This is a genomic window from Pseudomonas sp. NY15356, assembly GCF_048068175.1.
In the GTDB taxonomy this organism is placed as follows: domain Bacteria; phylum Pseudomonadota; class Gammaproteobacteria; order Pseudomonadales; family Pseudomonadaceae; genus Aquipseudomonas; species Aquipseudomonas putida_K.
In genome coordinates this window covers 1-48735 of record NZ_JBLUPW010000037.1, presented here as the reverse complement: position 1 = coordinate 48735, position 48735 = coordinate 1, and the positions used below count along the sequence as shown (strand labels likewise).

The following is a 48735-nucleotide window of genomic DNA, read 5'->3' as shown; positions in this document are numbered from 1 at the left end:
GTACGACCGATTTGTATGGTGGCGCGCTCTTCAACGCTGAGTTCGGTATAAGACATAGGGGCAGCACCGTACCGGAAAGGTCAGGTGTTGCACTCAGTTTTTGCCGCCGCCGATAATAAATTCGATTTTCTTACTCGGGTTGTTGAACAGGCTAAGTTGGCACAGGAGAAAGCGGCGCCTGGCTCGGACGGTAAGTCTAGCCCTGAGGAGGGTCCGCACGGAGCCAAAGATCCTGCACATTCACCAAGTCCGGCAACAGCAGACCAGGATGCAAAGTCTGCTCAAGAAGAAAAGGCAAAGTTGATAGAGAAGCAACTGCCGAAGAAAACGAGGAAAGACCCTAATCCTGCTAAAAGAGATAAGCTGTTCATCGGCAGTATTACTATTCCTTCCGTTGAGTCGAAATGCAGTCGGCTGTACAACCAAATCGACAGTCTGAAATTAAGTGAGCATGGCCTAGTGGTTGCCTGCGCTGCGCGGGCCTTAGTTGATATCTCCATGCAAATCTATATTGATGAGTTTTCACTGGTTGCTGCCGATAAAAGAAATCGCTTTGGGCAAATTCCACTGCCTGAGATGATTAAAGTTTGTGCTGAACATCTTTTTTCAAATGGTCATATCTCAAAAGACCTGAAAGGCTCAATACTGAGTGGTGAAGTCTCGAATCCAAATAGCTTTGCCAGCCCTCAAGCGTTGCATGCGTTTCTACACGGCAGATATCAAAATTCAATGGAGGGTTTAAAGGCAGCTTGGGAAAGCTGCTATGAAGAACTTCTCCGCAGCGCTTGGCGTGCTGTCAAGGCAAGTAAAGGATAGACATAGTATGGGCGATCGATTTTACACTCCCCTCCGCTACCCTGGAGGGAAGTCCAAACTGTGCGGCTTTATTCGAAACCTGATTCGAGAGAACGATTTTGAGGGTGGGGTATACGTTGAGCCATATGCTGGTGGCGCTGGCGTAGCACTCGAGTTGCTACTGACAGATGTAGTTTCGAAGATACACATTAATGACCTGAATGTAGGTGTCTTCAATTTCTGGTCGAATGTTCTTTTACACACAGAGCGTTTTATTGAAAGGGTGTATTCGTGCGATTTGAATATGGACGAGTGGTACGCTCAGAGAGAGATTTTTAATAGTCCAGATAAATATAGCGGATTTGATGTGGGCTTCGCCTTTTTTTATTTGAACAGAACTAATAGGTCTGGAATTATAAATGGAGGTGTTATTGGTGGCTATAACCAGACTGGGAATTACAAGATTGATGCTCGGTTTAACAAGGATGCTCTTGTTGAGAGAATAATTAGAGTCTCTCGCCGAGCTGATGATATACATCTTTATAATATGGATGCGGAGTTGTTTCTGCAGACTATAGATGCGATGCCTTTGTCTAAAGCGTTGATCTATATTGATCCGCCTTATTATGTTAATGGTAGAAGGCTATATGATAACTTTTACGAGCATGACGATCATGGTCGTATAAGTAAGTTGGTCTCTTCGTTAAGAACCCCTTGGGTTCTCTCTTATGATGATACAGAGCAGATTCGGCGGTTTTACTCGAATAGCCGAGTAGCAGAGATCGACTTGGTTTACAGTGCGCAGCGCAAAATGAAAGGGCAAGAAGTGATCTTTTTCTCTGAAAATCTGATCGTTCCTGCCAACTTACAAGTCGCATAGCTGCAAATGGGGGGCGGCTTTTTCCAAAACCCGCGCGATGCCAGTTTTTTCATATGAGTTTATGCGGTTGGCGATCGAGGCAATGATGGTGCGTACGGGCTCCGGCTGATACAAGAAGGCCCCGCATTGCAGGATCTTCTCAACTGAGGTAGCTGGCGGGTGGGAGATAGAAGGTACCGTCCGCCCGGTAGTGGTCGTACACGTCAACCAACGCTATGTGCTTGCCCCTGTTGGCCCACTGGAAATGTAGCACCACGTCCGAAGTTTTGTATTTACCATGGACCTGCTTGTAGTACGGAATGCCTAGATGGTAGTGCCAGAGGTCGTTTCCGTAGGTGTAGGCGTAGTCAGCGTCGCCAGGGTTAAGGCCTGACCATGATGGAGTGATCTTCCCATCGTACAGCGTGAAATCAGCGAGGCCGTGCTGTTGGAAGGTCTGCGCAAACGTTAGAACTGCGGTCTGCTGCTTGGCTGGGTAGTTGGCGAATTCGATTGCGAACTGAGTCTTGAACGTAACGGAATAGGTCAAGCCGGCATCCTTGCGAAACAGTTAGCTAGCGTTTTGCCTGACTAGCAACGGCAAGAATACGCTCACGCATTTGCTCAATGCTGAGACCGTTCGGGAGTTCGTGATCGCCGGAAGCGAGTGCACGTTGGAGGCGAGCCACGTCAATCTTGGCTCGACTCTGAGAGGCCGGAGTATCTGCGGGGAGAAACTGCAGAACTGCCATGGGATCATCTCCAGTAAGATGGGATGTAGAAATCATGCCCCCATAGTATATGGCCTTACTCATTTTTGATCAAGATTTTGGCCAGTCCTGAGCTTTCCTGCATCCGCTTCTACTCTCGATCGAGGGCGCGCTTGGCGGCTGCCTTGCTCTGGTGGAGGTGTGTCAGGCGCCGCCGTCTGGTCCGGTCTGGTCGCCCTCGGTGAGCTTGTGCTGCTGGCCGGTCTTCTCGTCGCGGTACCAGGTGAGGCCAGCGTAGGTGCCCTCGTCGCCGTCGGGGAGCTGCGATTCCAGCTCCAGGGTGGTGGTCAGGCTTTCGGGCGCGAAACTGTGCCGCAGGTTGCCGCCTAGCCAGATGATGGCGGCGATCTCGGCCTTGATGCCGGTGAGGCTGTATGTCTGGTCCAGGATCAGATCCGGGCGGCCCCTTGCCAGCGTATGGCTGAGCGTGGCGCTGCCGCGCTGCAGGCGGTTTCGTTCTGCGCGGGCCGCTTGCAAGGCGCTGGCCTGGTCGGTGTAGCCGTGACGGTTCTCGCCGCCGCCGGCGATGGCCTCTTTCTTCTCCGCGCTATTGACCTCGTAGTAGTACGCCTTGATGCCGGTGTAGGCATCTCGGTCGGCCTTCACGGTGGCGATGGGGTCATGCTCGCGGCCGAGGCGGCTGAGCAGGTTGGGGCTATGGGAGCAACCTGATTCGAGGGGCTTATCGGGGCCGATTTTGGGAAAGAGTAATTTCAGCAATCTGGTAGTAGACCGGCCATGGAGGCCGTGCCATTCGGGGCTTCTGACATTACACCTTAAGAAAAGTAACCAGATTACCTTTGCCCTTCGCCGGGAAGTCCTTCAGATCAAGGCTTTGCGCCCGTTTCTCGGCCAGGGTTACGGAGATTACTCTTTCTGCGCGCCCCCCCCCACACTACCTGAAAAATTTCCTCACGTGTGGGGCGTGCGCACATGTGCGCGAAGGTTCTGCTTGTTATGCGGCTTGTTACGTCAACCTGCGTTGGCATCAGCCTGAATATGGCTGGAGCCTTGATGTAGAGGCACCAGGAATCGAACAGATGCGTAACCACCTGTATTATTTAGACATTTTCTTTTTGGTTGCTGGGTAGTATCTCTAAATATACCCTTTTTGGTATCAGTCGCTAAAATATTTTTGTGTCCTATGGGTTACACAAAAGATACAGCTCAATCATTTGTGCTCAATTATTATTGCTTTTTATTTAGATTGCAAAATAAGCGATCCAAGCCATATAGCTATGGTCTGGAGCAGGTCTGAAAGCCCCTAGCCAGGGCTTTCAGATGATTTTTCTAGTAGAGAAGAATTTTGATGTGAATGTTCCTGAACTTTTAGCTGCTCAGTGTGATTTAGTTGATGATATCTTTGCCTTTAGCCATCAATAGTAATCCCAGTAGTGATGATGGCTTTTCCTTATGAAGGCCGATGGATTCGTTTAGCAATATAGCCGTATCATCCCGAGTTAGTTTCAGCGTACCTGTTGCCAGCGCTGCCGCGAATTCCAAAGACGCGTCGCCATACTGTTTGTCCCATCGCGAGAATACTTTGAGTAGCATCTCTTTCATTAGTTTGCTTAACTCGGGGCTGGCTGAGTAGTCCAGTTCTGATGGTAGACAGGATCGGAGGAAGCATGCCTGAAGAATATTATCGTTAAATCGCTGAAAGCACTCTGGAGAAAGTACGGCTGATTCATAACCAGTCGGTCTCAACATTAGTCCGTGCTCGTTATGTTCTCGTGCGCATTGCAGGACAGCAGCAATAGTTAAATACACTGTGCTTTGTGAAACTTCAGCATATCTATCTGAGATCTCACTGTCGGCTTCAAAGAAGAGGAAGCCATGAGACAATGATAGGTCCCTACCATCTTTCGTGGGCAAGAGGCTGTGCCTATATTTTTCTATAAGTTCCGCTGCAAGCTCTAGAGCACAGTCACGTACCTCTTGCGATACGTCAGCCTCGAATCCTTCGATGACCATTTCGGCTTTCGTTCCAACATTTGTTAGCCGAGTCCAAGCATTTTCCTTGCTATCACTGCCTATGGGTAGGCACAGCCAGTTAGAAAAACCATAGTCTCTTGGTGAAGGGTTTTTCGTTAAGAAACTTTTAAGTTGCCCCCAAGCTTTGCGGCTTTCAGGAATACCTATCGGAGCTAGGAAACGTCTTGGGGTTTTCGCATCTATATAAGCTCTAAGATCGCGACTAATTTCGCGTAGTATTCCTCCATCCCGAGCGACTACTGTAACAACCAAAACACCGGTGATGCTTTCAAATTTTTGGATGTCTAGCCCTGAGCAGGGTTCAATTCTTATCGGTTTATCCACTAACCGTTTTTGAAGCCTCTCGTGAACCATCTTTGCCAGCTTAACAGAGCCAGGGTCATCAGAGTGTATGATCAGGTTAGTGGCCATTGATACCGACCAATCGATTTCAGCGTCTAGCCAATCGCAGAATTCTTTATCAGCTAGCATTTGCTCGGGGTCTAAAAAAAGCAGCTTATTAGAACCGTTGCCATCATAGAAGCCGAGGATGCGTCCTAGGCCAAAGTGACTATGAATTTGAGACAAGTTTTCTGGGCAGTGTTTCAATGCAATCACAACCGACTTAGGCGGTTTGGATTTTGCGGAGAAATTTTCTCCGATTATTTCGATTAGGGTATTTCCGTCATCTTCCTTTACTTCAATTTTTATTCCTATTTTGTCTAGTGGTAATAAAATGCTGCCGAGGCGGCCTGCCTCAGTTCTGTCAATCAAAGTCGAGATACATTCCTCGCGAAACCTTCGCGTGGTCATTTTTTTTGCCATTCCGCCAGAAGTTGAGGCTGATACTACACAGAAGTAATCCTCCATCGGCGGGTTCATTTTTTCAAGTTGAGCGTAAGAGTGGAAATTAACTATTTCTGCCTTGCTACCTACGCGCATTAGGGCATTTTTTACAAAGGTGTGGATGCCCATAGTGTCGATATAGACTTTTGATGCCTTCTTTAGTTGCTTAGAATACTCTAGGGCAAGTGCATAACCGACTAAGCATAGCTCCGCTTCGTCACTAGCCAATTCGCGTGCTTGGATGAAGATGCTGTTCAAGGTTCCAGATGGGTGCTTGAATGAGTGGCCTGAAGGTGCTGTGCTGATGACGTTATTTTTTAGAACTAATGTTTTTAAGCCATCTCGGAGCAGTTTCTTTGCCGCGAATTTATATTCTAATTTGCCTCCGTCAAGAGTGTGGCTAATAAAGTCATTGTCGCGCCATTCAAGAAATACATACTGTTCTATACGTACACATTCATTTTTTACACCTCTTTTCAGTAAGTCCTGCAATCTATGCTGATGGGGCTCCCAAGCTTCCTTGAATACTGATAGCTGTGAGCTACTCCCAACTATGTACACGCAATCTGGTAGATGTCGCGAGTGCTTTAATGCTTTTTCTATGTCAGAATAAACTTGAGTTGGCGAAAGCTCGCAGTCGTTATAGCAAACGACCAAAGCTTCTTCGCTACCACCGCCAGAGCCGCTGGCTATTGAATTCCATTGAAAATAACGCTCCATTCACACGGCCCTCAGCGGTATTAAAATTGCTACAACAGAACCTACAACTGGAGCGAGCGGTTCGCTGCTCCAATCTTTGAAATCTAATAAATTGCGCGAGATGTCATTCTTTTTGAATTGGTTGTAGATTGACATTCGGCCTGTTCTAATTCTTATTAGGCCTCCAATCTTTTGGAGTTCCCTGAGTACCATTTGAAGTCCTTGGCCGGCGGCGTCTTCAAATTTTGTAGTGGTACGGGCACTCAAACACTGGGTAAGATATTCTCTTTCTTCCTCCAGGCTCATCTGTTTGATACTCTTCCCACTTATTCGAGAAGCAAAGCCCGGCCCAGAATCGAAGAAACTGATCTGAAATGCGCGGAGGCTTGTCTTATTATTTTCCGTGGTAGATAGTTCCCTGTCCCAATATTCTCTTAGCTCTTGGTTTCCTTCAAAGTCAGAAGAAAAAATATCTTCGTCAAGACGGGTCCAACCCAGCATCAAACCCTCTACATGAGCATGATACTTATTTCCTAGATGGTCCGATGTAGCGTGATCCTGAGTGTTTCCCACAAGCTCGCTACAAAATAATCCTAAACTTTCTATTAAGGATTCCGGCATTCCCTGCGAACTCTGCTTGTTTACAAAGTCGATAAGCTCTCTGATTGAACTTGTCATATCAGGCGGAGTTTTTACCACTCCGTCAGCACTGAACAGTGGTCGCAAATATTGAATTTTAGAACCAGCGACGCAAATTAAATCTATAATTCTGCCACGAATGACTTTTTCGTATTCTGCAGCGTCGGCTGCTTGCATCCTCTCAACTGCGGCCTTAAGTACGTCTCTTCTGCTGAAAGTTCTATCGCCAATGCGGATTCCTTTTGAAAGGCGCACGGCGGCTACACCTGGAGAATAATTGGCAATGTTATCTATTAAAGACTCAGGATTAACGCTTTTGCTAAAGTCTAAGAAATCTCCATTTAATTCTTGGCGAGCCAACGTGACTATAAGTTGAAGACGAGAGGCGTCATGCAAAGCGCCACGTCGAGCGCTGAGAAAATCCGCAGGAATGACAAACTTCTCATCTTTGTTCGAAAGAATCTCCCAGTATGCCGCTTCAATGTCTTGAAGTGTCTGGCACTTGTCCATGCTAACAATGCTCAATTAAGGCTCCTTTATGGCCAAGGATCTTAGTCTTCTTTATGTTTCAAAAGAAGGGCTTCAATTTTAGGCTCAGGCTTCCAGTAGTTTGGACCTTTTAAGAATTTGCCGTTTTCATCGTAAATTGGCTTGCCATCGGCGCCTAATTTGCTTTCATTACTATCCATTATGATTTTAAGTACATCTTCAAGTGGTAGTCCATACTTTAAGGCTTCAGATCTGCAGTATACGATTATGTCACCAAGCAGGTCAGCGATAGCGACTTTAGTATCAATATCTGGTTGCCCGTTTTTTATTCCTTCAATGATCTCGTCAATTTCGTTTACCTCGTCAATTAAGGTTGCTTTAAATTTTTTAAGTTTGTCGGCGGGGTCCGGCAGGAGAGTCGGAGTGGTATTGATTGGGAGTTTGTACATCGCATTCATTTCCTGAATGCGCTTATCGAATGGCTTGCTCACAGAGACTCCTTAGTTATGGGGGTGTAATTGACTTTGGTCTGAGTTTAATTGGTGGTTTTCGGGGGGCAGATTTGCCAGTTCCGCTGACAACATGCTTATGGAGTGCGACCAAGATCTTATTGAGAGCTTTCTTCTACTTCCAGTGCTAGACCTGTAGCACTGCATCGAGGATGAGTGCGGCTCAGAGATATTTTCAGTATTGTAGGCGTTAGAACACACTACTTGGTTAAGCGTAGGGGGGGCTGAGTTTAAATTGGTACTTGCGCAAGGCTGAGTGAGGCCATTGGAAGCGCTCAGCATTGGCTTTCCGGGTTGTACACCCTCAGTACACGTGATCAGTAATAGCTTCTCCACGATTAGATCCCTGTATTTAGAGGGGTACACGCTTTCACCAGCATACCTCATGCCACAGTAGAATGTACTCGCTCCTCAGTGAATCACACCTCGTCAGTATGAGAGACGTATCCTCTCGATATCACCCTTTAGCCCTTCCCTCAGTAGTACCTTATGAGTTTCCCCACGTCATCCCGCCAAGAATGTTGAGTGTTATCAGGGATCAAGGCCCCTGCGACCTGTGGGGAATGTCCACTACGCGGGACTGGCGGCTCCTTACGTCCGGGAGCAAGGGCATCTCATGATCTGACCTCCTGAGCACCGTTACCGGTGGGCGGGTGGAGGCTGCACTGGCTGACGAGACAAGTGCCGCGAGATCCTGAGCCGGGTGAACGCAGCAATGCGATGACCGGGGCATGCCTGACTGTCAGTCAGGTGCAGTCCATTCCTTGGTCTGCGGCACCATCATCTACAGCGCTGTTGCTGGTGACATCGGCGTTTGTCACGCCGATTGTCACGAGGGGGAATGCCGCAAAGCCTTGTGCGATCAGGGCTGCAGCAGTGGTAGAAGTGCCCGTCTCTTTCCACAGAAAGAGACGGGCACAGGTTGGCGCAATCTTCGGCCAAGCGGATAGGTTGCTGCAGGGCAGCGAGGTACGGAGTATCTGGCGCACGAGCGCTATGTGTGTAAGAGCATCCATCACATGGGTAGTGACCGGGCGAGCTGCCGGATGCGAATCGCCCTTGGGGAGAACCACCGCCAGAGCGGCGTGACCTTTAAGGTTCGGGTCACCTAGGGTGCTGTCATCGACAGCGCTTGCAACTCCCGGTCTACGCCTGTGGACAATGTTAGTCAAGCAAAGCGATTTCAGGGATTTAGCGCCTGTGGATAAAACTATCCCCCGGTGGACATCTGTGGTTCTCCACAGACGTACGCTGTGCCAGCGGTTTTTTTTCTTAGGTATGGTCCTTTCAAACAGGGCGGCTTTGCAGCCCCGTTTGAAAGGACCCGCGCGGAGGAGCTTCATGCGGTGCTGTGGGTAACTTCACAGCTAGTTGAGGTGGTGGTGCGGCGGGTTACTCGGTCCTCTTGGCACTGCGAAGGCGCGTGACGTTCTCGCCCGTCTGCTTGGCAAACTCATGCGGCGTCACATGGTCCTCGCGGTTCGCGTCCAGAAACCGGCTCCACCAGGTCATGATCATCCGGCGCTCTTCGAGGAACTCGGCCTTGTGGGTATAGGCGGCGCGCACGTTGTTGCGTTCCTTGTGGCTCATCTGGCGTTCGATCGCTATCTCTGACCACAGCCCGGACTCGACCAGTGCACTGCACGCCATGGCTCGGAACCCGTGGCCGCAGATATCCACCTTAGTGTCGTAGCCCATCGTTCTGAGCGCGGCATTCACCGTGTTCTCGGACATCGGTTTCCACGGTTTTGCATCTCCCGCGAACACTAGGTCGAACTTGCCGGTGATCGCGTGGATCTGCTCAAGCAAGCTCACTGCTTGCGGCGATAAGGGTACAACGTGAATGTCTCCGGCCATTTTCGTACCCCTTGTGGAAAACGGTACGCCGTCGAGCGCCGGGCGAGTGTCGGGGATCTCCCAGATGCCGCGATTGAGGTCGAACTCGTTCCAGCGGGCGAAGCGCAGCTCACTGGAGCGTACGAACACGTGCAACGACAGCATCACGGTAAGGCGTGTGAGTGGACGACCTTTGTAGCCGTCGATGCGCGCCTGTAGCTCTGGCAGCCTCGATAAGGGTAGTGCGGGTCGATGTGTAACCCGTGGTGCTCTGATTGAGCCATCGAGGTCGTGGGCTGGATTCGTCGTAATCAGCCGCAGCCGTTTGGCTTCGCGCATGATGCTTTGCAGGTAGTTCTTGATCCTGAGCGCCACGTCGATGGTGCCGCGCTTCGTCACGGCTTCCAGTGGCTGCATGAGGTCATGGGTGTCCAACTCAATGATTGCCCTGGCACCAAGCAAAGGGAATACGTGAGTCTTCAACCGGCTGAGTACAGTCTTGGCGTGGCCCGGCGCCCACTTGGGCACCATCCCGGCATACCAATCGAGCGCAACGCTTTCGAAGGTACGGCCATTGATTACGGCTTGCACCTTGGCCTGCTGCTTGGATTGGATGGGGTCAATGCCGTTGGCGAGCTGCTGTTTGAGCTCGAAGCGCTTGTGGCGAGCGTCAGCCAGCCCGACCACCGGGTAATTGCCGAGTGAGGTCAGGCCCTCGCGACCATCGGGCTTCACGTACCTGAGCCGCCAGCCTTTGCGACCGTTGGGCTTCACGAGCAGGTAAAGACCATCGCCGTCAAAAAGCTTGTACTCACGTTCGCGAGCCTTTGCAGTGCGGCAGGCGTTGTCGGTAAGGGGAGCCGTTGTGCGAGCCATAAGGGTACTTTCCAATGTCGAATTGGTAGGTATCCTTAAAAGTACCCTTATTAGCGCTGGCTACCCTCGGAATCCGACGGAACGCCAAAACGAAAAAACCCGCCAGAAGGCGGGTTTTTCGGGGGTTCCAGAGATTTTGAAAGCTTTCTATGGAACCTTGAATGGTGCCGGCACCAGGAATCGAACCCGGGACCTACTGATTACAAGTCAGTTGCTCTACCAGCTGAGCTATACCGGCAATGGGGCGTCATTATAGCGATCGGTTGGCGGCTGTAAACCTATTCCTTCCAATAGCTTACGTTGTCCCCGGCAAAGGAGAATTTTCCTACCAGCCACGGTGGATGCTGTTGACGCTCGGCTCGGGGGTAGCGGGGTTGAAGAACAGCTTGTCGTTGTCGCAACCGCGCTTGCGGCAGGGGGTGTCGACGCGCAGGGGCAGGCCGCGGTCGCCGCCCAGTTGCATGCCGGGGGTTTCCCAGCCCAGGGATGGGGTGTTGGGCGAGTAGGTGTTGCCGGCGCAGCCGGTCAGGACCAGGGCGAGGGTGAACAGGGCAAGGGGCTTGGCTTGGGTCACGTGGGCAAAGTCCGTAGGTGGGTCAGTCTGTGTTCAATATGCGCTGGATGGTGCCGCCGCAGGCCAGGTAGCAGCTGTCGTAGTCGCGGTCGCAACTGTAGCTTGCGCCGCTCGAGTACGGGTAGCTTGGGTAGTGGCATCTGTGACGGGCGTCCTTCTTGGTCTTGCTGTCCTGGCAATACTGGTAGCTGCGCAACTCGGCCTGGTACAGGGCGCGCTGGCTGTTTTCCTCCAGGCGGGCCATTTGCTTGCAGTGGTTGCGTTCCATCTGGCAGCTGTTGATGCACTGGATGCCATGGGCGCTGGGCGGTGGCGAGTACCTATAGGTATAGGAGGGGCCGCAGCCGCCGAGCAACAGGCCCGCCAGCATCATGGTGGCGAGGCGTTTTTCTGGGGTGTCCACGGGTGTAACGGTCCTTGATCATTCTTCGCTGAACTCCAGCAGGTCGCCGGGTTGGCAGTTCAGCGCGCGGCACAGCTTCTCCAGGGTTTCGATCTTGAAACCCTTGATCTTGCCGTTCTTCAGCAGTGACAGGTTCGCTTCCGTTATGCCGATGATTTCCGCCAGGTCCTTGGAACGGATCTTGTTCCTGGCCATGACGACGTCGAGGCGGATGATTATCGGCATAGAGGGCGGCTAGACATAACAGTTGTGTTCATCGCTGATGATCTTGGCGTCACGCATGACCAGCGAGAAGGCGCACAGCAGGATGCCCTTCATGATCTCGTAGACGGCCTCGGATGATACACCGATAGACACCACGAATGTGCGCTCCCCGGCCGGCAGGTCGATGGCCAGGGCCAGGCCCTGCAAGGTGTCGATCACCGGCCACAGCAGCGGTGTACCGATGCAGATCAGGCCGACCCACCACAGCATCTTGATGTTTTCCGGGCTCCAGGTGTGGCCCTTGGATAGACGCATGAAGAACAGCCCGGTCAGGAGCAGGGCGAATGCCGACAGCGCGGCGGGAATCATTGCCAGGGCCAGCACCAGGCCCATGGCCAGTTGCGAGGGCTGGTAGCCGTCTTCCAGCAGCAGGGGCATGTTGATGCCGTGGGTTTGCAGGTAGGCGGTGACGGTATCAGGGTAGTCGAATACCCAGAGCAGCGGCGTGCCGAAGAATTCCACCGCGGCGGTGGCCCAGGCCAGGAAAGCGGCGAACGCGCCGATGGTGCGCAAGCGTGAGCGGGCATAGGCCACGGATCTGCTGTTGTTCATGGGATGCCTCCGTACAGGTGATGAACGGGACGGATTATTCGCGAAAAATTATCGCAGCACAATAATTTGTTGCTGTTAATTTGATGTCGCGGCGTTTTGCCGCAACAGGTTGGCTGTGATTGAAAGGGTCCGTTCAGATAGGCCGGAAACACTCGGTTCACACAGATGCTGGAACCTTTATGCACAAGCGCAATGCCACGGACGAGCGAAAGGCATGCCACCGGTGCGGACCGTTGGTCTTTGCGCAAAGGCCTGTTTTTACTGGTTTTGGTTCATCTGGCGAAATAAGCAGATAACCTGAAATAGCCATTGGATCCAAGATTTAGTGATCTTCATCACAAGCTTGTTCACAGAGTTATCCACAGGTTTCAGGCGGGCTGCGGAGGCTCGTCGCGTTCGGCCAGCAGCAACAGGTTGCGGGGCGTCAGGGGGTAGTCGCAGAAGGTGCCGAGGCGCACGGAATACCCATGGTCCTGGAGCAGCAGGGCGCGGTCGAGCACCAGCCACAGTTCCAGCGGTCGGCGGAATAGGTTGCGCACCAGTTCCAGGTTGCGCACCTCGGCCAGGCGTTGCCAGCCGGCAGCCTCCAGCGCCCCCCAGTTCGGCTCGCCATCGATGTGCACGCCCCTGAGTTCGGCCAGGTCACGGCAGTAGCCTGCGAATGGCTTTTCCAGCCACGCGGTTGGAAGCGATGGTGTGGACAAGTATTCATCGCGCTGGCGCTGCTCGCGTTGCAGCAGGTCGAAGCCCAGGCGCCGGGCCATGGACATGTCCCGTTGGCGCCGTACGCGCAGGCTCGAGGTGACGGCTTCGTTCAAGGGCAGGCCGAGGTCGGCCACATCCAGTCGCAGTTTCGAGGCCTGGGCGGCTGTGGATAACGGCTGGTAATGCTCGCCGTGGATGCGGTTGTAGCAGCAGGGCGCTATGGCCAATTGGCGGCAGCCTTTCTGGCTGGCGAGCTGCAGGAGGCGCACATGCAGCTCGCCGCAGGCATGCAGGGCGATCACGCTCTGGTGTGCTTGCAGCTGGTCGGCACTGCTATCGGCCAGTACGTCCTGTTGCACATGGGTGGCCGGCAGCTGGTGATGGTCGCTCAGCGCCTGGCCGGCGGCGACCAGCGTGGCGTCGTATTCCAGGCAGGTCAGGTGTTGCCCTGGCTGAAGCAGGCGACGGCCCAGGTGGCCTTTGCCGGAGCACCAGTCCAGCCATTGGTGGGTGCGCTCGCGGAACGTCAATCGGCGGCTGAAGGCTTCGATCTGCTGCCATTTGCGGCCAGGCACATGCACTTCCAGGCGATGCCCGGCCGCAGGCAGGCCGGCATCGGGCAGCTCGCCGATGGCGGCCAGGCGCCTGGCTTGCTCGGCGAGCTGGGGAAACGGGGCGGGCGCCGGGAGCTGTTCGGGGTGGTGCTGGAAGGCCTCGGCGTCTTCCAGGGAGCGCTGGCGAAGCCAGGTGGAGAGTTCGGGGTGCTCGACCTCCCAGGCCAGGCGAAGCTGGGTGAAGGGACGTGGGTGCCAGAGGTGCTGGTGCTCGACCAGGAAGCGGTCCAGGGCGTGAAAGCGTTCGAGGAGTTGGTCGGCTTGCAGGAAGGGAGGTGTGTTCATGGGAGCACCGGAGCGCAAATCGAAAAAGGGCCGCTGTGCGGCCCTTCGTCATGGATGTGGGATCGTTCTCATCGCCCTTGGCAGGCGTCCACGCGCAACCAGCGCTCCAACACCTTGAAGCCTTGGACCAGCACGAAGGAAATGACCAGGTAGAACACCCCGGCGGCGAAGAAGATCTCCACCGGCAGGTAGGTACGGGCAATGATGGTCCGCGCCATGCCGGTCAGTTCCAGCAAGGTGACGGTACTGGCCAGGGCACTGGCCTTGAGCATCAGGATCACCTCGTTGCTGTAGGCCGGCAGGCCGATGCGTGCGGCACGCGGCAGCATGATGTAGAACAGCGTCTTGCCCCGCGACATCCCCAGCGCTCGGGCGGCCTCAATCTCGCCTTTCGGGATGGCCTGCAGTGCGCCACGCAGGATCTCGGCGATGTAGGCGGCCGTGTGCAGGGTCATGGTCAGCACGGTGCACCAGAACGGATCGCGCAGGTACGGCCACAGCGAACTGGTACGTACCAGGTCGAATTGCGCCAGGCCGTAGTACACCAGGAACAGCTGCACCAGCAGCGGGGTGCCGCGGAAGAAGAAGATGTAGCCGAAGGGCAGGGCGCGTACGTACCAGTGCCGCGAGGAGCGGGCGATACCCAGCGGGATGGCCAGGATCAGGCCGGCGATCACGGCGATGGCTACCAGCTCCAGCGTGAGCGTGGCGCCTTGGGCCAGGCGTGGCAGCCACTTGATGATGACTTCCCAGTTCATTGTTCGGCCCTCACGAAGCCGCGAGCGGCGCGTTTTTCCAGGAAGTGCATGCCGGTCATGGCCACGATGGTCAGGCACAGGTAGATGCAGGCAGCGACCATGTAGAAGGTGAACGGCTCCTTGGTCACGGTCACGCCGATCTGCGCGTGGCGCATGATCTCTTCCAGGCCGATCACCGACACCAGCGCGGTGTCCTTCATCAGGATCATGAACAGGTTGCCCAGGCCAGGCAGGGCGACACGCCACATCTGCGGCAGGATGATCCGCGACAGGATGCGGCCCTTGGACAGGCCCAGGGCCAGGCCGGCTTCACGGTGCCCCTTGGGGATGGCCAGGATGGCGCCGCGGAATACTTCCGTGGCGTAGGCGCCGAAGCACAGCCCGAGGGCGATCACGCCCGCGGCAAAGGCGCTGAGCTCCAGGCCAGGCATGTTCAGGGCTTCGCCGAGGCTGTTCATCAGCCCGACGGTGCCGAAATAGATGAGCAGGACCCAGAGCAGCTCGGGTACGCCGCGAACCAGGGTCGAGTAGGTGCTGCCAAGCCATTGCAGCGGCTTGACCGGGGACGTCTTGGCCAGGGCGCCGAGCAGGCCCAGGACCAGCCCCAGCAGCAGGGCGCAAAGCGCCAGTTTTACGGTCATCAGGGTGCCAGCCGCCAGGGCCGGACCGAATCCGTGCAGGTCGATATTCATGGGTAGCTGCGTTCAAGGGACCGGCACCGCGCAGGGCGGCACCGGTCGGGGCGTATCATTCGATGCTGAACGGGAAGTACTTGTCGTTGATCTTCTTGTACGTGCCGTCGGCTTTGATTTCTTTCAGGGCGGTGTTCAGCTTCTCGCGCAGCGGGTCACCCTTGCGCACGGCGATGCCGATCTTGTCGCTGTCGACCACAGGCTCGCCCTTGAACTCGAAGTTCTGGCCGTCCTTGCTCTTGAGCCACTCGTACTGCACGTACTTGTCGGCCAGGATGCCATCGATGCGGCCGGAGACCAGGTCGAGGTAGGCGTTTTCCTGGGTGTCGTACAGCTTGATCTCGACGTCGTCGCCGTAGTTGTCTTCAAGCCAGGTGCCGGCCAGGGTGGCGCGCTGGGTGCCGATCACCTTGCCCTTGAGCGAGGCCTTGTCGGTCTTGAAGTCGACGTTCTTCGGCGCGATGAACTGCAGCTTGTTGGAGTAGTAGGGGTCGGTGAAGTCCACGGCCTGCTTGCGCTCGTCGGTGATCGACAGCGAGGACACCAGGAAGTCGAACTTCTTGGCGTTCAGGGCCGGGATGATGCCGTCCCAGTCGGAGGTCACGACCGAGCACTCGACCTTCATCTTGGCGCACAGGGCGTCGCCGATGTCCTTGTCGAAGCCGACCACGTTACCGCTGGCGTCCTTGTTGTTGAACGGCGGGTAGGCCGCTTCGATACCCATGCGCAGTTTTTCCGCGGCCATGGCGTTGGCCGAGACGACCAGCGTGGCGGCAGCGGCCAGGAGGAATTTCTTGTAGGTCTGCATGTGTTGCTCCGTTAGCGGTGGCTGGACATGAATTGCTTGCAACGCGCCGAGGTCGGGTTCTCGAACACCTGCTGCGGCGATCCCTGCTCTTCGACCAGGCCCTGGTGCAGGAACACGACTTCACTGGACACCTGGCGGGCAAAGTTCATCTCGTGCGTCACCAGCAGCATGGTACGGCCTTCTTCGGCCAAAGCGCGGATGACGTTAAGCACTTCCTGGACCATTTCCGGATCGAGCGCCGAGGTCGGCTCGTCGAACAGGATGACCTTGGGCTTCATGGCCAGGGTCCGGGCGATGGCCGCGCGTTGTTGCTGGCCACCGGAAAGCTGGGCGGGGTAGCTGTGGCGTTTGTCGTGGATGCCGACCTTGGCCAGCAGCGCCTCGGCCGCCTCGATGGCCTCGGCCTTGCTCTGGCCAAGCACACGGCGTGGAGCCTCGATGATGTTGTCGAGGATCGTCATGTGCGGCCACAGGTTGAAATTCTGGAAGACGAAGCCGATCTCGCTGCGCAGGCGGTTGATCTGGCGGTTGTCGGCGGCGATCAGGTCGCCGTTCTTGGTCGACTTGAGCTTGAGCTCCTCGCCGGCGACGAGGATCTGGCCCTGGTGCGGGTTCTCCAGCAGGTTGATGCAGCGCAACAGGGTGGACTTGCCGGAACCGGACGACCCCAGGATGGAAATCACGTCGCCGTCGCGAGCGGTCAGAGAAATGCCCTTGAGAATCTCCTGCTCGCCGTAGCGTTTATGCAGGTTGCGGATTTCCAGCGCGGGCGTGGCCTGGGCCATGTGCGGTCCTCATATGTTCGGGTGCGTTCCCAGCTGTTGGCGGCCTTCCTGGCGAGCGCCAAGCTAGCATAGCGGCGCAACGGCGGCCAACCAGGTCGCAGGCGGCTCGGGTCGCTGGCGGGACACTTTGTCGCATTGGCGCAGTGGACTGTCGCGAGGATGTCCGCAACGCGCTCGCCCAACACCGGAGCCTTGATGAAAAAAGGCGCGATGGTGCCAGCTTTGGACGTGCCTGGGAAGCCGTTTTTGGCCGGGTGGCACTTCCTGGGCCGTTATGCGTGGCACAGGTTGCGCCGTCGGGTTGCGCTTTGCTTGCTGCTTTTTTGTGCGCAGGTGTTACCAAGGCGCACCTTTGGTGCGTTTGTAAGTGGGTATTTCAGTAATCTGTGGCTGGCAGGGCAATTTGATGCTCTTTCGGTCAAGCCGTGGCCGAAAGGCCTGCTGGGACTTGTTTTTCGGGGGCGCCAGGGCATTCGGACGAACGTGATCGCCGAGTGGCGCGGTTATTGCCATTGGGAAAGGGCCGACTGCAGCGACGCCTAAACCAACCCCAGGCGCGCTTCGTTCATGCAGGTCGGGTGGTCCACTCCTTACAAAGGTAGTTTTATGAGCGGTAAGCACAATTCCAATGACCTCGCTCAGGGGCTCAAGCAACGGCATGTCACCATGCTGTCCATCGCTGGCGTGATCGGCGCCGGCCTGTTCGTCGGCTCCGGCCATGCGATCGCCGCAGCCGGCCCGGCCGTGCTGCTGGCCTATGCGGCTGCCGGTACCCTGGTGGTGCTGGTGATGCGTATGCTCGGCGAGATGGCCATCGCCTCGCCGGACACCGGTTCCTTCTCTACCTACGCCGACCGCTCCATCGGTCGCTGGGCGGGCTTTACCATTGGCTGGCTGTACTGGTGGTTCTGGGTGCTGGTGATCCCGCTGGAGGCCAACGCCGCCGCAGCCATCCTGCATGCCTGGTTCCCCGCCGTGGACCTCTGGGCCTTCTCGCTCATCATTACCTTGGCGCTGACCCTGACCAACCTGTGCAGCGTGAAGAACTACGGTGAATTCGAATTCTGGTTCGCCCTGCTCAAGGTGCTGGCGATCATCGGCTTCATCGTGGTCGGCTGCGTGGCCATGCTCGGCCTGGTGCCGGGCAGCCAGGTCAGCGGTGCCAGCCACCTGTTCGACACCCAGGGCTTCATGCCCAACGGCCTGGGCGCGGTGCTGGCAGCCATGCTGACCACCATGTTCTCGTTCATGGGTACCGAAATCGTCACCATCGCCGCCGCCGAGTCGAAGGACCCGGGCAAGCAGATCAGCCGCGCCACCAACTCGGTGATCTGGCGTATCTGCCTGTTCTACCTGGTGTCGATCTTCCTGGTGGTGGCCCTGGTGCCGTGGAACGACCCGGCCCTGGCCGAAACCGGTTCCTACCAGACCGTGCTGAGCCGCATCGGCGTGCCAAACGCCAAGCTGATCGTCGACATCGTGGTGCTGATCGCCGTGACCAGCTGCCTGAACTCGGCGCTGTACACCTCCTCGCGCATGCTGTTCTCCCTGAGCAAGCGTGGCGATGCCCCCGCCGTGGCCCAGCGCACCACCCAGGCGGGTACTCCGCATTGGGCGGTATTGCTGTCCACTGCGGCGGCGTTCCTCTGTGTGTTCGCCAACTACGTGGCGCCGGCGGCGGTGTTCGAGTTCCTGCTGGCGAGCTCCGGCGCCATCGCCTTGCTGGTGTACCTGGTGATCGCTGTGTCGCAGCTGCGCATGCGCAGCCAGCGCGAGGCCCGTGGCGAGAAGATCGCCTTCAAGATGTGGCTGTTCCCAGGGCTGACCTGGACGACCATCGCCTTCATCGTCGCCGTGCTGGCGGTGATGGCGTTGCGGGAAGACCACCGTGCCGAGATCATCGCCACTGCGCTGTTGAGTATTGGTGTGGTTGCCGCCGGCCTGTTGGTGCAGCGCAAGCGCAAGGCCCTGGGCCAGGCTGAAGGGCGGACTGTGCTGGATAACTGATCCGGCTGGCTGAAATGAAGAGGCCGCGCCCGGTGAAGGGCGCGGCCTTTTTTTTGCTCGTGTATCGGCGGGCCCAATCGCCGGCAAGCCGGCTCCCACTGGGATGGTGCATGCAGAGCCTGTAGGAAGCCTCAGCCGAACTGCTTCTGCTGTTGCTGCTGCTTGGCCACCACTTCCGAAGCCGCCACATAGGCCTCCTGGAACTCATCGCTCTCCAGCCAGGCCATGGTGGCATCCTCGTCGGCGCCATCGAGCCACTTACGGTAGGCGGTGAACACCATGACGATGTAGTCGGTAGCGTGTTCTTCCTTGTGCCCCTTGAGCACCAGGGCCAGCAGCGGGTCGACCAGGAACACCGATATCATCGGCACCAGGCCGTTTTCCTGGGCTTCCTTCATCTTCTCGAACAGGCTGCCGTAGCTGCCCGAGTCCATGGCTTTCTTGAACACCTGCTCGACACTGGCACTGTCGCCGGCACTGGCCTTGACCGCCTGGCCGCTGCGCACCATGCGGTTCTGCTTGGCCTTGGTGGCGGCGCGCTTGGCGCGTTTCTGTTGCTTGGTATTGGAGGCCATGGGCGAATCCTTGGGTGTCTGGAAAATGCGCGTATTGAAGCGCAGATGCCGGAGAAACCCAAGCGTTGCAGGTCGGGGCCGCTGTGCGGCCCATCGCGGGACGGCGCTCAAATGAGTTGGGGGAAATCCAAGACAACAAAAAACCCGCACTAGGCGGGTTTCTTGTTGTCGCTTCGGGTAACTTTTCAACCACCAGAAGCTGAAGGTGGTGCCCAGAGACGGAGTCGAACCGCCGACACGAGGATTTTCAATCCTCTGCTCTACCGACTGAGCTATCTGGGCGACGGGGCGAATTAAAAAGGTTTTCAGACCGTCCGTCAACGACTTTTTGAAAATTTTTTAAATTAATTCCGTCGCTTACGTTTTCCGGGGTCATTCGCTGGGTGGAACGTAGCCTTCGGCCTGGGCGTAGTCTTCGCCGGCGAAGAACTTGTCCATCTCCGTCTGGAGGAATTTGCGGTCCTCGGCGTTCATCATGTTCAGGCGCTTCTCGTTGATCAGCATGGTCTGGTGCTTCTGCCACTCGTCCCAGGCCTTCTGCGAGATATTGTCGAAGATGTCCTGGCCCTTGGCGCCCGGGTAGGGTGGGCGGGGCAGGCCGGGGAGTTCTTCGTTGTACTTGCGGCACTTCACGGTGCGGGTCATCGGGCGTCTCCTGCAATCAATTCGTCGGCCGCGCGTTTGAGCAGCTTCTTGACCGGGGCGGCGAGGCCCAGGCGCGGCGGGGTGGCCAGGTTATACCAGAGCCAGTCGGGCTCGGCCACGGGCGGGCCGAGCGGGTCGACGCGCACCAGCCACGGCTCGATGGCCAGCTGGAAATGGCTGAAGGTATGGGTCAGCCCGTCCAGGGCCTGGCTGGCGGTGGTGCGCAGACCATGCTGGTAGGCCAGGTCGTCGACCTGCTCGAAGGTGTCCAGCTCCGGCAGGCTCCACAAGCCGCCCCAAAGGCCGCTGGAAGGTCGGCGGTAGAGCAGGATGGCGCCGTCCTGGTTGGCCAGCAGGGGCATCAGTGTGCGGCGCTGGGGCAGCGTCTTGCGCGGCTTGGGTTCGGGGTAGTGGGTTTCCTGGCCGAGCAGGTGGGCTTGGCAGCCGCGCTGCAGTGGGCAGATCAGGCAACTGGGCTTGCTGCGGGTACAGAGCGTCGCGCCCAGGTCCATCATCGCCTGGGTATAGTGGTTGGCCCTGTGTTGCGGCGTGAAGCGCTCCGCGGTAGCCCACAGCATGTTGGCCACCTTGGGCTCGCCGGGGTAGCCGGCCTGGGCGGTGTAGCGGGCCAGCACGCGCTTGACGTTGCCGTCCAGAATCGGTGCGCGGATGCCCATGCTGATGCTGGCGATGGCCCCGGCGGTTGAGCGGCCGATGCCGGGCAGCTCGGTGAGCTGCTCGACGTTGCGCGGGAACTCACCCCCATGGCGCTCGACCACGATCCTGGCGGCCTTCTGCAGGTTGCGCGCCCGGGTGTAGTAGCCCAGGCCCGTCCACAGGTGCAGCACCTCGTCTTCCGGCGCCTCGGCCAGGGCCTGCACGGTGGGCAGGGCCTGCATGAAGCGGTCGAAGTAGTTGAGCACGGTGCTCACCTGGGTTTGCTGCAGCATGATTTCCGACACCCACACCCGGTAGGGGGTGATGCCCTGTTGCCAAGGCAGGTCGTGGCGGCCGTGCTGGTCGTACCACTGCAGTACGGCACTGGAGAACTGCTCGGGGCTCATCGCTTGAACAGCCCCTTGAGCACGTCCTTCACTTCTGGGCTCACCTTGTCACCGAGTTTTTCGTCGAGCTTTTCCTGCAGGCGGTTGCCGGCCAGCTTGGCCGCCACCTTGCCCAGGCCGTCCTGGTCCAGGCGGCAGGCCTTGGCGCCGAGCTCCAGCGGGCCGCGGCAGCGCAGCGGGATCTCGACGCCGACATAGCGCTCGTTGACCTGGCAGGCCGGGTCCGGCATGGCGCGCTGGTCACCTTCGACGATCACGCCGACGTTGTAGTCCATGCCCAGCACGCGCAGGTCCACGTCACCGTGGCCATTGACGGTCAGGCCTGGGATGCGTGCCTTGAGGTCAGGGTTGCTGGCAACGCCGTTGCGCACCACCAGGCTGCCGCGCAGTTCCTGGAAGGGTGTGTCCTTGCCGCGAGGTTCGCCGCTCAGGGTCTTTCGGTTGAGCGTCGCGATGGCGTGGCACAGCTGCTGCTCGAGGTTGGCATTGACCAGCACGCCATCGGTGATGGTGAAGTTGGCGTTGCCGTTGAGGGTGTCGACCAGCGCCTTCTGGCTGTTGCCGGTGGCGGTCAGGTCGCTGGCCAGGGTCAGCAGGCCCTTGAGCGGCGGTGCCTGGTCAGGGTGTTCGCTTTTGATGAAGTGTTCCACCGGCACGCGATTGACCTTGGTGGTTATACCGACCTGTGGCACGGCTGGGCGCACGTCGACCGTGCCCTTGGCCTCGAAGGTGCCGTCGTACAGGCCGCCGCGCAGGGTTTCGAGCGTCAGCAGGCCGCCCTGGCCGTTGGCCCTGAGCTGGGCGTCGGTGATCGGCAGCTTGTCCAGGGTCAGGGCACCGAACGACAGGTCGGCCTGCAGGTCGACCTGGCGCAGGCGGTCCACCGGCAGCAGCTTGTCGTTGCTCCAGGCCACCTGGGTCGGGGCCTTGGGCAGCGGCGTGGTGCTCGGGCCGGCCACGGCCGTGGCTTCCTGCTGCTTGACCTCGGCCTGGCGTGCGGCAGTGGCGCCTTTGGCCTGCTCGCTCTTGGCCAGCAGGTAGCGGTCGGCGTCGAACTTGTCGCCTTTCAGGCGTACACGCAGAGCTTGTTTGGCGAAGTCTTCGATGGCCACGCGGCCGCTGAAGGTGCTGTCGTCCAGCTTCACCGCCAGGTCTTCCAGGGCCAGGCTGGTGGGGTTGGCCTGCAGGCGAGTGACCAGCTCGAGCTTGGCGAACGCGGCCGGGTCGGCGGTGGCCGGCAGCGGGTGGCCGATGCTGTCGAGGAAGGTGCGCAGGTCGAACTGGGCGATGGACAGGCCACCGCTCAACTGCGGAGTCTTGTCCAGGTCGCGCAGGTTCAGCTCGCCCAGGGCGCGCAGCTGGTTGGCGGACAGCTTCAGGCCGTTCCACGACGCTACGTTGGCCGCCAGGTCGACCAGCAGCTGGCCTTGAGCGGCGAAGGTCATGGTTTTGCCGGCCAGCGGCTCGCCGGAAGTCTCGCCGGTCAGGCGCAGGTCTTCGAAGTTGTAGCGCTTGAGCTTGCGATCGAAGCGCAGTTCGCCGGCCAGCTCCGTGCGTGCCTTGAGGCTCGGCTGGCCGACGCTGAGGAAGGCACTGGCCTTGAGTGGAATGTTCGAGCCTTCGTGGACCGCGCCAGTGCTCAGCTGGATGCTATCGGCGCTGAAGGTCTGGCCGGTCTTGGCATCGGTGTACTGCACCCGGGCGTTGTTGACGGTCAGGCTGTCGATGTCCAGCTTGACCATGCGCTCGCGGGTATCCTGCTTGTTCGCCGTCGCGTCGGCATCAGCGGTAGCGGGTGCCGGGGCCGTGTCGCCCGGCGTGACGCTGGCGCCTGGCGTGGGCAGCGGTTTGCCGATGTCCTCCCAGTTGCCGTGGCCGTGCTCGTCACGAGCCAGGGTCAGGTTCAGGCCTTCGACGCGTACATCGCTCATCTGCACTTCACGGCGCAGCAGCGGCAGCACGCGGACCGACAGGCCGAGCATCTGCAGGTCGGCGAAGGGTTCCTTGGGCTTGGTCAGGGTGGCGATGCTGGCTTCGTGCAACTCCAGGCCCAGCCAGGGGAACAGGCTCCAGCCAATATCGCCATTCAAGGTCAGCTCGACGTGGGCCTTGTCGCGGGCCAGCTGGCGAATCTCGTCTTTATAGTCGTTGGGATCGAAGAGGTGGGTCAGGGCGAAGCCCAGCGCCACGATGATCAGCAGCAACCCGAGAAGCCCCAGCCCCAGGATTTTGCCGAACGCTTTCATGGGCGAGTCCTTGTAGTCCGTTTTTGAAATTCAAGCGGGAGAGTATAGCGCTGTGGGTATGACGTCTGCGTAGTTTGTGGCCTCGGCGATGGCAGGGTCGGCCCAATCGCGGGACGAGCCCGCTCCCACAGGATCAACACTGGCTTGCTGTTCTCCGCACCGTGCCGCATGCGAAACAGGGAAATTACAGATATGCGACATTGCCATATGTCATCCGCGTTCCAAGCGAGCGCGTTCTAGGCCTATAATGGCAGCCTTTTCGCCCAATGATTTTGCGGAGCTGGTGATGGTCGAACGTAAGGCTTCCGTCGAGCGCAATACCCTGGAAACCCAGGTAAAAGCCTCGATCAACCTCGATGGCAGTGGCAAGGCCCGATTCGATATCGGTGTGCCTTTCCTTGAGCACATGCTCGACCAGATCGCCCGGCATGGGCTGATCGATCTGGATATCGAGTGCAAGGGCGACCTGCACATCGACGACCACCATACCGTCGAGGACGTCGGCATCACCCTGGGCCAGGCGTTCGCCCAGGCCATCGGTGACAAGAAGGGTATCCGCCGCTACGGCCATTCCTACGTGCCGCTGGACGAAGCCCTGTCGCGCGTGGTCATCGACTTCTCCGGCCGCCCGGGCCTGCAGATGCACGTGCCCTACACCCGTGCCAGCGTGGGTGGCTTCGATGTCGACCTGTTCCAGGAGTTCTTCCAGGGCTTCGTCAACCACGCCCTGGTGACCCTGCACATCGACAACCTGCGTGGCCACAACACCCACCACCAGATCGAAACCGTCTTCAAGGCCTTCGGCCGCGCCCTGCGCATGGCTGTCGAGCTGGACGAGCGTATGGCCGGGCAGATGCCTTCCACCAAGGGATGCCTGTAATGCAGACGGTTGCGGTAATCGACTATGGCATGGGCAACCTGCACTCGGTGGCCAAGGCCCTCGAGCACGTAGGGGCAGGTAAGGTGCTGGTCACCAGCGACGCCGCTGTGATTCGTGAGGCCGACCGCGTGGTGTTCCCGGGTGTTGGCGCGATTCGCGATTGCATGGCCGAAATCCGCCGCCTGGGCTTCGACAGCCTGGTGCGCGAGGTCAGCCAGGACCGCCCGTTCCTCGGTATCTGCGTGGGTATGCAGGCGCTGCTCGACCGCAGCGAGGAAAACGACGGCGTCGATTGCATTGGCCTGTTCCCTGGCCAGGTGCGTTTCTTCGGCAAGGGCCTGCAGGAGGATGGCGAGCACCTGAAGGTGCCGCACATGGGCTGGAATGAAGTCAGCCAGGTCAATGACCACCCCCTGTGGCATGACATCCCGGACCGCGCGCGCTTCTATTTCGTGCACAGCTACTTCATCGAGGCCGGCAAGGCGAGCCAGGTGGTCGGTCGCGGCCACTATGGCGTCGATTTCGCCGCCGCGCTGGCCGACGGCTCGCGCTTTGCCGTGCAGTTCCACCCGGAGAAGAGCCATACCCATGGCCTGCAGCTGCTGCAGAACTTCGTCGCCTGGGACGGGCGCTGGTAGATGAGCAGATCGCGGACCAAAGCTCCGGTCATCACTCTGGCCCCGGAACAGGAGCGCGAGGCACTCGACACGCTCAAGCGCTTCCTCGAAGACCGCTTCGAGCTGGAGCTTGGGTCGTTCGAGGTAGCCGAGGTCCTCGAGCTGTTCAGCAAGGAAATTGCACCTCATTACTACAACAGGGCGATTGCCGATGTTCAGCTGCACCTCAAGGAGCGGTTTGAGAGCATCGAGAGCGACCTGTGGGCATTCGAGAAGCCCTGAATTCCACTGATTAGACAGGTTCCCAAGATGCTGATTATCCCCGCTATCGATCTCAAGGACGGTGCCTGCGTACGCCTGCGCCAAGGCCGCATGGACGACTCCACGGTATTTTCCGACGACCCGGTGAGCATGGCCGCCAAGTGGGTCGAGGGTGGCTGCCGTCGCCTGCACCTGGTGGACCTGAACGGCGCCTTCGAAGGCCAGCCGGTCAACGGCGAGGTGGTCACCGCCATCGCCAAGCGCTACCCGAACCTACCGATCCAGATCGGCGGCGGCATCCGCTCTCTGGAGACCATCGAGCACTACGTCAAGGCTGGCGTGAGCTACGTGATCATCGGCACCAAGGCGGTCAAGCAGCCTGAATTCGTCGCCGAGGCGTGCAAAGCCTTCCCCGGCAAGGTCATCGTCGGCTTGGATGCCAAGGACGGCTTCGTCGCCACCGACGGCTGGGCCGAGGTCAGCTCGGTGCAGGTCATCGACCTGGCCAAGCGCTTCGAGGCCGATGGCGTCTCGGCGATCGTCTACACCGACATCGCCAAGGACGGCATGATGCAGGGCTGCAACGTGCCCTTCACCAAGGCCCTGGCCGAAGCCACCTCGATCCCGGTGATCGCCTCGGGCGGCATTCACAACCTGGGCGATATCAAGGCCCTGCTGGACGCCAAGGCCCCCGGCATCATCGGCGCCATCACCGGCCGTGCCATCTACGAAGGCACCCTCGATGTCGCCGAGGCCCAGGCCTTCTGCGACAACTATCAAGGCTGAGGACTCGATATGGCACTGGCCAAGCGCATCATCCCTTGCCTGGACGTGGACAACGGCCGGGTGGTCAAGGGCGTCAAGTTCGAGAACATCCGCGACGCCGGCGACCCGGTGGAGATCGCCCGCCGCTATGACGAGCAGGGCGCCGACGAGATCACCTTCCTCGACATCACCGCCAGCGTCGATGGCCGCGACACCACCCTGCATACCGTCGAGCGCATGGCCAGCCAGGTATTCATCCCGCTGACCGTCGGCGGCGGCGTGCGTACCGTGCAGGACATCCGCAACCTGCTCAACGCCGGTGCCGACAAGGTGTCGATCAACACCGCCGCGGTGTTCAACCCGGAGTTCGTGGGCGAGGCCGCCGACCGTTTCGGTTCGCAGTGCATCGTCGTCGCCATCGATGCCAAGAAGGTTTCCGGCCCTGGCGAAACACCGCGCTGGGAGATCTTCACCCATGGCGGGCGCAAGCCGACCGGGCTGGACGCGGTGGAGTGGGCGAAGAAGATGGAAGGTCTGGGTGCCGGTGAGATCCTGCTGACCAGCATGGATCAGGACGGTATGAAGAGCGGTTTCGACCTGGGCGTCACCCGGGCCATCAGCGATGCGCTGGGGATTCCGGTGATCGCTTCCGGTGGGGTGGGCAACCTGCAGCACCTGGCCGACGGGATCCTGGAAGGGCATGCCAGTGCCGTGCTGGCGGCCAGTATCTTCCACTTCGGTGAGTACACGGTGCCGGAGGCCAAGGCCTACATGGCTTCGCGCGGGATCGTCGTTCGCTGAGTCAATGACTGGGGCCGCCTTGCGGCCCAATCGCGGGGCAAGCCCGCTCCCACAGGGATTACGCATCCGGTAGGAGCGGCCTTGTGCTGCGAAAGGGCCGCAAAGCGGCCCCGATAGCGCAATCACCCGTGGCTCTTGCCCAGCAGCGCGTGATACAGCTCGCTGTCGCCGAGAATCCCCACCACCTTGTCGTTCTCCTGCAGCACCAGCTTGTTGCCGGTGTGGTAGCGGATCTGCAAGGCATCGCGCATGCCGATGTTGGCACTGACCAGAGTCGGCTTGCGGCCCAAGGTCTCCACATCCTGCCCCGGCGCCCAATTCTGCAGGTCCAGACCATTCTGGCCCTGGCGGGCGCGCTTGATCGAGCCGCCTTCGCCCAGGTCCAGCCAGGAGTCGCCGCTTGGGTCCAGGCATACCGAGCCGTTGACCCGCTTGCAGTTGTCCAGGCTGCGCATCAGGCTGCGGCCGCACAGGACGTTGAGCGGGTTGGTGTGGGCCACGAAGGTCCGCACGTAGTCGTCAGCCGGGTTGAGGACAATCTCCTCGGGCTTGCTGTACTGGATGATCCGGCCATCTTTCATGATGGCGATGCGGCTGCCCAGCTTCAGGGCTTCATCCAGGTCGTGGCTCACGAACACGATGGTCTTGCTCAGCTTGCTCTGCAGGGCCAGCAGTTCGTCCTGCAGGCCCTGGCGGATCAGCGGGTCGAGGGCCGAGAAGGGTTCGTCCATCAGCAGGATGTCGGCATCCATGGCCAACGCACGGGCCAGGCCCACACGCTGCTGCATGCCGCCAGACAGCTCGTCGGGTTTCTTGTTGCGCCACTGGGTCAGGCCCACCAGCTCGAGCTTCTCGTCCACCAGCTTGCGCCGCTCCTTCTCGGGGCGGCCCTGCATCTCCAGGCCGAAGCTGATGTTCTCGCGCACCGTCAGCCAAGGCATCAGGGCGAACTTCTGGAACACCATGGCGATGCGCTTGGTGCGCATCATTTTCAGCTCTGCCGGGGTGCAATGGGCGATGTCGATGTGCTTGCCTTCATGCTCGACGAACAGCTTGCCACGGCTGACGGTGTTCAGGCCGTTGATGCAGCGCAGCAGGCTGGACTTGCCCGAGCCGGACAGGCCCATGAGCACGCAGATCTCGCCTTTCTTGATATCCAGGTTGGCTTTTTCGACGCCCACCACCAGGCCGGTCTTCTTGAGGATCTGCTCGCGGGTCTGGCCCTGGTCGAGCAGCGACAGCGCTTCGCGTGGCTTGTTGGAGAAGATGACGTCGACGTCTTCGAAACGAATGATGCTCATGACTCACCTCGCGCCGGCAGCTCAGGTTGCTTGCAGATACGGTCCAGCATGATCGCCAGCAGCACGATCGCCAGGCCGGCCTCGAAGCCGAGGGCGATATCGGCGGTGTTCAGTGCGTTGACCACGGGCTTGCCCAGGCCGTCGGCGCCCACCAGGGCGGCGATCACGACCATCGACAGCGACAGCATGATGCATTGGGTGACGCCTGCGGCGATGCTCGGCATCGCGTGGGGCAGTTCGATGCGGGTCAGCAGCTGGCGGCGCGAGCAGCCGAAGGCCTTGCCGGCATCGAGCAGCTCTTGCGGCACATCGCAGATGCCCAGGTAGGTGAGGCGGATGGGCGCGGCAATGGCGAACACCACCGTGGAGATCAGCCCCGGAACCACGCCCAGGCCGAACAGGGTCAGGGTCGGGATCAGGTAGACGAAGGTCGGGACCGTCTGCATCAGGTCCAGGACCGGGCGCATGGCGGTGTAGAACATTGGCTTGTGCGCAGCGACGATACCCAGCGGCACGCCGATGGCCACGCAGACCACCGTGGCGAAGGTTACCTGCGCCAGGGTTTCCATGGTTTCCTGCCAGTAGCCCAGGTTGAAGATGAGCAGGAAGGACAGGGCGACGAAAGCGGTCAGCGCCCATTTGCGCTGGATGAAGTGCGCCAGGGCGGCGAACAGGGCGATGAGGACGTAGGGGTTGAACCAGGTCAGGGAGCTGGTAACTCCGCTGATCATGAACTCGAGGCCCTGGGCGATGGCATCGAAATAGCTGGCGCCGTTCTGGGTCAGCCATTCGACGAAGGAGGCGATGTACTGCCCCAGCGGTATTTTCTGATCGATAAGCATGATAGCGAGCTTCCACCTGCAAAGATTGAAATCAGTCCGGGGCAGGCGAGCCCACCCCGAGGTAGTGCCAATTGCTACTGCATCCTTGTTGTTATTGCGTCAGTTTGGCCTTGGCCGCCTCCAGCCCCGGTTTGCCGTCCACGGTCGTCACCCCGGCCAGCCAGGTGTCGAGCACTTGCGGGTTGTTCTTCAGCCACGCCTTGGCGGCAGCCTCGGGCTTCATCTTGTCGTCCAGGACGTTACCCATCAGGGTGCTTTCCATGTCGAGGGTGAACGACAGGTTCTTCAGCAACTGGCCAACGTTGCTGCACTCCTGCGTGTAGCCCTTGCGGGTATTGGTCAGCACGGTCGCCTTGCCGAATTCGGGGCCGAAGAAATCATCCCCGCCGGACAGGTACTGCATCTTGAAGCGCTTGTTCATCGGGTGCGGTTCCCAACCCAGGAACACCACCGCCTCGCCGCGCTTCTGCGAACGGTCCACCTGCGACAGCATGCCCGCCTCGCTGGACTGGACCAGCTTGAAGCCAGCGTCCTTCAGGCCGAAGGCGTTCTTGTCGATCATGCTCTGGATGGTGCGGTTGCCATCGTTGCCAGGCTCGATGCCGTAGATCTTGCTGCCCAGTTCCTTCTTGAATTTGGGGATGTCGGCGAAATCCTTCAGGCCTTTGTCGTACAGCGCCTGGGGCACCGCCAGGGTGTACTTGGCGTTCTCCAGGTTGGCGCGCACCGTCTCGACCGTCCCGGCGTCGCGGTACTGCTTGATGTCGTTCTCCATGGTCGGCATCCAGTTGCCGAGGAACACGTCCAGGTCCTTGCCGGCGGCCAGCGACTTGTAGGTCACCGGTACCGAGATCATGTTGGTGTGGGTCTTGTAGCCCAGGGCTTCGAGGACAACGCTGGTGACGGCGGTGGTCACGGTGATGTCGGTCCAGCCGACATCCGAGAACCGTACCGTCTGGCACTGCTCGGGCTCTACGGCCTGAGCCAGCAGAGGTGTAGCGAGCATCGCGGCCAGCAAGAGCGAGGGTGAACCTTTCATGGTGGACTCCTGTGATTTTTTCTTCGGGTTTCTCGCGGGCCGCCGGGCTTTCTCTAGGCTCCGGTCGACCAGGCCTGCAGAGGGCAGGTTGCGAGGCCGTGTATTACGAGTCGCTTTCGATAATCCCCCAGCGTTCGGCAATCGCCTACTGGTGGGGTCGTAACCAGTACAGGACGGGTCGCATCCAGTAAGGGCAATGTCGCATATGGATTTTTCCACCCTCCGCCGGGTGTTTTTGCGTCGCCAAGCCCCCTGAAAACGGCGGTCATGTGACCCGGACAGGGCGGCGTTGGTGGACAAAAGTACGTCGGTTGCAGACGGCGGGTGGTGGGTCAAAAGCCTGATGATGCGTGCATTCGCGGCAACCCGCGTCATTAGCCTAGCAGTTGCTCATCCCGCCATATGCCGCGGGCAGACAAGCCCATCAAGAGGTGATTCGACAATGGCCATCAGCGTGTTCGACCTGTTCAAGATCGGTGTCGGGCCTTCCAGCTCCCACACCGTTGGCCCCATGCGTGCTGGCGCCCTGTTCGTCCAGGGCCTGCGTGAACGAGGCGAGCTGGAGCAGGTGCGGCGAGTGGAAGTGCGGCTGTACGGTTCGCTGTCGGCCACCGGTGTCGGCCACGGTACCGACAACGCCACGGTCATGGGCCTGATGGGCGAATGGCCTGACGCCATTGACCCCACGGTGATCGCCCCACGCATTGCCGAGCTGCGCGAAACCAATACCTTGCAGCTCGATGGCCGCCTGCCGGTCGAGTTCGTCTGGGCGCGCGACATGCTGCTGCTGGACGAGAACCTGCCCTACCACCCGAACGCCATGACCCTGATCGCCGAAGGCGCGCAGGGCGAATTGCACCGCGACACCTACTACTCGGTCGGTGGTGGCTTCGTCGTCGATGCCGCCCAGGCCGCCAGCGGTGTGCTGGACGCCGACCAGACCGTGCTGCCGTACGATTTCAACAGCGCGGCCGAGCTGCTGCAGCTGTGCAAGCAAAACGACCTCCGTGTGTCGCAATTGATGATGGAGAACGAGAAAGCCTGGCGCAGCGAGGAAGAAATCCGCGCTGGTCTGCTCAAGCTCTGGGACGCCATGCAGGAATGCGTGAACAATGGGCTCAAGTACGAGGGCACGCTGCCTGGCGGGCTGAATGTTCGCCGCCGCGCTGCCAAGCTGCATCGCAGCCTGCAGGAACTGGGCAAGCCCAACGTGATCGGTTCGACCATGAGTGCCATGGAATGGGTGAACCTGTTCGCCCTGGCGGTCAACGAAGAGAACGCCGCTGGCGGGCGTATGGTCACCGCGCCCACCAACGGCGCGGCCGGTATCATCCCGGCGGTGTTGCACTACTACATGCGTTTCTCCGACGTGGTGGACGAATCCAACGTCGTGGACTTCTTCCTCAGTGCGGCTGCGGTCGGCATCCTGTGCAAGAAGAACGCTTCCATTTCCGGTGCCGAGGTCGGCTGCCAGGGTGAGGTCGGTTCGGCCTGCGCCATGGCTGCCGCAGGCCTTGCCGAAGTGTTGGGCGCTACTCCGCCGCAGGTGGAAAACGCCGCCGAGATCGCTCTTGAGCACAACCTGGGCCTGACCTGCGACCCGGTCGGTGGCCTGGTCCAGGTGCCGTGCATCGAGCGCAACGCCATTGCCGCTGTGAAAGCGATCAACGCCGTACAAATGGCCCTGCGTGGCGATGGCGAACACTTCATCTCCCTGGATCAGGTGATCCGCACCATGCGTGACACCGGCGCCGACATGCACGACAAGTACAAGGAAACGTCCCGTGGCGGCCTTGCGGTCAGTGCCATCGAGTGCTGATGCGCCATTCTGGTCCAAATCTGACCGGTGTGCCGCCTGCTGGCGCACCGGCAGCCTACCGATCGTCGCGTGTCGCTACGCGAAAGGGCTTTGTCGGTGACACTTAAGTCTGTCGCTTCTGGGCAACCTTCCCACAAGTGCTACCGAATTGCTCAAACGTTACAGGTGAAGGCGCTGGCTTGCCTGTTTGCGCTTATTTATCCGACCCGAGAAAAGGCCCGAAAACCGCGCAGCGCGACGTCGTTTTTGGGTTTTTTTGAATAGCCGTTCAATTTAGGCACGGCGTTTGCGTTGAAGTTGGCAAAGCCCCTGCATACGAACTGGGGCCATGACAAGAAACAGTGCCCGCCTGAGGCACGCCCTGCATTGTGCGAGGAGAAATCCGCGATGACGACCTACACCTCCGGGAATCCGACCCAGAACCGCACCGCTCCCCAGTCCATCGGGTTTCTCCTGTTGGACAACTTCACCCTCATTTCCCTCGCTTCCGCCGTCGAGCCGCTGCGCATGGCGAACCAGCTGTCCGGCCGCGAGCTGTACCGCTGGCATACCCTGACCGTCGATGGCGGCCAGGTCTGGGCCAGCGACGGCCTGCAGATCACCCCGGATGCGGCGATGCACAGTGCACCACCGATGGACACGGTGATCGTCTGCGGCGGCGTGGGCATCCAGCGCACCGTCACCCGTGAGCACGTCACCTGGCTGCAAGCCCAGGCCCGGCAATCGCGCCGCTTGGGTGCGGTGTGCACCGGCAGCTGGGCGTTGGCCTGTGCCGGCCTGCTCGATGGCTTCGATTGCAGTGTGCACTGGGAGTGTCTGGCGGCCATGCAGGAGGCCTTCCCGCGGGTCAACATGAGCACGCGCCTGTTCACCCTCGACCGCAACCGCTTCACCAGCTCCGGCGGCACCGCACCGCTGGACATGATGCTGCACCTGATCAGCCGCGACCATGGCCGCGAGCTGTCGGCTGCGATCTCCGAGATGTTCGTCTACGAGCGCATCCGCAACGAGCAGGACCACCAGCGCGTGCCGCTCAAGCACATGCTCGGCACCAACCAGCCGAAGCTGCAGGAAATCGTGGCATTGATGGAGGCCAACCTGGAGGAGCCGATCGACCTGGACGAACTGGCCGTGTACGTGTCGGTGTCGCGTCGTCAGCTCGAGCGGTTGTTCCAGAAGTACCTGCACTGCTCACCGTCGCGCTATTACCTGAAGCTGCGCCTGATCCGTGCGCGCCAGCTGCTCAAGCAGACGCCCATGTCGATCATCGAGGTGGCCTCGGTATGCGGCTTCGTTTCAACGCCGCACTTCTCCAAGTGCTACCGCGAATACTTCGGCATTCCGCCGCGTGACGAGCGTGTGGGCTCCAACACTGCCCAGCAGGTAGCAATGATGCCGATCCCGCAGGCCATGGCCCTGACCCCGCACGCCGGCCCGATGGCTTCGCTGAGCCAGGCGCGCAACGAGTCGACGTTCGCCAGCGTAAGGCTCTGAAGCAAACGCATAAACCCTGTGGGGGCGGGCTTGTCCCGCGATTGCGTCGGCAGGAACAACACTATTGTTGCTACTGACGCAATCGCGGGACAAGCCCGCTCCCACAGGGGTTTTTGTACGTTGGAAAAAGGTGGATCAGGGGCGGTTGTTGAATTGGGCCAATGCCGGCAGCAACTGCTTTTCGATGGCCTGGCGCACCGCCGGCAGGATGGTGGCGCTGCTGGTGTACATCTGCTCGACCATCCCTTTGAGGGCCCGTGCGTTGGGCTCGGTCAAGCCGCGTACCACCGCTTCGCAAGCCTGCTCGGCCGTGGCGCCTGCCGGCATCTCGAAGCCCAGGGCGCGCAGGTGGCCCAGCAGGTCGTCCTGGTCAATCAAATCCGCATGCATCATGGTTTCTTGTCCTTGTTTGCCGCTGTGATTTACGACCGATTCTGTGTTCATGGCGACACACCCGCAAGGGCAGAATATCGCAATGGCCGCTTTGGCTAAGAACAGGTCGTTCCCGGCTAAATCCACTGTCGGGGAAGCCAGCAAACTGGCCTCATTCACGGTACGGAGGGCTTGGTCACCCTCACTCGTTAAAGTGGATGTTTGCTCGCTCTTGGCCCCGGATGCTCACGGCTTTCCGGGGTTATTTTTTTCGCGGCACCTGGGAATTCTGATAGTAGGCGGGCGTCGCGCAAAAGGACTCCAATTACAGTCTTTGTCATTGGAGGCTGTGAAATGAAGCACGAAAAATGGAAGCTCGCGCTGCTGGTCCAGATGTTTGCAATGCTGTCAGCTTGCTCCACCGGGAGTAATGATGTCGCTGTCGAGACGGCTGATGCGGGGGTACTGTTCGAACGGTTTGAGGCTGATCGCCAAACCCTGCAAGAACTGACGTCACGGCCAGAGACCTATCCTTCACTGTCGGCACTGTTGGCCGCACCCTCTTCGCAAGATGCCTGGTTGGTAGGTATCAAACCAGCGCTTGTCGAGGCTGATAATTCCGAACTGGCGGTGAGGTTGCCAGAGGAAGGCGTCGTTCGATTCAAGCTCCGGCGGTCAAGCGACGTAGCGGGAATGTCCGGGTGGGTCGGGGATGTGGCGTCTGACCGAAAGCAACGCTATGCATCCCCTGACGAAGTGGACTTCGATCCCTTCAACTGGATTTCCCTGGTTCGTGACGGTGATCAGGTAGTAGGCGATATCCATGTGAAAGGACAGCTCTTTCGGTTGGAGCCGATAGGCGCAGGTCAGCATGTACTGATCAAGGTCGATGAGTCCAGAATGCCTCCCGCGGGCGATACCATTTTACCGTCGGGTCCAAAGCCGGTTGCAGGGGGTGACAAGTTTGCCCGGTCCGTTCACAGCACGATCAGGGTGATGTTTGTGACGACCAATGAGCGTCGGGCGCGTTCACCGCAATATCGTGCAGAACTGGTCCAAGCCTTGCAGAATGCCAACCAGTATCTGATCAATAGTCGCGTGCCGATAACATATGAGTTGGCGTTATTTTTCGATCCAGACTACAGCCAAGATGCAAAAAGTCAGTGGACAATGCTTAAGGAAATGGCAAACACCAATAGTGCGCTAGGTTCCCAGGTTCATGCTAGACGTGAAGGAGCAGGTGCGGATTTGGTTTCGTTGTATAACACTGAGTCTTCTATCTGCGGAAATGCTTATGGTTGGTCGAAGAAGGAGACAGGGTTCAATACTATCAGTTGCACCGTCGCGCTCGCACATGAACTGGGACACAATCTCGGTGGAGGGCACGGGCTGGAAGGCACCGACCCCACCAAGGGTTATAACCATGGTTACCGGCATTACTCGCCCAATTTCCATACCATTCAGGTAACCTCCCATGGTGCCGTTCCTTATTTTTCAAATCCGCGTTTGTATTATCAGGGCGTTGCGATGGGGACGGTACAAAATCATGATGTGGCGCGTCAGTTTGATGAGTACAGGGGAACTGTCGAGAATTTTTACCCCCCTGTGCATCGCCCAATACGCATATGGCTTGAGGGCGGACAAAGCGGTGCCGGTTGTTACTTTGAGATGAAGCCAGATAGTTATGTCCAGCTGTCGTGGCACAAATGCAATGGGCCAACGCGTGCTACGGTCGAAGATTTCCCAGGAGACACACGGAAGTTATGCTTCACCAATTTGTTAGGTGGAGTGAATTACTGTTATTCCGGGCGTTATCAAGGCAAGTTTTCTGTTGATATAAAAACTGGTGCCGGTCGTCCTGATGGTTTGAATTTTACCAAGACCAAAGACGGCGATGTAACGAAAGTCACCTATCAGTAGGGTGGGCGGGCAGTGCTTAATTGGCTATTTGCGAACAGCCAATTAAGCGCACCACCTTTCAATGATAGAGACTTATCGAGCGCCCTACGTATGTTGATGGATCAATATCACTGCCTTGTTCCAGAAGTTCTTGCAAAAGCTGTTTGCTGAGTTCTTTGAACGGTGCCGACTTCGGCCCCGCCAGGTCCACATGCAGCAGCATCTGTTCGCTGGCCGCCAGGGCCTCGTCGAAGCCTGCCCGGTGCAGGCTGTGGTACAGGTGCAGGCGCTTCTTGTCGAAACCGATGATCTGCGTCTGCACCCACACCTCGGTGCCGAGCTTCACTTCGTGCAGGTAGTTGATGTGCGCCTCCAGGGTGAACAGCGAATTGCCGCTCTGCCCACGGCTGTCGGCATCCAGGCCGATGCGCTCCATCAGCGCATCGGTGGCGAAGCTGAAGATCAGCAGGTAATAGGCATCGCGCAGGTGCCCGTTGTAGTCGACCCAGTCCTCCTGGACTGGGGTGCGATAGGTGATCAGTGCGGGCATGGCCGTCTCCTCAGTCGCCGAAGGCCATGCCGTGGCTTGCCTTGCTGTTCTTCACGGCGTCCAGCACCGCCAGCAGGGTGTCGTCGCGGTAGCGCTCAAGGGCCGCGATGCTGCGCTCGCCCAGTTGCTCGGCGGTGCCCTCGACCACATCGTCGATCAGCTTGTCGGTGAGCTCCGGTGCCGGCAGGTAGGTCCAGGGCAGCTTCAGCGCCGGGCCGAACTGGGCCATGAAGTGGCGCATGCCAGCATCGCCACCCGCCAGGGTGTAGGTCAGGAAGGTTCCCATGAACGACCAGCGCAGGCCGGCGCCGAAGCGGATCGCGTCGTCGATTTCCCCGGTGCTGGCCACGCCATCGTTGACCAGGTGCAGGGCTTCGCGCCACAGGGCTTCGAGCAGACGATCGGCGATGAAGCCCGGGACTTCCTTGCGCACGTGCAGCGGGCGCATGCCCAGGGCGGTGTAGATGGTCTTGGCGGCTTCGATGGCCTCGGGTGCGGTGTTCTGGCCGCCGACGATCTCCACCAGTGGCAGCAGGTACACTGGGTTGAACGGGTGGCCCACCACGCAGCGCTCGGGGTGGGTGGCCGACTCGTAGAATTCGCTGGGCAGCAGGCCCGAGGTGCTGGAGCCGATGATCGCGTTCGGCTTGGCCGCGGCGCTGATCTTGGCGTGCAGGTCGAGCTTCAGGTCCAGGCGCTCCGGGGCGCTTTCCTGGATGAAATCGGCGTCACGTACGCATTCCTCGATGGTGGCCACGAACCGCAGGCGATCTTGTGAGGCACCTGGCGCCAGGCCTTGTTTTTCCAACGCTGGCCAGGCATTGGCGATACGTTTGCGCAAGGCCTGTTCGGCGCCTGGAGCCGGGTCCCAGGCGATCACGTCCAGGCCGTGGGCCAGGGCGCGGGCGACCCAGCCGCTGCCGATGACGCCGCTGCCCAGGGCGGCGAAGGTCTTGATCTCGGTAATGAAAGACATGGCGATTCTCCAAATGGCTTCAGCGGCGCTTGAGGTTCATTTTTTCGCGGCCTTCGGCCGGGGTCAGTACGCGAGCGCCAAGGCGGGTGATGATTTCCACCGCACGCTCGACCAGTTGGCCGTTGCTGGCCAGCACGCCACGGTCCAGGTACAGGTTGTCTTCCAGGCCGACGCGCACGTTGCCGCCCAGCAGCACGGCTTGCGCCGCCATGGGCATCTGCATGCGACCGATACCGAAACCGGCCCAGGTGACGCCGGCCGGCAGGTTGTCGACCATCGCCTTCATGGTGGTGGTGTCGGCCGGCGCGCCCCACGGGATGCCCAGGCACAGCTGGAACAGCGGATCGTCCAGCAGGCCTTCTTTCATCATCTGCTTGGCGAACCACAGGTGGCCGGTGTCGAAGATTTCGAGCTCGGCCTTCACGCCCAGCTCAGTGATGCGCTTGGCGCCGGCGCGCAGTTGGCTGGGGGTGGAGACGTAGATGGCATTGCCGTCGCCGAAATTGAGCGTGCCGCAGTCCAGGGTGCAGATTTCCGGCAGCAGCGCCTCGACGTGGGCCAGACGCTCCAGCGGGCCGATCAGGTCGGTGCCTGGGCCGAACTCCATGGGCGTTTCGCCAGGGCCGATCTCGAGGTCGCCGCCCATGCCGGCGGTAAGGTTGACGATCACGTCCACATCGGCCTCGCGGATGCGCTCCATGACTTCGCGGTACAGCGCTACGTCACGACTGAAACGGCCGGTCTGTGGGTCGCGAACATGGCAGTGGACCACGGTGGCGCCGGCCTTGGCGGCTTCGATGGCGGACTCGGCGATCTGCTTGGGGGTGACCGGGACCAGGTGGCTCTTGGCAACGGTGTCGCCGGCCCCGGTCAGGGCGCAGGTGATGATGACGTCATGGTTCATGATGGTTCCTCGTGATGTTGGCAGCGGCCTGAGCGCCGTAGGAGCGGCCTTGTGCCGCGAAAGAGCTGCGAAGCGGCCCCCTGTTTTCCGTGGGGTGCACGCATCCCTGGGGCTGCTTCGCAGCCCTTTCGCGGCACAAGGCCGCTCCTACAGACGATGTGGCCGTGAAAATTGGTGTCAGTTGGCGGTGAGCTTGAGGTTCTCGGCGGCGGGTTTTCCGTCGAAGGTGGTCACCCCTTCGAGCCAGCGGGCCTTGTCCTCGGGGTGGTCCTTGAGCCACTGGCGGGCGGAATCCAGCGGGTCCTTGTGATCGAGCAGCGGCTGCATCATGCGGCTCTCGTCCTCGGCGCTGAAGGTCAGGTTGGCCAGCAGCCGGTGGGCGTTGGGGCAGCGCTCGGCGTAGTCCGGCGCGGTGACGGTCCATACCGTGGCGCGGCCTTCGTCAGGCCCCAGGGCATCCTGGCTGTCGCCCAGGTAGACCATGTCGAGGTTGACGTTCATCGGGTGCGGCGCCCAGCCGAAGAACACCACGGCCTGCTTGCGCCGCACGGCGCGGTCGACAGCGGCGAGCATGCCCGCCTCGCTGGACTCGACCAGCTGGAACTTGCCCAGGCCGAACTGGTTCTTGGCGATCATCGCCTTGATCTGAGTGTTGGCGCCGGAGCCTGGCTCGATGCCGTAGATCTTGCCGCCCAGCTCCTTCTCGAACTTGTGGATGTCGGCGAAATTCTTCAGGCCCTTGTCAGCCAGGTATTTCGGCACCGCCAGGGTGGCCCGAGCGTCTTCCAGGCTGGGTTTGTCCAGGACCTTGACCTGCCCCGCCTGGACGAACGGCGTGATGGTCTGGGTCATGATCGGGTTCCAGTAGCCCAGGAACATGTCCAGGCGCTTGTCGCGGATACCGGCAAAGATGATCTGCTGCGAGGCGCTGGTCTGCTTGGTCTGGTAGCCCAGCCCGTCGAGCAGCACCTGGGCCATGGCGCTGGTGGCGATGACGTCGGTCCAGTTGACCACGCCCAGGCGCACGTCTTTGCACACGGCGGGTTCGGCGGCAAGGAGAGGCGTTGCGAGGGTGGTGCTCAGGACAACGGAAAACAGGCTGCGGCGGATGAAGCTGTGCATGGTGGCTCTCCAACGGCAGTGCATATTGTTATTGGGGCCGGCCTCTACGGGCCGTGAGAACACGCTACGCTGGTGGCGGGGTGGAAATTCGCACCCTGGCGACCAACAATTGCACGGAGGCGACCACTTTTGCCGTGGAGCATGCGATGCCGGAAACCATTCATTTCCTCCTGTTGCCGGGCTTCTCGGCCATGGGCTTCATCAGCGCCCTGGAGCCCCTGCGCGTGGCCAACCGGTTCCGCGGGCCGCTGTACCGCTGGCGTGTGCTGAGCCTGGACGGCGGCGCGGTGGAGGCCAGCAATGGCATGTCGGTGAACGCCGATGGGGTGCTGGGGGAGGGGGAATCTGCGCGCATGCTGTTGATCGTTGCAGGCTTCGACCCCTTGGCCTGTTATGGCGCGGCGTTGCATCAGGCGCTGCGGCGTCTGGACCATGAAGGTGTGTTGCTGGGCGGCATCGACACCGGTGCGATGGTGTTGGCCGAGGCCGGGCTGCTCGACGGCCATCGGGCGACCGTGCATTGGGAGGCCCTGGAGGCGTTCAAGGAGCGCTACCCAAGACTGCAGGCGACCCAGGAGCTGTTCGAGATCGATCGCCGGCGCATCACCTGTGCCGGCGGGACCGCGTCCATCGACCTGATGCTCGACCTCATTGGCCAGGGCCATGGCAGCGAGCTGGCGGTGCAGGTGTCGGAGCAGTTCGTGCTTGGACGTATCCGTCCGCGACAAGACCACCAGCGTATGGAGATTGCCAACCGCTATGGTCTTCGCAATAAGAAGCTGGTGCGGGTGATCGGCGAGATGGAGCGCAACACCGAGCAGCCGCTCAACACCGAGGTGCTGGCCGACGGTGTGCAGATCACCCGGCGCCAGTTGGAGCGGTTGTTCCGCCTGCACCTGGACGACACGCCCAGTGGTTTCTATCTGCGACTGCGCCTGGACAAGGCGCGGCAACTGTTACGCCAGACCGACATGAGCGTGCTGGAGGTGAGCATCGCCTGTGGCTTCGAGTCGGCGTCGTATTTCACCCGTTGCTATCGGGCGCGGTTCGAGCGGTGCCCGCGGGAGGATCGACGCACGGCGGTGGTGCACTGAACTGTAGGAGCGGCCTTGTGCCGCGAAAGGGCCGCAATGCGGCCCCAGATCCAATATACCAGGGCCGCTTTGCGGCCCTTTCGCGGCACAAGGCCGCTCCTACAAGGGGGGCGTGGCTGGTTATTGTTGGCCAATGGACTGCAAATACTCCGACCGTTCATCGCTACGCTGCGCCAGGCAGGTGTTCCATGCCGCTTCGAACGCCTTGCCGCCCGGTTTCTCGGCAAAGGTCTCGACCTTGCAGTCGGCGTCGCGCAATTGTGTCCACAGGGCCTGGGCAGCCTGCAGGCGGCTGGTCAGTTGCTGCACCTTGTCGTTTTCGTCCGGGTACTGGTCGGTAATGCGCTGGATGAGATCGTCGAACGCCGCCGCGAGCTCCCGTTCGGCGGTCTGCTTGTTGTAGGCCGCACAGGCATAGCTTTGCGTGTCGTTTTCGACAGTGTCGCAAGGCGTGCTTTCGTCCTCGTTGGCCTGGGCGCCCAGGGCCACGGCCACCAGGGCCAGCCATGCCATTGATTTCATCCGTTTTCTCCTCAACAGGCTGACGAATCGCCGGGATTCTCGCTCACTCCGGGGGCGCTTGGTAGCTCCCTGAAGAAAAGTTCATAAAGCCTGAAAATGCCGTTGTCGAGACCGCCTCTCATCGCCGTATGGCGCACCAGAGGGCGCCTTGTCGGCCTTTGACGCTTTCGGCAAACCCCCTGTCGTTTTTGCACCGGGGCGCCTCGGGCCGCAGGCATATGCTGGCCCCAAAGCGCCGGCACAAGGTTTGGCGCGAGCAAACTCAATAAAAGGGGACAGCCTGATGAGCCCAGCCGAATTGCACGCCGACAGCATCGTCATCGACGGTCTGATCATCGCCAAGTGGAACCGCGAACTGTTCGAGGACATGCGCAAAGGTGGCCTCACTGCGGCCAACTGCACGGTGTCGGTCTGGGAAGGCTTCAAGGCGACCGTCGACAACATCGCTTCCAGCCAGAAACTGATCCGCGAGAACAGCGACCTGGTCATGCCGGTGCGTACCACCGCCGACATCCGCAAGGCCAAGGAGCTGGGCAAGACCGGCATCCTCTTCGGCTTCCAGAACGCCCATGCCTTCGAGGACCAGATCGGCTACGTCGAAGTGTTCAAGCAACTGGGCGTGGGCATCGTGCAGATGTGCTACAACACCCAGAACCTGGTGGGCACCGGCTGCTACGAGCGCGATGGCGGCTTGTCGGGCTTCGGTCGCGAGATCGTCGCCGAGATGAACCGCGTCGGTATCATGTGCGACCTGTCCCACGTCGGCTCCAAGACCAGCGAGGAAGTCATCCTCGAGTCGAAGAAGCCGGTCTGCTACTCCCACTGCCTGCCTTCGGGCCTGAAGGAACACCCACGCAACAAGTCGGACGAAGAGCTGAAGTTCATCGCCGACCACGGCGGCTTCGTCGGCGTGACCATGTTCGCACCGTTCCTGGCCAAGGGCATCGACTCGACCATCGACGACTACGCCGAGGCTATCGAGTACACCATGAACATCGTCGGTGAAGACGCGATCGGTATCGGTACCGACTTCACCCAGGGCCACGGCCAGGACTTCTTCGAGTACCTGACCCACGACAAGGGCTACGCCCGTCGCCTGACCAATTTCGGCAAGATCATCAACCCGCTGGGGATCCGCACTGTCGGCGAATTCCCGAACCTCACCGAGACCTTGCTCAAGCGCGGCCACTCCGAGCGTGTGGTGCGCAAGATCATGGGCGAGAACTGGGTAAACGTCCTCAAGGATGTGTGGGGCGAATAAGCCGCACTCCGAGCCTGAAGGCCCCGGCCAGCACCGTCGGGGCAACCAATAAAAATTTTTCTGGAGTTGAGTTTCCATGGCCAAGATCGCCCCGCAATTGCCAATCGAAGTCGATACCGAGACCGGTGTATGGACCACAGACGCCCTGCCGATGCTGTATGTGCCGCGTCACTTCTTCGTCAACAACCACATCGGTATCGAAGAAGTACTGGGCGCTGACGCCTACGCCGAGATCCTCTACAAGGCCGGCTACAAGTCCGCCTGGCACTGGTGCGAGAAAGAAGCCGAATGCCATGGCCTGGAAGGCGTCGCGGTGTTCGAGCACTACATGAAGCGCCTGTCGCAGCGCGGCTGGGGCCTGTTCGAGATCCAGGACATCGACCTGGACAAGGGCACCTGCAGCGTCAAGCTCAAGCACTCTGCATTCGTCTACGTCTATGGCAAGTGCGGCCGCAAGGTCGACTACATGTTCACCGGCTGGTTCGCCGGCGCCATGGACCAGATCCTCGCCGCCCGTGGCAGCTCCATCCGTACCGTGGCCGAGCAGGTCTACGGTGGTTCGGAAGAAGGCCACGACGACGGCCTGTTCATCGTCAAGCCGTTGTAAGTCGGAGTAAGCGACATGGCATTCGAAGCAATGTTCCAGCCGATCCAGATCGGCAAACTGACCATCCGCAACCGCGTGCTCAGCACCGCGCACGCCGAGGTCTACGCCACCGACGGCGGCATGACCACCGAGCGTTACGTCAAGTACTACGAGGAGAAGGCCAAGGGCGGCATCGGCCTGGCCATCTGCGGTGGTTCGTCCGTGGTCGCCATCGACAGCCCGCAGGAGTGGTGGTCGTCGGTGAACCTGTCGACCGACCGGATCATCCCGCACTTCCAGAACCTCGCCGACGCCATGCACAAGCATGGCGCCAAGATCATGATCCAGATTACCCACATGGGCCGTCGCTCGCGTTGGGACGGTTTCAACTGGCCGACCCTGATGTCGCCGTCCGGTATCCGTGAACCCGTTCACCGCGCTACCTGCAAGACCATCGAGGTCGAAGAGATCTGGCGTGTGATCGGCAACTACGCCCAGGCCGCACGCCGGGCGAAGGAAGGCGGCCTGGACGGCGTCGAGCTGTCGGCCGTGCACCAGCACATGATCGACCAGTTCTGGAGCCCGCGCGTCAACAAGCGTACCGACGAATGGGGCGGTACCTTCGAAGGCCGTATGAAGTTCGGCCTTGAAGTGCTCAAGGCCGTGCGCGCCGAGGTCGGTGACGACTTCTGCGTAGGCATGCGTATCTGTGGCGACGAATTCCACCCCGATGGCCTGAGCCACGAGGACATGAAACAGATCGCCGCATACTACGATGCCACCGGCATGCTCGACTTCATCGGTGTGGTCGGTTCGGGTTGCGACACCCACAACACCCTGGCCAACGTCATCCCGAACATGAGCTATCCGCCGGAGCCGTTCCTGCACCTGGCGGCCGGCATCAAGGAAGTGGTCAAGGTCCCGGTGCTGCACGCGCAGAACATCAAGGACCCGAACCAGGCTACCCGTATCCTGGAGGGCGGTTACGTCGACATGGTCGGCATGACCCGTGCACACATGGCCGACCCGCACCTGATCGCCAAGATCAAGATGGGCCAGGTCGACCAGATCAAGCAGTGCGTCGGCGCCAACTACTGCATCGACCGCCAGTATCAGGGCCTGGATGTACTGTGCATCCAGAACGCCGCGACCTCCCGTGAATACATGGGCGTGCCGCACATCATCGAGAAGACCACCGGGCCCAAGCGCAAGGTGGTGGTGGTCGGTGCCGGCCCTGCCGGTATGGAAGCTGCCCGCGTCGCCGCCGAGCGTGGCCACGACGTGACCCTGTTCGAGAAGAAGGACCAGATCGGTGGCCAGATCACCATCGCGTCCAAGGCACCGCAGCGTGACCAGATCGCCGGTATCACCCGGTGGTACCAGCTGGAGCTGGCCCGTCTGAAGGTGGACCTGCGCCTGGGTACAGCGGCCGACGCCGAGACCATCATGGACCTGCGTCCGGATGTCGTGGTGCTGGCAGTGGGCGGCCATCCGTTCGTCGAGCAGAACGAGCACTGGGGCGCTGCCGAAGGCCTGGTGGTCAGCAGCTGGGACGTGCTGGACGGCAAGGTCGCACCGGGCAAGAACGTGCTGGTATACGACACCATCTGCGAATTCACCGGCATGTCGACCGCGGACTTCCTGGCCGACAAGGGCGCCCAGGTAGAGATCGTCACCGATGACATCAAGCCGGGCGTAGCGATGGGCGGTACCACCTTCCCGACCTACTACCGCAGCCTGTACCCCAAGGAAGTGATCATGACCGGCGACATGATGCTGGAAAAGGTCTACCGCGAGGGCGACAAGCTGGTGGCAGTGCTCGAGAACGAGTACACCGGCGGCAAGGAAGAGCGCGTGGTCGACCAGGTCGTGATCGAGAACGGCGTGCGTCCTGACGAAGCGCTGTACTACGCACTGAAGGATGGTTCGCGCAACAAGGGCCAGATAGACGTCGAGGCGCTGTTCGCCATCAAGCCGCAACCGATCCTCAGCCAGCCGGGCGAAGGCTACCTGCTGTATCGCATCGGCGACTGCGTGGCCCAGCGCAACGTCCACGCGGCGATCTATGACGCCTTGCGCCTGTGCAAGGACTTCTGATCGCACCGCCTCGCTAGAGGCGGGATTGGCTCCCCTGTAGGAGCGGCCTTGTGCCGCGAAAGGGCTGCACTGCAGCCCCAGCAAGTTCGCAGCACTGCTGGAATGCTGGGGTCGCTCCGCGACCCTTTCGCGGCACAAGGCCGCTCCTACAGGGGTCCGCGCCACCCTCGAGGGCGGCGCAAGAATCTAGCTGTTGTGGGAGCCTCCCATGTTGAACACCCTTCTACCCATCCTGCTGTTCGCTGCCCTTGGCCTGGCGGTGCTCGGCGCCCTGCGCCGGGTGCGCATGTGGCGGCGCGGCCGACCGTCCAAGGTCAACCTGATCGGCGGCCTGCTGGCCATGCCGCGTCGCTACCTGGTGGACTTGCACCATGTGGTCGAGCGCGACAAGTACATGTCCAAGACCCACGTGGCTACCGCCGGTGGCTTCGTACTGTCAGCCGTCCTGGCGATCCTGGTGCATGGCTTCGGCCTGCAGAGCAAGATCCTTGGCTACGCCCTGCTGGTCGCCACGGTGATCATGTTCAGTGGCGCCATCTTCGTCTTCAAGCGTCGCCTGAACCCGCCCGCGCGCCTGTCCAAGGGCCCGTGGATGCGCCTGCCCAAGAGCTTGCTGGTGTTCGCCGCGAGCTTCTTCATCGCGACCCTGCCGGTCGCCGGCATCTTGCCTGAAGGTACCGGTGGCTGGCTGCTGGTGGCCGTGCTGGGCGTCGGTGTGCTGTGGGGCGTGTCGGAGCTGTTCTTCGGCATGACCTGGGGCGGTCCGATGAAGCACGCCTTCGCCGGTGCCCTGCACCTGGCTTGGCACCGCCGTGCCGAACGTTTCGGTGGTGGCCGCTCCACTGGCCTCAAGCCGCTGGACCTGGAAGACCCGAACGCGCCCCTGGGCGTGGAAAAGCCGGTGGACTTCACCTGGAACCAGCTGCTGGGCTTCGATGCCTGCGTACAGTGCGGTAAGTGCGAAGCCATGTGCCCGGCCTTCGCCGCTGGCCAGCCGCTGAACCCGAAGAAGCTCATCCAGGACATGGTCATTGGCCTGGCTGGCGGCACCGACGCCAAATTCGCCGGCAGCCCCTACCCGGGCAAGCCGATCGGCGAACACGGCGGCCACCCGCACCAGCCGATCGTCAACGGCCTGGTCGATGCCGAGACCCTGTGGTCGTGCACCACCTGCCGCGCGTGCGTGGAAGAGTGCCCGATGATGATCGAGCACGTCGACGCCATCGTCGACATGCGCCGCCACCTCACCTTGGAAAAGGGCGCGACCCCGAACAAGGGCGCCGAGGTGCTGGACAACCTGATCGCCACCGACAACCCCGGCGGTTTCAACCCCGGTGGCCGGATGAACTGGGCGGCCGACCTCAACCTCAAGCTGTTGTCCGACGTGAAGAGCACCGAGGTGCTGTTCTGGGTGGGTGATGGCGCCTTCGACATGCGCAACCAGCGTACCCTGCGTTCGTTCGTCAAAGTGCTCAAGGCCTCGGGCGTCGACTTCGCCGTGCTCGGCCTGGAAGAGCGCGACAGCGGCGACGTGGCGCGCCGCCTGGGCGACGAAGCGACCTTCCAGCAGCTGGCCAAGCGCAACATCCAGACGCTGAACAAGTACCGCTTCCAGCGCATCGTTACCTGCGACCCGCACAGCTTCCATGTGCTGAAGAACGAATACGGCGCCCTGGGCGGCGAGTACCAGGTGCAGCACCACAGCACCTACATCGCCGAACTGATCGCGGCCAACAAGCTCAACCTGGGCCAGCACAAAGGTGGCAGCGTCACCTACCACGACCCGTGCTACCTGGGCCGCTACAACGGCGAATACGAAGCACCGCGCGACGTGCTCAAGGCATTGGGTATCGAAGTGCGCGAGATGGAGCGTTCGGGCTTCCGTTCCCGCTGCTGCGGCGGTGGAGGCGGTGCGCCGATCACCGATATCCCGGGCAAGCAGCGTATTCCGGACATGCGCATGGACGATATCCGCCAGACCGAAGCCGAGGTGGTGGCCGTGGGTTGCCCACAGTGCACCGCGATGCTCGAAGGTGTGGTCGAGCCACGTCCGCTGATCAAGGATATCGCCGAGCTCGTGGCGGACGTGCTGATCGAAGACGAAGCGCCTGCGGCGGGAAAGTCGCAAGCGGCCAAACGTGAAACTGCGGAGGTGCACTGATGAGCGACATCATCCGCCGCGACCCACGCGCCGAGTGGATCGCCCGTAACCGTCTGCATCCGCTGCACGCAGCGATGCAGACGCAGCAGACCAGCTGGATGGGCCCCAACGGCATCATCCGCAAGAACCCCCATGCGATCGCCGCGGGCTTCATTGGCCCCAATGGCCTCAAGCGCATCGACCGCAGTGGTGCCCAGCAAGGCACCACAGGTGGCGCACGGCGCACCGCTGCGGCCGAAGTGCAGTTGCCGCTGCACCAGGTCGCGGACCCGGCGTTCTACATCGCCGTGGTCCCGGACATGGTCGGTGGCCGCCTCGGCAGCCACGACCGCGACCTGCTGGGCCTGGCCCACAGCCTGGCCGGCACGGACGGTGCTGTATTGGCGATCGTGTTCGGCGAACACAAGGAAAGCAATTTCGCCACCGCCGGTGTCGACCGCCTGTTGGTGATCGAAGGCGAGGCATACGAAGGTTATGCACCGGAGCAGTTGGTGCAGGGCCTGCGTGCTGTGGATAACCAGTTCGCACCGCGCCATTGGCTGCTGCCCGACAGCCGCACCGGTGGCGGCGAACTGGGCCGTCGCCTGGGCGCCGCACTGGGCGAACGCCCGGCGACGCGTGTCTGGCAGGTCAAGGACGGTCAGTGCATCGGTCGTGCCGGTGCCGGCCAACAGGACCTGCAGCGTACCCTGCCGCGCCTGATCCTGGCCGCGGCCGAGTGCTCGGACCCGGTCAGCGAAACCCGTCACGAAGCATTGCCGGTGGAGTTGTCCACAAGCGTGGCACGCAGCCTGTCGCGTATCGAAGACCTTGGCTCGGTGGCCGTGGACCCGGCCGCCATCGCCATGGCAGAGTCGGAGTTCATCGTTTCCGGCGGCAACGGCGTCAAGGACTGGGACCTATTCCACAAGGCGGCCGCCGCCCTCGGTGCGACCGAAGGCGCCTCGCGGGTGGCAGTGGACGATGGCTTCATGCCGCGTAACCGTCAGGTCGGTGCTACTGGTACCTGGGTCACGGCACGCGTCTACGTGGCCGTGGGCATCTCCGGAGCGATCCAGCACCTGCAGGGCATCGGCGCCTGCGACAAGGTGGTGGCGGTGAACATGGACCCAGGCTGCGACATGATCAAGCGGGCCGACCTGTCGGTGATTGGCGACAGTTCGGCAATTCTCCAGGCGTTGATCGAGGCTGTGGACAACTACCGCAGCGCCGGTCAGCGCGACGCGGCATAAGGGCACGAGCATGAGTACGAAAGTCATCAGCCTGGTCTCCATCGGCGCCCACCCAAGCTCTGGCCGCGCCCGTCGTGCCGAGCAGGACGCCCGCGCCGTGGAGCTGGGTTTGCAGCTGGCTGGGGATAACTTGCAGGTCGTGCATGCGGGCGACCCGCGTGAAGAGGCCCTGCGTGCCTACCTGGGTATGGGGCTGGACCATCTCGATGTGCTGGAGCAGCCTGCCGGCGCCGATGTCCTGGGCGTGCTGGGCGACTACCTGCGCGATGCCGGTGCACAATTGGTGTTGACCGGCAGCCAGGCGGAAACCGGCGAAGGCTCGGGCATGCTGCCGTTCCTGCTGGCCGAGCGCCTGGGTTGGCCGCTGGTGGTCGGGTTGGCGGAGGTGGAGTCCATCGACAATGGCACCGCGCAGGTCCTGCAGGCATTGCCTCGGGGCCAGCGTCGCCGGTTGAAGGTGCGCCTGCCACTGCTGGCCACTGTGGATAACGCTGCACCCAAGCCGCGCCAGAGTGCGTTCGGCCCGGCGCGCCGGGGTGTGCTGGCGGCGCGCAACGTGGCGATCGTCGAGGATGAACTGCTGGCCGAGTCCGAGCTGCAACCGGCCCGCCCGCGGCCCAAGCGGTTGAAGGTGATCAAGGCCAAGAGCGGTGCCGACCGCATGAAAGCCGCCACAGCCAAGGCCAGCGGCGGGGGCGGCAAGGTGCTCAAGGACGTTTCGCCGCAAGAGGGCGCCGAGGCGATCCTCAAGCTGTTGGTGGAGGAAGGGGTGCTGCGCTAGGCATTCCTACGCCAGGGCCGCTGCGCGCCCCTTCGCGGCACAAGGCCGCTCCTACAGAGGTTATGCGATCCCTGTAGGAGCGGCCTTGTG

Annotated in this window: 46 protein-coding genes, 2 tRNA genes and 1 pseudogene; 19 read left to right on the top strand and 30 right to left on the bottom strand. The window is 60.4% G+C overall.

Translation table 11 applies throughout. The annotated features are described in order from the left end of the window. Positions 1–84 precede the first annotated feature (84 nt). Together ACNFCI_RS21855 and ACNFCI_RS21850 are read left to right on the top strand one after the other, a co-directional pair. A complete protein-coding gene (locus ACNFCI_RS21855) occupies positions 85–816 on the top strand; it encodes a hypothetical protein (RefSeq protein WP_416768212.1) in 732 nt (243 codons plus the stop codon). Beyond that, entirely contained in the window at positions 764–1675 is a 912-nt protein-coding gene (locus tag ACNFCI_RS21850; RefSeq protein WP_368829050.1) for a DNA adenine methylase, read from the top strand. Before ACNFCI_RS21855 ends, ACNFCI_RS21850 begins: the two co-directional genes overlap by 53 nt. A 139-nt stretch (positions 1676–1814) precedes the next feature. Here ACNFCI_RS21850 and ACNFCI_RS21845 read toward each other — a convergent pair whose 3' ends face one another. The 16 genes and pseudogenes from ACNFCI_RS21845 to ACNFCI_RS21770 all read right to left on the bottom strand — a co-directional run bounded on the left by ACNFCI_RS21845 (position 1815) and on the right by ACNFCI_RS21770 (position 16732). After that, positions 1815–2204, bottom strand: coding sequence for a hypothetical protein (locus ACNFCI_RS21845; RefSeq protein ID WP_368829049.1), 390 nt, complete (start codon positions 2202–2204; stop codon positions 1815–1817). 311 nt (positions 2205–2515) lie between these two features. Next, positions 2516–3102: pseudogene (locus tag ACNFCI_RS21840) on the bottom strand (phage late control D family protein); the annotation flags it as partial. 669 nt (positions 3103–3771) lie between these two features. Then, positions 3772–5964 (bottom strand): hypothetical protein, encoded by a 2193-nt coding sequence (locus ACNFCI_RS21835; RefSeq protein WP_368829048.1) that lies wholly within the window; start codon positions 5962–5964, stop codon positions 3772–3774. Then, positions 5965–7107 carry a hypothetical protein gene (locus ACNFCI_RS21830; protein WP_368829047.1) on the bottom strand — a complete coding sequence of 381 codons (1143 nt, stop codon included), beginning with the start codon at positions 7105–7107 and terminating at the stop codon, positions 5965–5967. Between the two features lie 26 nt (positions 7108–7133). Continuing rightward, on the bottom strand, positions 7134–7562 hold the full coding sequence (locus ACNFCI_RS21825; protein ID WP_368829046.1) for a pyrophosphatase: 429 nt from the start codon (positions 7560–7562) through the stop codon (positions 7134–7136). Between the two features lie 1410 nt (positions 7563–8972). Then, entirely contained in the window at positions 8973–10292 is a 1320-nt protein-coding gene (locus ACNFCI_RS21820) for a tyrosine-type recombinase/integrase (RefSeq protein WP_368829045.1), read from the bottom strand. Between the two features lie 162 nt (positions 10293–10454). Beyond that, positions 10455–10530 (bottom strand) — tRNA-Thr (locus ACNFCI_RS21815). A gap of 87 nt (positions 10531–10617) precedes the next feature. After that, on the bottom strand, positions 10618–10866 hold the full coding sequence (locus ACNFCI_RS21810; protein WP_084856427.1) for a hypothetical protein: 249 nt from the start codon (positions 10864–10866) through the stop codon (positions 10618–10620). A gap of 22 nt (positions 10867–10888) precedes the next feature. Further along, entirely contained in the window at positions 10889–11269 is a 381-nt protein-coding gene (locus ACNFCI_RS21805; protein ID WP_253249328.1) for a hypothetical protein, read from the bottom strand. Between the two features lie 18 nt (positions 11270–11287). Continuing rightward, positions 11288–11494 carry a helix-turn-helix domain-containing protein gene (locus tag ACNFCI_RS21800; protein ID WP_043211003.1) on the bottom strand — a complete coding sequence of 69 codons (207 nt, stop codon included), beginning with the start codon at positions 11492–11494 and terminating at the stop codon, positions 11288–11290. Between the two features lie 9 nt (positions 11495–11503). Beyond that, complete coding sequence (locus ACNFCI_RS21795; RefSeq protein ID WP_324816064.1) at positions 11504–12085, bottom strand: hypothetical protein; 582 nt, start codon at positions 12083–12085, stop codon at positions 11504–11506. A 368-nt stretch (positions 12086–12453) separates the two neighbouring features. Further along, on the bottom strand, positions 12454–13689 hold the full coding sequence (locus ACNFCI_RS21790; RefSeq protein WP_368829044.1) for a methyltransferase: 1236 nt from the start codon (positions 13687–13689) through the stop codon (positions 12454–12456). 68 nt (positions 13690–13757) lie between these two features. Further along, entirely contained in the window at positions 13758–14447 is a 690-nt protein-coding gene (locus ACNFCI_RS21785) for an ABC transporter permease (RefSeq protein WP_084856422.1), read from the bottom strand. Then, entirely contained in the window at positions 14444–15139 is a 696-nt protein-coding gene (locus ACNFCI_RS21780; RefSeq protein ID WP_084856420.1) for an ABC transporter permease, read from the bottom strand. The genes ACNFCI_RS21785 and ACNFCI_RS21780 overlap by 4 nt, the downstream gene beginning before the upstream one ends. A 55-nt stretch (positions 15140–15194) precedes the next feature. Then, on the bottom strand, positions 15195–15947 hold the full coding sequence (locus tag ACNFCI_RS21775; RefSeq protein ID WP_084856418.1) for an ABC transporter substrate-binding protein: 753 nt from the start codon (positions 15945–15947) through the stop codon (positions 15195–15197). A gap of 11 nt (positions 15948–15958) precedes the next feature. Beyond that, on the bottom strand, positions 15959–16732 hold the full coding sequence (locus tag ACNFCI_RS21770; RefSeq protein WP_084856414.1) for an ABC transporter ATP-binding protein: 774 nt from the start codon (positions 16730–16732) through the stop codon (positions 15959–15961). 195 nt (positions 16733–16927) lie between these two features. On the opposite strand from ACNFCI_RS21770, the gene ACNFCI_RS21765 reads away from it, so the two are divergent. Both ACNFCI_RS21765 and gabP read left to right on the top strand, forming a co-directional pair. Then, entirely contained in the window at positions 16928–17275 is a 348-nt protein-coding gene (locus tag ACNFCI_RS21765) for a hypothetical protein (RefSeq protein WP_084856412.1), read from the top strand. Between the two features lie 63 nt (positions 17276–17338). Then, on the top strand, positions 17339–18739 hold the full coding sequence (gene gabP, locus ACNFCI_RS21760) for a GABA permease (RefSeq protein ID WP_368829043.1): 1401 nt from the start codon (positions 17339–17341) through the stop codon (positions 18737–18739). 131 nt (positions 18740–18870) lie between these two features. Here the strand turns inward: gabP and ACNFCI_RS21755 are convergent, their stop codons facing one another. The 5 genes from ACNFCI_RS21755 to ACNFCI_RS21735 form a co-directional block, all read right to left on the bottom strand. Beyond that, a complete protein-coding gene (locus ACNFCI_RS21755; protein ID WP_084856409.1) occupies positions 18871–19314 on the bottom strand; it encodes a hypothetical protein in 444 nt (147 codons plus the stop codon). Between the two features lie 206 nt (positions 19315–19520). Beyond that, positions 19521–19596: transfer RNA gene (locus tag ACNFCI_RS21750), tRNA-Phe, on the bottom strand. Positions 19597–19686: 90 nt separating this feature from the next. Then, positions 19687–19959, bottom strand: a complete 273-nt coding sequence (locus ACNFCI_RS21745) for an oxidative damage protection protein (protein WP_084856406.1) — start codon at positions 19957–19959, stop codon at positions 19687–19689. Beyond that, positions 19956–21023: an A/G-specific adenine glycosylase gene (gene mutY, locus ACNFCI_RS21740; RefSeq protein WP_368829042.1), complete on the bottom strand. Its 1068-nt coding sequence runs from the start codon at positions 21021–21023 to the stop codon at positions 19956–19958. Before mutY ends, ACNFCI_RS21745 begins: the two co-directional genes overlap by 4 nt. Further along, on the bottom strand, positions 21020–23269 hold the full coding sequence (locus ACNFCI_RS21735) for an AsmA family protein (RefSeq protein WP_368829041.1): 2250 nt from the start codon (positions 23267–23269) through the stop codon (positions 21020–21022). The genes mutY and ACNFCI_RS21735 overlap by 4 nt, the downstream gene beginning before the upstream one ends. A 286-nt stretch (positions 23270–23555) precedes the next feature. On the opposite strand from ACNFCI_RS21735, the gene hisB reads away from it, so the two are divergent. From hisB to hisF, 5 genes are read left to right on the top strand one after another with little or no spacing between them, the layout of a single operon-like run. Then, complete coding sequence (gene hisB, locus ACNFCI_RS21730; protein WP_084856616.1) at positions 23556–24149, top strand: imidazoleglycerol-phosphate dehydratase HisB; 594 nt, start codon at positions 23556–23558, stop codon at positions 24147–24149. After that, a complete protein-coding gene (gene hisH / locus ACNFCI_RS21725; protein ID WP_084856400.1) occupies positions 24149–24787 on the top strand; it encodes an imidazole glycerol phosphate synthase subunit HisH in 639 nt (212 codons plus the stop codon). Before hisB ends, hisH begins: the two co-directional genes overlap by 1 nt. After that, the gene (locus tag ACNFCI_RS21720) at positions 24788–25048 is read left to right on the top strand and encodes a DUF2164 domain-containing protein (protein WP_084856398.1); all 261 of its coding nucleotides are present in this window, start codon (positions 24788–24790) and stop codon (positions 25046–25048) included. 27 nt (positions 25049–25075) lie between these two features. Next, a complete protein-coding gene (gene hisA / locus ACNFCI_RS21715; protein WP_084856396.1) occupies positions 25076–25813 on the top strand; it encodes a 1-(5-phosphoribosyl)-5-[(5-phosphoribosylamino)methylideneamino]imidazole-4-carboxamide isomerase in 738 nt (245 codons plus the stop codon). 9 nt (positions 25814–25822) lie between these two features. Continuing rightward, positions 25823–26593 (top strand): imidazole glycerol phosphate synthase subunit HisF, encoded by a 771-nt coding sequence (gene hisF, locus ACNFCI_RS21710; RefSeq protein WP_084856393.1) that lies wholly within the window; start codon positions 25823–25825, stop codon positions 26591–26593. Positions 26594–26715: 122 nt separating this feature from the next. Here hisF and choV read toward each other — a convergent pair whose 3' ends face one another. From choV to ACNFCI_RS21695, 3 genes are all read right to left on the bottom strand, one after another. Next, positions 26716–27894: a choline ABC transporter ATP-binding protein gene (gene choV, locus ACNFCI_RS21705; RefSeq protein ID WP_224457644.1), complete on the bottom strand. Its 1179-nt coding sequence runs from the start codon at positions 27892–27894 to the stop codon at positions 26716–26718. Next, complete coding sequence (choW, locus tag ACNFCI_RS21700) at positions 27891–28739, bottom strand: choline ABC transporter permease subunit (RefSeq protein WP_172403014.1); 849 nt, start codon at positions 28737–28739, stop codon at positions 27891–27893. Before choW ends, choV begins: the two co-directional genes overlap by 4 nt. Before the next feature lie 88 nt (positions 28740–28827). Continuing rightward, positions 28828–29775: a choline ABC transporter substrate-binding protein gene (locus tag ACNFCI_RS21695; RefSeq protein WP_084856387.1), complete on the bottom strand. Its 948-nt coding sequence runs from the start codon at positions 29773–29775 to the stop codon at positions 28828–28830. A gap of 442 nt (positions 29776–30217) precedes the next feature. Between ACNFCI_RS21695 and ACNFCI_RS21690 the strand changes: the two genes are divergently transcribed. Together ACNFCI_RS21690 and ACNFCI_RS21685 are read left to right on the top strand one after the other, a co-directional pair. Further along, positions 30218–31594 carry an L-serine ammonia-lyase gene (locus tag ACNFCI_RS21690; RefSeq protein ID WP_084856384.1) on the top strand — a complete coding sequence of 459 codons (1377 nt, stop codon included), beginning with the start codon at positions 30218–30220 and terminating at the stop codon, positions 31592–31594. Positions 31595–31981: 387 nt separating this feature from the next. Further along, positions 31982–33088, top strand: coding sequence for a GlxA family transcriptional regulator (locus ACNFCI_RS21685; RefSeq protein ID WP_084856383.1), 1107 nt, complete (start codon positions 31982–31984; stop codon positions 33086–33088). 135 nt (positions 33089–33223) lie between these two features. On the opposite strand, the gene ACNFCI_RS21680 is transcribed toward ACNFCI_RS21685, so the two are convergent. Then, the gene (locus tag ACNFCI_RS21680) at positions 33224–33481 is read right to left on the bottom strand and encodes a hypothetical protein (RefSeq protein WP_084856381.1); all 258 of its coding nucleotides are present in this window, start codon (positions 33479–33481) and stop codon (positions 33224–33226) included. Positions 33482–33814: 333 nt separating this feature from the next. On the opposite strand from ACNFCI_RS21680, the gene ACNFCI_RS21675 reads away from it, so the two are divergent. Further along, positions 33815–35380, top strand: coding sequence for a zinc-dependent metalloprotease family protein (locus ACNFCI_RS21675; RefSeq protein ID WP_416768209.1), 1566 nt, complete (start codon positions 33815–33817; stop codon positions 35378–35380). 58 nt (positions 35381–35438) lie between these two features. Here the strand turns inward: ACNFCI_RS21675 and ACNFCI_RS21670 are convergent, their stop codons facing one another. The 4 genes from ACNFCI_RS21670 to choX form a co-directional block, all read right to left on the bottom strand. Further along, the gene (locus ACNFCI_RS21670) at positions 35439–35909 is read right to left on the bottom strand and encodes a thioesterase family protein (RefSeq protein WP_368829038.1); all 471 of its coding nucleotides are present in this window, start codon (positions 35907–35909) and stop codon (positions 35439–35441) included. Between the two features lie 10 nt (positions 35910–35919). Continuing rightward, the gene (locus ACNFCI_RS21665; protein WP_084856375.1) at positions 35920–36885 is read right to left on the bottom strand and encodes an L-carnitine dehydrogenase; all 966 of its coding nucleotides are present in this window, start codon (positions 36883–36885) and stop codon (positions 35920–35922) included. Positions 36886–36904: 19 nt separating this feature from the next. Then, positions 36905–37789 carry a 3-keto-5-aminohexanoate cleavage protein gene (locus ACNFCI_RS21660; protein WP_084856373.1) on the bottom strand — a complete coding sequence of 295 codons (885 nt, stop codon included), beginning with the start codon at positions 37787–37789 and terminating at the stop codon, positions 36905–36907. A 177-nt stretch (positions 37790–37966) separates the two neighbouring features. Then, on the bottom strand, positions 37967–38911 hold the full coding sequence (gene choX / locus ACNFCI_RS21655) for a choline ABC transporter substrate-binding protein (RefSeq protein WP_084856371.1): 945 nt from the start codon (positions 38909–38911) through the stop codon (positions 37967–37969). A gap of 146 nt (positions 38912–39057) precedes the next feature. Between choX and ACNFCI_RS21650 the strand changes: the two genes are divergently transcribed. Then, complete coding sequence (locus ACNFCI_RS21650; protein ID WP_084856614.1) at positions 39058–40005, top strand: GlxA family transcriptional regulator; 948 nt, start codon at positions 39058–39060, stop codon at positions 40003–40005. 120 nt (positions 40006–40125) lie between these two features. Here ACNFCI_RS21650 and ACNFCI_RS21645 read toward each other — a convergent pair whose 3' ends face one another. Next, on the bottom strand, positions 40126–40527 hold the full coding sequence (locus ACNFCI_RS21645; RefSeq protein WP_084856368.1) for a lysozyme inhibitor LprI family protein: 402 nt from the start codon (positions 40525–40527) through the stop codon (positions 40126–40128). 283 nt (positions 40528–40810) lie between these two features. On the opposite strand from ACNFCI_RS21645, the gene ACNFCI_RS21640 reads away from it, so the two are divergent. The 6 genes from ACNFCI_RS21640 (at position 40811) to ACNFCI_RS21615 (ending at position 48645) form a co-directional block, all read left to right on the top strand. Further along, complete coding sequence (locus ACNFCI_RS21640) at positions 40811–41788, top strand: dipeptidase (RefSeq protein WP_084856366.1); 978 nt, start codon at positions 40811–40813, stop codon at positions 41786–41788. A gap of 76 nt (positions 41789–41864) precedes the next feature. Next, positions 41865–42395 carry a DUF5943 domain-containing protein gene (locus tag ACNFCI_RS21635; RefSeq protein ID WP_043211077.1) on the top strand — a complete coding sequence of 177 codons (531 nt, stop codon included), beginning with the start codon at positions 41865–41867 and terminating at the stop codon, positions 42393–42395. 15 nt (positions 42396–42410) lie between these two features. Continuing rightward, positions 42411–44471, top strand: a complete 2061-nt coding sequence (dgcA, locus tag ACNFCI_RS21630; protein WP_224457653.1) for a dimethylglycine demethylation protein DgcA — start codon at positions 42411–42413, stop codon at positions 44469–44471. 208 nt (positions 44472–44679) lie between these two features. Further along, a complete protein-coding gene (gene dgcB / locus ACNFCI_RS21625; protein ID WP_084856360.1) occupies positions 44680–46632 on the top strand; it encodes a dimethylglycine demethylation protein DgcB in 1953 nt (650 codons plus the stop codon). Next, positions 46632–47864: an electron transfer flavoprotein subunit alpha/FixB family protein gene (locus ACNFCI_RS21620; RefSeq protein ID WP_084856358.1), complete on the top strand. Its 1233-nt coding sequence runs from the start codon at positions 46632–46634 to the stop codon at positions 47862–47864. The genes dgcB and ACNFCI_RS21620 overlap by 1 nt, the downstream gene beginning before the upstream one ends. Before the next feature lie 10 nt (positions 47865–47874). Then, positions 47875–48645, top strand: coding sequence for an electron transfer flavoprotein subunit beta (locus ACNFCI_RS21615; protein WP_324816913.1), 771 nt, complete (start codon positions 47875–47877; stop codon positions 48643–48645). Positions 48646–48735 lie beyond the last annotated feature (90 nt).

Coding starts and splice junctions, on each gene's coding strand:
- ACNFCI_RS21850 (WP_368829050.1), top strand. CDS start 764: ATGAAGAACTTCTCCGCAGCGCTTGGCGTGCTGTCAAGGCAAGTAAAG.
- ACNFCI_RS21835 (WP_368829048.1), bottom strand. CDS start 5,964: ATGGAGCGTTATTTTCAATGGAATTCAATAGCCAGCGGCTCTGGCGGT.
- ACNFCI_RS21820 (WP_368829045.1), bottom strand. CDS start 10,292: ATGGCTCGCACAACGGCTCCCCTTACCGACAACGCCTGCCGCACTGCA.
- ACNFCI_RS21800 (WP_043211003.1), bottom strand. CDS start 11,494: ATGCCGATAATCATCCGCCTCGACGTCGTCATGGCCAGGAACAAGATC.
- ACNFCI_RS21795 (WP_324816064.1), bottom strand. CDS start 12,085: ATGAACAACAGCAGATCCGTGGCCTATGCCCGCTCACGCTTGCGCACC.
- ACNFCI_RS21790 (WP_368829044.1), bottom strand. CDS start 13,689: ATGAACACACCTCCCTTCCTGCAAGCCGACCAACTCCTCGAACGCTTT.
- ACNFCI_RS21785 (WP_084856422.1), bottom strand. CDS start 14,447: ATGAACTGGGAAGTCATCATCAAGTGGCTGCCACGCCTGGCCCAAGGC.
- ACNFCI_RS21780 (WP_084856420.1), bottom strand. CDS start 15,139: ATGAATATCGACCTGCACGGATTCGGTCCGGCCCTGGCGGCTGGCACC.
- ACNFCI_RS21775 (WP_084856418.1), bottom strand. CDS start 15,947: ATGCAGACCTACAAGAAATTCCTCCTGGCCGCTGCCGCCACGCTGGTC.
- ACNFCI_RS21770 (WP_084856414.1), bottom strand. CDS start 16,732: ATGGCCCAGGCCACGCCCGCGCTGGAAATCCGCAACCTGCATAAACGC.
- ACNFCI_RS21765 (WP_084856412.1), top strand. CDS start 16,928: ATGAAAAAAGGCGCGATGGTGCCAGCTTTGGACGTGCCTGGGAAGCCG.
- gabP (WP_368829043.1), top strand. CDS start 17,339: ATGAGCGGTAAGCACAATTCCAATGACCTCGCTCAGGGGCTCAAGCAA.
- ACNFCI_RS21755 (WP_084856409.1), bottom strand. CDS start 19,314: ATGGCCTCCAATACCAAGCAACAGAAACGCGCCAAGCGCGCCGCCACC.
- ACNFCI_RS21745 (WP_084856406.1), bottom strand. CDS start 19,959: ATGACCCGCACCGTGAAGTGCCGCAAGTACAACGAAGAACTCCCCGGC.
- mutY (WP_368829042.1), bottom strand. CDS start 21,023: ATGAGCCCCGAGCAGTTCTCCAGTGCCGTACTGCAGTGGTACGACCAG.
- ACNFCI_RS21735 (WP_368829041.1), bottom strand. CDS start 23,269: ATGAAAGCGTTCGGCAAAATCCTGGGGCTGGGGCTTCTCGGGTTGCTG.
- hisB (WP_084856616.1), top strand. CDS start 23,556: ATGGTCGAACGTAAGGCTTCCGTCGAGCGCAATACCCTGGAAACCCAG.
- hisH (WP_084856400.1), top strand. CDS start 24,149: ATGCAGACGGTTGCGGTAATCGACTATGGCATGGGCAACCTGCACTCG.
- ACNFCI_RS21720 (WP_084856398.1), top strand. CDS start 24,788: ATGAGCAGATCGCGGACCAAAGCTCCGGTCATCACTCTGGCCCCGGAA.
- hisA (WP_084856396.1), top strand. CDS start 25,076: ATGCTGATTATCCCCGCTATCGATCTCAAGGACGGTGCCTGCGTACGC.
- hisF (WP_084856393.1), top strand. CDS start 25,823: ATGGCACTGGCCAAGCGCATCATCCCTTGCCTGGACGTGGACAACGGC.
- choV (WP_224457644.1), bottom strand. CDS start 27,894: ATGAGCATCATTCGTTTCGAAGACGTCGACGTCATCTTCTCCAACAAG.
- ACNFCI_RS21695 (WP_084856387.1), bottom strand. CDS start 29,775: ATGAAAGGTTCACCCTCGCTCTTGCTGGCCGCGATGCTCGCTACACCT.
- ACNFCI_RS21690 (WP_084856384.1), top strand. CDS start 30,218: ATGGCCATCAGCGTGTTCGACCTGTTCAAGATCGGTGTCGGGCCTTCC.
- ACNFCI_RS21685 (WP_084856383.1), top strand. CDS start 31,982: ATGACGACCTACACCTCCGGGAATCCGACCCAGAACCGCACCGCTCCC.
- ACNFCI_RS21680 (WP_084856381.1), bottom strand. CDS start 33,481: ATGATGCATGCGGATTTGATTGACCAGGACGACCTGCTGGGCCACCTG.
- ACNFCI_RS21675 (WP_416768209.1), top strand. CDS start 33,815: ATGAAGCACGAAAAATGGAAGCTCGCGCTGCTGGTCCAGATGTTTGCA.
- ACNFCI_RS21670 (WP_368829038.1), bottom strand. CDS start 35,909: ATGCCCGCACTGATCACCTATCGCACCCCAGTCCAGGAGGACTGGGTC.
- ACNFCI_RS21665 (WP_084856375.1), bottom strand. CDS start 36,885: ATGTCTTTCATTACCGAGATCAAGACCTTCGCCGCCCTGGGCAGCGGC.
- ACNFCI_RS21660 (WP_084856373.1), bottom strand. CDS start 37,789: ATGAACCATGACGTCATCATCACCTGCGCCCTGACCGGGGCCGGCGAC.
- choX (WP_084856371.1), bottom strand. CDS start 38,911: ATGCACAGCTTCATCCGCCGCAGCCTGTTTTCCGTTGTCCTGAGCACC.
- ACNFCI_RS21650 (WP_084856614.1), top strand. CDS start 39,058: ATGCCGGAAACCATTCATTTCCTCCTGTTGCCGGGCTTCTCGGCCATG.
- ACNFCI_RS21645 (WP_084856368.1), bottom strand. CDS start 40,527: ATGAAATCAATGGCATGGCTGGCCCTGGTGGCCGTGGCCCTGGGCGCC.
- ACNFCI_RS21640 (WP_084856366.1), top strand. CDS start 40,811: ATGAGCCCAGCCGAATTGCACGCCGACAGCATCGTCATCGACGGTCTG.
- ACNFCI_RS21635 (WP_043211077.1), top strand. CDS start 41,865: ATGGCCAAGATCGCCCCGCAATTGCCAATCGAAGTCGATACCGAGACC.
- dgcA (WP_224457653.1), top strand. CDS start 42,411: ATGGCATTCGAAGCAATGTTCCAGCCGATCCAGATCGGCAAACTGACC.
- dgcB (WP_084856360.1), top strand. CDS start 44,680: ATGTTGAACACCCTTCTACCCATCCTGCTGTTCGCTGCCCTTGGCCTG.
- ACNFCI_RS21620 (WP_084856358.1), top strand. CDS start 46,632: ATGAGCGACATCATCCGCCGCGACCCACGCGCCGAGTGGATCGCCCGT.
- ACNFCI_RS21615 (WP_324816913.1), top strand. CDS start 47,875: ATGAGTACGAAAGTCATCAGCCTGGTCTCCATCGGCGCCCACCCAAGC.